Origin of the sequence: Ciceribacter sp. L1K23 (genome assembly GCF_018122705.1) — a bacterium.
Lineage (GTDB): Bacteria > Pseudomonadota > Alphaproteobacteria > Rhizobiales > Rhizobiaceae > Allorhizobium.
This window is the reverse complement of sequence record NZ_JAGRRC010000001.1, coordinates 3,556,196-3,613,018: the sequence shown is the minus strand read 5'-3', so window position 1 is coordinate 3,613,018 and position 56,823 is coordinate 3,556,196. Positions and strand designations below refer to the sequence as shown.

Genomic DNA, 56,823 nt, shown 5'->3' with positions numbered 1-56,823 from the left:
GCGCCGAAGCCGAAGGCGCGGTCAGCCTTGCAGTGCGGCCGGAAAACATCCGGCTTTCGACATCGGGAGAAGGCCTGAACGGCGTGATTATCGATGTTGCCTATCACGGTCTCGACCGCGTCCTCCACGTGAAGACCACCGCTTCCGACGTGCCACTTCAGGTTCGCGTCGCGGCCGACACAGCTGCGCCACATACAATCGGCGACACGATTGTCCTGGTAATAGACCCGGCCAAGTGCCGTATTTACAGAAACTAAGAAAAGGGGAGCCCGATGTCGCAAAAAACGATCGCATTTTTTCCTGAGGCGGCCTTCGGGCCGGCATTGAACTCGGTCGGCATAGCCCAGGCTGTCGAAGCGCTCGGACACAGGGCTGTCTTCCTGTCCGACCCCGGCTTCGTTTCAGTCTATGAAGGCTACGGCTTCGAGGCCCATCCCGTAAACCTGTCGGAACCGATGCCGGCCGAGCAGATGGCGAAGTTCTGGGAAGACTTCATCAACGGCCACATTCCGAACTTCCGCAAGAGCCCATACGACCAGATCGAGAACTACGTGAAGGATTGCTGGACGGCGATCGTCGACAGCGCCAAATGGGCACAGAAGGACCTTCCGGGTGTGCTGGCCAAAATCAAGCCGGACCTGATCTGCGTCGACAACGTCATTCTTTTCCCCGCCATCAAGCAGTACGGCACTCCGTGGGTGCGTATCATCTCCTGCTCGGAGAATGAGATCGAGGACCCGAAGATTCCGCCGCATCTGTCGGGCTGTGGCGCCAAGGATTACGCTTGCCATGAGGCCTATCGCACGAAATTCAACGAGGTCATCAAGCCAATCCATGACGACTTCAATGCCTTTCTCGCCTCAACTGGAGAAGCGGCCTATCCGATCGGCCAGTTCTTCGAGGCATCGCCCTTCATGAACCTGCTGCTCTATCCGGAGCCCGTCAAATTCGAGCGCGAGCATCCGCTGTCTCCGAACCAGTTCCAATATCTCGAAGGTTGCGTGCGCAAGGAGGCACCGTACGAGGTACCAACCTTCAAGGCCAACAACGACAAGCCGCTGATCTACGTCTCGTTCGGCAGCCTCGGCGCGGGAGACACCGAACTGCTGAAGCGCATTATCGCGACCATCGGCAAGCTGCCCTACCGCGCGCTCGTCAATGTCGGGGACTACAAGGACCACTACGAAGCGGTGCCTGATAACGTCATCATCGAAAGCTGGTTCCCGCAGCCGTCGGTCATCCCGCAGATCGACGCAGCGATCCACCACGGCGGCAACAACTCGTTCACCGAGTGCCTCTATTTCGGCAAACCGGCAATCATCATGCCTTACGTCTGGGACGGCCACGACAACGCAACGCGGGTGGATGAAACAGGGCATGGCTTCAAGATGCCACGCTACGATTGGACCGACGCGGACCTGGCAGCAAAGCTCGACCAGATGATCAACGATCCCGCGATGAAGTCAAAACTTTCGGCAACCGCATCTCACATGCAGGCCCAAAACGGTCCGCAAAAGGCCGCCGGCATTCTCGATGAACTGGTCAAGAGCGGGAAATTCAATGGCTGATACGCTGAAATCGACGGCGCCGCATATCCATGGCGCCACCACCTTCGATGACCTTGTCGATTGGGGCGTCCAGTCCGATGCGGTCGAGGGCGTCTCCAGGTCCTCCGGCCGGCTTCTGTTCAAGGGACCGAACAACCAGCCCGAAACCGGCATATGGGTCTGCACACCCGGGCGCTGGCGGCTTTCGATCCCAAGAGACGAATTCTGCCACTTCGTTGCAGGCAGGGCTGTCTATACGTCCGATAGAGGCGAAGTGATCGAAATTGGACCCGGAACGGCAGTCATGTTCCCGGCCGGCTGGGCAGGCGAATGCAACGTGATCGAGACGATGCGCAACATCTACATGCTGGCCTAGGAGACGGCGCGATGTCGACACCCAACTGGACCGATCACGGGATCGTCGAAATGGAAGACTGGGGCGAAAGCAAGTCAGCGATCGCCGGGTCCCCACGCATGAGTGGCAAGATTCTGTCCGTCAAAGAGGATGGATCGAGCGAATGCGGCATCTGGTCCTGCACGCCCGGCGAACGGACGGTGACCTTCGCAAATGATGAGTTCTGCTTCTTCCTGGACGGTGAAGGCTCCTATGTACGCGACGACGGGGAAATCATCCCCTTGAAGAAAGGCTCGGTCGTCTTTTTCGCCAAGGGATGGAGCGGTCGTTCTCTTATCACCAAGACCCTCTCCAAGGTCTTCATGTGCCGCTGAAAAACTACAGGAAACACCCATGACAACAACTGCCCCCCTCATGCGCAACCCCCTCGAACAGTCCGATCTGGTCGACTGGGGTACGATTCCCACGATGATCGAGGGGGTCAGCCACGTGTCGGGCAAACTGATCCACAAAGGGCCCAACGGCGAGAGCGAATGCGGGCTTTGGATCTGCACCCCTGGCAAGTGGGAATGCCACGTCACTCGGGACGAATTCTGTCATTTCCTCGAAGGACGAAGCACCTATGTGCACGAGTCCGGAGAGGTAATCGAGATCACACCAGATACTGCCGCCTTCTTCCCGAAGGACTGGAAGGGTGTTTGCACAGTCCATGAGACGATCAAGAAGGTCTACATGATCCGTTGATCGACGGATCCATATCACGAGGCGTCCCATGTTCTCCGAAGCAGCGCATCGTCGCGTCGCATTTCTTTCCGCCGAGGGCTACGATCCAGCTGAGGCCGTCCCTCTTGCCGGCGATGCTTCGGCACGACGCTACTACAGGCTCCCTAACAGGGGCGTTCTCCTAATGGAAGAGACACCGAACGCCCGGGATTTGTTGTCGTTCGTGGCGATAAGCAGCCACCTCAACGGGTTGGGGCTGTCCGCGCCCCGAATCCATGCGGTCGATTTTGCCGCAGGTTTAGCGTTGGTGGAGGATTTTGGGTCGCAGACCTTCACGCGACTGTTGCAAGAGGGGCGATCGGAGCAAGAACTTTACGAGCTTGCCGTCGATGCGCTCGTCCACTTGCACGATCACGGAAGCCAAAGGCCTTCGGACGTCCCGCCATATGATACCGCCGCGCTGTTCGAAGAACTGGAGATGTTCACCAAATGGTATGTTCCGCAATGCGAGCCGATGCTCGACGCGACCGCGTTCGAGGAAGCATTTCTCGCCGAATGGGGCCGCGTTCTGGGGGATGTCGCCCGCTGCCGCGATACACTCGTGTTACGCGATTTCCACGTTGATAACCTGATGGTGGTCGAAGGACGTTCGGGCATCGCTGCGTGCGGCCTTCTCGATTTCCAAGATGCCGTTTTGGGCTCTGCCGCCTATGATCTGGTGTCGCTTACCCAGGATGCCCGACGCGATCTCTCGCCAGGTCTCGAGCAACACCTCGTGGAACACTATCTCAGGGCGCGCCCCAAGGTCGACAGGGCGTCGTTCATGGCCAAGTATTGGCTTCTGGCGGCTCATCGACACACGAAGATCCTTGGTAATTTCGAGCGCCTTTCGAAACGGGACGGAAAGCATGGCTACCTGGTCTTCATTCCACGCGTCCAGCGCCAGCTGAGCAAGGCGCTCGATGAAGCCCGGCTCGATGATATTCGCGAGTTGATGGAAAGTCGGCTGCCCTACTGGACCAGTCACAAGCCGACAATTCCGACCGTCTCCGGCGATTATGAGAAAGCAAAGACTGCATGACTGAATTTGACCTCAGCAAGCCCGCCTACTTCGCGGGCGCAACCTACAAGGCCAGCACCGGGAAACGTGTCGAGGTCATCGATCCCGCCACACTTCATAAGGTCGGCATGCTCGCTGAAACCACCGATGCGGAGATCGCTTCCGTTCTGGAGATGGTCGGTGTAGCGCAAAAGGCGTGGGCAAAGCTCGATGCGAAAAGCAGGGCGACAGCCCTTCATAGAATCGCAAACCGCATCGAGGCTACCGATATGCGGTTTTGTGCCGAGACGATGTCGCGCGAGATGGGCAAACCCTATCCGGAAGCGATCGGTGAAGTTGCCAATTGTGCCGGTGCCTTTCGCTATTTCGCCGAGATGGCGCGCGATGACGGCGGCAAGGTCGCGGGAACGACACAAGCCGGCTCGTTCCAATATGCCCGCTACGAACCTTTGGGCGTCTCCGTTCACATCATGCCCTTCAACTTTCCGATCCTGCTCATGTGCTGGACGGTTGCGGCCTCGCTTGCGTCCGGAAACGGCTGCATCATCAAGCCGGCGCTGGCCACGACGCTCTCGACGCTAATTTTCATGGAGGTTTTTGCCGACCTGCCCGAAGGCTTGATCGCCTGCCTTCCCGGCGGCGCAAACGTGGCGCAGAGCCTTATCCATTCGCCAAAGACCCATGCGATTGCGTTCACCGGTTCGGTTTCGGCCGGCAAGGCGGTCGCCATGGCCGCTGCAGGCGAGATGAAGCCCGCGGTCATAGAGGCGGGCGGCTCAGACCCGATGATCATCACGGCGAACGCACCCCTCGACATCGCGGCCGCTGGCGCCGTCACAGCAGCGTTTCATATGTCAGGGCAGGTGTGCACATCCGCCGAGCGCTTCTTCGTCGTTGATGCGGTGCACGACGCGTTCATCGAGAAGTTCGTCGCCGAAACGAAGAGACTTCGCATTGGGAACGGGCTCTCCAAAGCCGAGATCGGTCCGGTCGTTTCCGAAACCGCGAGGGCGAAGGTTATCCGGCTTGTCGAGGATGCTGTCGCGAAGGGTGCCAGGATCGAGATCGGCGGACGAATTCCTTCGTCCGAACCTGTCGGATGGTTCTATGAACCGACGATCCTGACCGGCTGCACGCCTGAGATGGCGATCATGCGGGAGGAGTGTTTTGGGCCTGTTGCCGCAGTCTGCCGCGTCGCCGATTTCGACCAAGCCGTCACGTTGGCGAACGACAGCGAATTTGGCCTCGGCGCTTCGGTCTTCACCACATCTCTCGAAGAAGCACTCGAGGCGGCCGAACGGCTAGAAGCCGGCATGGTCTGGGTCAACAATCCGCTGATCGACAACGACGCGCTGCCCTTCGGCGGTTGGAAGAAATCAGGTATCGGTCGAGAACTTTCGCGCCTCGGCCTCGACACGTTCCGTCGGTCGAAGATGGTGATCATCGATCACAAACCGGAGCGGCAGGGGTGGTGGTATCCCTACCCGGACGACTGGTTCTACGAGGCAGGCGGCCGCAAGCACGTCTGAAGCTTTATAGTTCCCAATCCAATCAAGTCAGGACACAGCAATGATCATTTCGCTTCTCGGTGGGGCTGGCCTCATGGGCGCCGGTATCGTCCGCGACCTTGTTTCCGATCGTACCATCATCGACATCTCGGCAATTCGCATCTGTGACGCTGATCGCGTCCGGATGACGGAGCTGGCAACCGAACTCGCGGATCGGCGCATCCAATTGGTAGAGCTCAATGCCAGTGACGAGGGTTCGCTGCGTTGCGCCGTCTCGGGAGCCGATATCTGCATCAATTGCGTACCGACTCTGCTCGGCTTCCAGATGGCCATCTTCGAAGCAGCCCTCAAGGAGAAGGTCGCCTATGTCGACCTCGGGGGCCTAGGCACCTATACCGTCAAACAACTGGCCGAGCACGAGCGGTTCAAGGCTGCCGGGGTGACGGCCGTCATTGGCGCAGGCGCCGATCCCGGCATGTCAAACGTCATCTGCCGGGCAGTTGCCGACGAACTGGACGAGATCGACGCGATCAATCTCTACTGGGCCGCTGAGCTTGTCGGCGATGAAAACCCGATCCTCGTCCCGCCTTACAGCGTTTCGACGGTCCTGGCTGAGTATGCCCATCCGAGCACACAATTCTACGACGGCAAACACGTCACCTGCCCACCGATGAGCGGGCGGGAATACCTCGATCTACCTGAACCCTGGGGGCGCTGCGAATTCATGCACTCACCCCATTCCGAGCAGCTCACCGTGCCGCTAGCAGAGGGCATAAAGGACAAGGGCATTCAGGAATTCTCCTGGAAGCTGCATCTGCCGCATCGCGAGCACGAGGCCTGGGTCGGACTGGTAAAGGCCGGATTCGGTGACTTCGACGAACCGGTCGAGGTTAACGGTGTGCACGTCCGACCGCTCGATGTGCTCAACAAGGTCATCAACCGCAATATAAAGAAGAATGCGCAGAGGCTGCCCGAGCAGGAAAGCCACGAGATACACCTCGCCGTTGGGCGAGGGCGAAAAAACGGTCAAGCTGTGCGGGTCACCGTCGAAGTCGTCGTGCGCCCGGATGAAATGTATGCCCCTTATGTCGACGCATGCACATCAATGAACGGCTCGATTGCGGCCCAATTGATTCTTGCAAACACCCGGAAGCCCGGCGTTTGGGCGCCGGAGTCGTATTTCGACGTAAAAGCCTATTTTGCCGAGTTGAGGAAACGGAAGTTCATCGTTAACAAGGCTTCGGAAGCGCTTTAACAGATAGCAACCTCATGCCCGCAAGACGAAAGAAGCTCCACGTAGGACCTTTTTTGTCGCGAGCCTCGCCTGCGGTTAAGGGAGTATGGCCTTCCTTGCGCAGGCGGCGTCAAACCGTCCGGAATAGGACGGCCTGCCGTCTCTGCTGGCGACCACGGGTCACCGTCTTGTTGGACGGGTCTCATTCTGGTTTTGTTTTCTCTGGGATATTTTTTGCGTTTGGTTGCGGGGGCCTGATTGCACAGAGACTTGTAGTGGCCCCGAGTGAACCTGTCGGGAGATCAGCACTGTAAAATGTAACTGGCACAAGTGAACAAACTGGATCAAACCAGCCCGCGTCAGACTTTCACCTCGGCATCGGTATCGCCTTAGACAAGTTCGGCCGCCATCGGGTTGCTGCATAGCCGGAAACTACGGACAAGGAGCGGATCAGCAGCCAAGCGAGCAATGCAGCCGTCGATGCAGGCCTAGATCGTTTTAATAGCGCCTCAGCTACGGCCGACAGTTTCCAACTGCTATTTTTGCAATTCCCGAAAATCAGCCTCCCAGCGTTCATGGGCAGCTCACACACTTCGTCGTGAACACCGTCCTAGCTCGTGTCAACCGTAACCGGTCAAGCCGGAAACCGCGGTGTCTTGCCCTGTTTGAGCTACACTAGCGACAGGATTATTTCAACACATGTAACTTTACTTCGTTGCGAGGCTGAACAGAGAGTGTCGTCCGCAAACCATTCAGAGCGGAGATTTCCTGTTTGATAGACTTCAGAGATCGCCAACAAGTAAGGCGTTCAGGCGTCTAGTGAGCGCCGCCCAAGGCATGTGTTCAAGCGTAATCAACCCTACCCCTAAAACTGCCGCCTTGCCGTGAAGTTGCTGATAGCGGGCTGAGCGCAGGCGCTCGTCCACAAGGTCGGTAGTCACTGTGAGCGCGACAACCCCTCCGGAGGGCGCAAAATGGTCGGCCAGATTGTCGGCTTCGTGCAGCGCATCCATCAAACGCTCACGTGTGCGGGCATCATCAGGCAAAAGTACGGACTTTAAAGCTTTGCATGAACACAGGAAGAGCCTGTCACCGAAGCGGGCAAGGACGTCTATTTCATTCTCGCCAACAAACTCGCCGACCCGCCAGCTTATCTTCTGGCCAATGAAAACTTCATCCGCTCCTATTTCTTCGATCGCAAGCGCCACGTATTCTTCTAACCATCCGCCAGTGAGATATCTGCGGCCGGCATTGTCACCCACATACCATTTCCCACCGGAGTGTTGGGCCAAACCCATTTCGCCGATCGAATTTAGAAGTTGCAAGTGTACCGCAGTCAGATTAACCGCCCGTCGCTCCAGCAAAGTATCCCGCAGACCTTCGAACGCTGGGTAATTGGACGCAATGTCTTTAGTGATCCTCTTCCTCTGCCGTGCCACAGACATCGAGTCCACAGCAACCCAGCGCATGGTCGACCCTGATCGGGCAAGAAGTTGCTGTAAATCGTTTGCCATCTAAACCGCAGTAGTTGTCTGAATCGAAGGATAAGGATGCATAGAACAATTAAGGAGTCGACCCATGAAAGACACATGCATTGTGAGTCAGCAAGCCGAACGCGGGGCAGCGCAAGCGCGGCGCGATGAAACATCAAATGCAGTGGGGCACATGATGAACATCAATTGAGGACGACTTGCAGGCATGCTCCGGCTGCGGTCGCAACCGCCCCACTTCCATAGCACCACGGCATAGTCTATGGAATTTTCGAGAGTGTTCCGCATATCAGCGGAGAGTTCATAATCGATAAGACTGGTGAAAGATGCAGTATCTGCGCTCAAAACTTTTCGACATTTTCATGGTTCTCTGGACCATCTTTTTAGGAGCTGCGACACCCATTCTAATGCTCTGGAATGACGCGGGGGCGATCCGCGCGTATTCTATATTTTGGGCTAAAGGAATAGCATGGGGCATAAAGAATATAATTGGATTAGGTTACAACATTGAGGGAGTCATCCCCGACGACAAGCGGCCATACATTGTAGTCAGCAACCACCAATCAATGTGGGAAACAATTATTCTAGTTACATTGATACCCAACGTTACGTTTGTCGCAAAAAAAGAACTCACAAGAGTTCCCATTTTCGGTTGGTACATGAAGAAATTTCCCATGATACTGATAGACCGCTCGACCGGCCGATCCGCATTGGCGGAAATTCTCTCTAAGTCAAGCGAAGCTGTCGAGAGGGGGCACAGCATCTTGATTTTCCCAGAAGGAACGCGCTGCGGTCCAGATGAAACTAAAAAGTACCACTTTGGGGTTGCGGCGCTTTATAGCAAGCTTGGTATCCCGGCATTGACCATTGCACATAATTCCGGATGCTTCTGGAATGACGAATATTCTATGAAGTACAATGGTACAGTGACGCTAAAGATCATAGAAACAATTGAACCTGGCATGCAGACGGAAAAATTTCTGAACCATCTCGAGCAGTCAATCAACGAGGAGAAACTCTTATTGGTCAAGCGACTCAACGAAGACGACTGGCGTTGGGCTCTTGGATAGGGTGTCGAGTTCCTAGCTTGAGAAACCAAAATTTATTGATACGGTCTATGCTCTTGAAGTTAATGCACGCGGCACCAGCACAAATTAAGAGCAACCGATGATCGCAGATTTTCTATTTGAGACGGCAGAGAATCCCAAACCAACTACACATGATCAAGGCATTCTTGAAGTCACAGACAGAGTAGGACTACGTTATGCGTTGTTTAAGAGCCGTCACAATGAACCAAAGGGAACTATATTAGTCGCACAGGGGCGGAACGAATATATCGAAAAGTACTATGAAACAGTAGTCACATTATGCGCTTCAGGCTTTGACGTAGCAACGTTTGACTGGCGAGGTCAAGGTGGGTCGTCTCGCTTACTTGCCGATAGACGCGTGGGACATGTAGAAAATTTCAGCGACTACCAGGAAGACCTCGCAGCTGTTATCAGATTTTTGGAAGCTTCCGATTTCAAGCAGCCTATCCTAATTGTTGCACATTCGCTGGGTGCATTGGTCACTCTCAGCTCCGCCAAGGCACTTTCGAAAAAGATAGCGGCTGCAGTAATTTCTGCTCCTTTTTTGGGAATGCCTGATGCCAGTCCAACAAGGAACGTAGCCCGTCATATCGCTTCACTGGCTTGCACCCTCGGTAAAGGAGAAAGGCAAGTAAGTAGAGATTATGCAGAGCAGTCTTTCATTGGAAATGATCTCACCTCAGACATTAAACGATTTCAAAGAAATCAAAACTTCACCAGACGTTTTCCTGATCTATCGCTTGGCCCGCCATCTTGGCGCTGGCTAAGAGAAACACTAAACGCTGGATACAGATTGAAAACAAGAAAAGACATAGAGAACGTAGACATTCCTTTTCTAATTTTTGCGACCAAAGCTGACAGAGTTGTCTCATATCGTCAGGCTTGTATATTGTCGAGCAGAATGAAGTCGTCGCGCTTCGTGTCAATGGAGAATTCGGAACACGAAATATTGCAAGAAATTGATGCGATCCAAGCGCAATTTTATGCTGTAGCGCTTCCTTTCTTAACAACAGCGTCCTCAAAGGCCTGATAAATTCTGCTCCTGGAGAAAATCTTCGATGGAAAACAAGAAGTCTACGGGGAACTTCTTTGCGACTCTTCAAGGGTCTGCAGCATTTCAAGTAATGAACATAATTGTTCTAATTGTGAGTATAGTATCTCCGTTTAATAGTGATTACATTCCGCCGATAGCATTTTACATAATATTATTTGTAATAGGCTGTTTTTCCTACCGTGCTTATATCGAAACGCGGGAGAACTACAGAGCGAGGCAGATGCCACCCGCGGACGGAAAATTTGTTCCATTTCCAGTTGACGAGACTTGGCAGCCCTGGAGACGCGAGCCGGTCGAAGAAGAGATAGAAGTGCTGATTAGGGAGAATCCGGCGAAGCACATACTTCTGGTATCGCCATCGGGCACCGGAAAAAGCACAATGGTTAATCTCCTTATACCATCACGCTTCACTGACCATCAGATTATTAGGTTCGACCACTACGATAACATTTGCGAGCAGGTCCTCTTCAAAATCGGCGAGACGCTTGAAAGCCACGATGACCGACGTCACGTCCATGATATTCTTCGGCAGTTTGAGAATGGATCGATTGACGCTGAACACCTCGGCGCAAAAGTCGACAGTTTGTTTTCGGAAAAATTCCAAGGAAGGAACGTACTGCTAGTATTCGATCAGGTTGAGAGATACTTCCTTCGATACGACTCTTCCTCTAGCGACCACTCACGCATAGTGGCTGAAAATAAAGCCGTACGGGTTATACTAAACAAGCTCGCAGAAATGGAGAATTTCCGGACTGTATTTGCAATACGTAGCGAATACATGTTTGGGTCACTCAGCAGCATGTTTAATACAAAATCAAATGGTGTTGATATTGACAATTACGTCGAGTTCTACATGCTTTGGGGCGTAAATTACGTTGACGACAAAGATGTGTTTTATAGGTTGAAGGACCATCTTCGGAACCTGTTTGGTGGAAACGGCGCTGTTGAGCGACTTTTCGCCATCTCTAAAGTCAGCACACAAGAAAAAGCCAATACATTCCTTCTAAACATGGGAGGCTTTTTATATGAAAAGCTTGGTGAGCGATCAGACGTCAAAATGCGACTTGGTGCTGCCACACTTACAGGCGACGATTTAATCGATATATATCTCGATGCTGCCTTCGAGGGCTTGGTAGCGTCAAGCGGCCCGACGTCACGCGCGCTTTTCGACGTGGTGCTTTTTGCGATCGCTAACGAGAATCGTGTTGCAGGCCAAGCCTGCGATTTGGAAAGACTGGCTGGCCTTTGCCACTACCCAATTGCAGATGTCGGCTCGGTTGTGACGCACATGTCCTCGATCGGAATGCTCAGCAAGGAACGAGAAGACGGCAACGAAGTTTATCGTCTCAAACACGAGAAACTAGCAGACCGAGCGCTGAAGAGCGATAAGATGAATATCAACTCCACAGCTGTCGATGCCATCCGCTTCCTGACTGAAAACAGAGTCCACACTAGAGCGTTAACTATTCCGAATTACTTTCCTAAAACTTTCGACAACCCATTTGTTGCTGTTGGGTATTTTTCCGTTTTTGTATTCTGCTTTTATGGTTTGCTGCGGTTACTATTTCCCGAACAGGTTTATGCGGTTGGCCGCCCCATTTTTGATTGGGTTAACGGCATCGCTGCCTTGATCACATTTTCGGAGGAAAACGTCCGTTCATACTACAGTCAACCGTTATACTACGCTCCGCTATTCCTCGCGCACGTCTTTTGGGTTTCATACATCGACCGCGTTAATCGGGCGTACGTTCAGAATGTTGCAAACGGAACTCACAGCTTTGTTGGGCACGCTTTGGCACCGCTTGGTGTTTTCCTCGGGATTACATTGTCCTTCGCCCCAGAGTTTTTCGTTGTACCGATAGTGGTCGTCGGTCTCGTGTTCGGGTTCCTTATGGTATCGCTCTCGCACAAGCGCAACTTCGGTGGCGCTTCCAAATCCGCTGTGAAAATGTGGGGACTACGAACTATACTGAACGTTGTAACCGTTTTGCTCTTCAGCTATTTGATCGCATATGGGGGTTGGCTGGACGTGGGGCCGTCCTCCAAATCGCTTCCAGGTTTCGACTCCGAAACGACGGTGTTGTTTGTTCTCTGGTTACAAGCCGCAGCGATGATATGGTTTTGGGGCCACATTTACCCGGAGCAGAACACGCCTGACGTCTGGTCTGCCGAACTTGGACTGTATGATAAGGGCCGGATAAATGGCGCGTAATCTTCAAACTGAAGCTGCACTGAAAAGTGTCCGAGAGATATTGTCGTATCGGCTAGCAGCAGGCTCTGTCAACGACCCGTACCATGTCGCTTTGGTAATCGAGGGCGGAGGAATGAGGGCAGTTACCGCCGGCGGTATGGTTTCCGCCTTGGAGGACATGGGGCTAACGAGGTACTTTGACAGCGTTCACGGCTCCTCAGCCGGTGCTGCTACAGGAGCTTACTTTCTAGCTGGGCAAGCTAGCTTCGGCACAAGTTTGTATTACGAGGACATAAACAACAAGGACTTCATTAACGTCGCGAATCTGTTCAGAAGGCGCGCGATTATGGACACTGCCTATCTAGTCGACGGCGCGATGGTTGAAAAGAAGCCGCTTGATTTTCAGTCTTTGGTCTCGGCAAGGGCAAAACTTTACATAGCAACAACCGACATTGATGCTGCTACGCCTTATATAGTTTCGGATTTCAAGGACTATCAGCATTATCGCAGCATTATGAAAGCCTCAATTTCGATGCCACTCATTGCAGGTTCAGCGCCAACAGTTGATGGGCGGCGATTGTTGGACGGAGGACTACTCCAACAGATCGCAATTGACTCCGCCATCAGCGCGGGTGCCACACACATACTCGCATTACTGACGAGAACCGAAAAAGAATTAGAGAGGGCACTTCCGAGTCTATACACTAAGCTGGAGGCAATTGTACTTCAAAGGCTTTACGGTGGAAAAATGTTTGATCTATATTACAATAGAAATTTTTCCATCAACAACCACCTTAGACAGTTACATGCGGGTCGCACCGACTGCGGCGTTAGCGCTGCTTATATTTCACTACCTGTTGGACTTGATACGGTCAGTAGGTTGACTGTGGACCGCGATCGTCTAGTCGCAGCTGCAGCAATGTCTTATGACCATACCGCCGAAATTCTTTCGTTTCCTGTCTCACGCGATGGCTACCATCCGAGGCGTAAGGCAGCATAGACAGAGAATATAGGAGTCTCAAGAGGCTGAAACAGCTAGAGAACTTGAGCGGTCGCGAAAGCGAAAACTTCAGCGTCGAAGTTTTCTCGATCTTGATTGACGAACTTCCCGATGAGGGCAAGCATCCAGAGATCGATGTCGACGAATTGCAGAAGCTGGCTGCGGCTCTTCAAGCGCCCGTTCCGCTCTTCGTTGGAAAAGCCGTAACCGCCTTGCTCAAGCGCAGATCGAGACCGGCAACAAGCTAACACAACGCCGCGAACTGACCGACAACGGACGTGGATGCGGAAAGGATTTCCGCATCCACGTGACGTTCTACCATCAGTCCTCGACGAAGAAATCCTCGTCCAGCCGCTTCACCTCCACGATGCGAGCGATGCGTACACCAACCCCGTGCTCGATCATCAGATCGGCCAACCTGTTACCGTCAATGAGGACGATGCGCTGCGGCAGGTGGCGAACGAAATCGATGGCCGGGGCGGAGAAGCTGGATGTGGTGACAAAGACGCCCTTGGCGGCACCGACACCGACGAGACTGCCGAGGAAGCCCTGCACTTCTGGCCGGCCGACGCCGACATGGGAAGCGTAGCGCTTGGCCTGCACATAGATGCGATCGAGGCCGAGGCGGTCCTCGTCGATCACGCCATCAATGCCGCCATCGCCCGATTTGCCCAACCGGCGCGCGGCATTTTCATGGCTGCCGCCATAGCCCATTCCGACGAGAAGATCGACGATGGCGCGCTCGAAGAAGGCCGGGCTCTGCGCCAAAATGCGTTGCAGCAGGTCCGCCTTTAAGGCCTGATGCAGCACGGCCTGCGCGGCATCGATCTGTTCTTCCGGCGTGGCGGATGTTGTTGCATCGATGGTTTCACCGGCGCCGGTTGACGCAGCATCCGCGCTGCCGGCGCCCGATGTACTGGACGCGTAGAATTCGGCAAAAGCGGGATAGGTTTTCAGCGTATCAACATTGATGGCGGCGGGGTTGGTGGCGAGCAGCGCCCTGCCCGCCGGGCTTGCCACGAAGCGACCGCGCGCCGGGCTGTCGATCAGGTCGGCCTTGGTCATGTAGAACTTTGCCCAGTGGATGCGGTTGTGGAAAATGCGCTGACGTCCACTCGGCAGCATCTCCTCCCGCTCCGCCGCAGACAGACCCAGCTGGTCGGCCAGCTTTTCCGCCGCATCCGGTACACGGGTCTCGCCATCGGCGGCGAGCCGAAGCACAGGAAGCATGAGGGATTGATAATCAGGGATTGCCATTGGGTCTGGCTCCAACCGCCTTGGCATAGGCGGAGAAATGAAAGGTAACCTGAAGTCAGGCCTCGCGCTTCCGTCCTGCCACTGAACTCAGTTGCATCCGCGTGACATGAACTTAGGTATCGACAACAACACGCTCGACACCCTGTTTCAAAAGCTCTTCGATCTTTGCCTGACGGTCAGCGATGTGTCCCATTAAAACCCTTACCTGGGCTAGAGCTGCTTCTATGACGATTAGGTGGGCTGCAATATCCTGCTCTGTCTGAGCTTTGGCTTCCGCGGCCGGTGGGTTTACATCCTCGGCCACTCGCAGCTCTGCCTTTGTTTTGTTCTTTGCTACCTTCTTCTCGCGAACCTGCTTGTATTCTGGCTGGGACCTAGCCCAGGCCGTTGGCCCTCCGCAGTCTGCAACAGTCCTCTGAAGGGAGGCTCTGGCCTTCTTGTGCAAAGGCGGCGGCACCCTGCCTGCTAGTTCCGCCTGAACTACCGAATGGATATACTGCAGACGATATGTTTCTCTTAGCGCAGCAGGAGAGGGTTTCTTCGACTTCGATGAATTTTCTTGTCGAGTATCGATCCCGGAAAACCATCCTGACCGAGGGCCAATGACGGTGCTTCCACCATGGTAATCACCTTGCCCCATCGCACTCCCCTACTGTCAATCGTCGCATTTACTGTTCCTCCAGCCCGCGCACCACATTCAGCAATCGCCGGAATTCCTCATTGTCGGTATCCCCCTTCCAGAAATTGATGAACTGGCAGACGACCTGCAGATTGCCCTCCTCGTAGTGGCCGTTGCTGTCTTTCCGGTCGAGGGACGGCAGGAGGTTCTTATCGTAATGCTGGCCTTGGAACTGGAAAGGGATGCCTGTCAACGCGCATTTGTTATCCTGTTGCTTCAGAAGTTGACGGATCAAGGCCTCAAGCTGCTGCGACGTCATCCGCAGCTCTTTGTTTTTCAAGGTTCGCTGCACAAGTTGGCCGTTGGCATTCTTGACCGTGTTCTCAACAGATATCCGCATTGCGATGACAGACTTATCGATCGCTCCAAGAACCCGTCCGTCATCCTTCGAACCGGCCGCAGGCGTTAATTCACCTTCGGCCTCCATTGCGATCAGATTCGAAAAAATCCAGCAGAAGGAATGCGCGTCGATCAGGCGAACAGACTTCAAGCCTGCCTCCTGCGCGATCAGCGGTCGCATCTGCTGAAGCAGGTCGAGAAAGGTACGGTAATTTTCCCAGCTGCACTGGCGTAGCGTGGAGAAATTGATGCCGATCTCGCGGAACAGGCGGTCAAAGCCTGTCGGCTGGATCGGCGTAAAGCGATCCATGTCCTTCAGAAAATACAGGTAAGCCAGCAAGGGGTATTTGCCCCCCGTGATGGTGCTCAGTTCCTCGAAGAGCACGCCCTCATCTCCGCCACCGACATAGAGGGCATAGAGCAGTCGCTCGATTTCCCTGCGCAGCTTCGGGTTCGTCTGCGCCTCGATGAAAACATGGTGATTGCGGTTGGCGTGGCCATACCGGTTCTGCCAAAAGACGAGATTGTTCGTCAGGTTGCGGCGACTGTCCTGAATTTCGATGGCGTCAATCACACGGCGAAGAATCGTACCAGACCCGATAGAGGCTTCCGACCAGCTCTCTGAGGTTAGAAGCGTCAGCGCGTATTCCCGGAGCTTCGGCTTGTAATCTTCCCAGGTCGCCGCGAGCCCCTCCTGGAAGTTGGAAAAGGGATGCCCCTTATCTCTAGCCGTTACAAGACGCTGGAATCGCTGAAAAGTGGTGGGAAAATTGCCCGGATATGACGGAAGGGAGCCGGCGACTACCTCGTTCGGGCCAGAGTACCAGTCAAGAAATCGAATGAGCGCACCTTCTGTATCAATCTCAACCCGCAAGGTCGATGGTGCGGCCAAAGGTGCCAGAGGCCCATTGAGATTGGAGTTCTTGGCATAGGGGATCAGTCTGACGCCATCAATCTCAGGTGGCGCGGGCGGCTGAAACCAGATGCTCAGCTCACTGTTGGTCCGGTGAATGGCGAGAACACGGCCAGGCGGTGTGTTGAAGCCTATGACATAGTCCGTCGGGGCCTTAACAGGCGCGCCAAACCGGGCGCGTAAGATTTTTTCGGCGTTTGCGATCGAAACACTCATTCCGCAGCCTCCTGCAGCGCCTCCGCATTCACCGGTGCCAGCGCCTCGGCCAGCAGCGCGTCGAGCAGTTTCTTCCGTGTCTCGTCGGCGCTGGTCAGGCTGGTTTCCAGCTGGTCGCATAGCGCCATGAGTTCATCGACCTTGGCGACGATGCGGTGTTGTTCGGCGAGCGGTGGGAGCCGGAAAGTCAGTGCTCCGAATTCTGTCAAGTTGACGTTCTTTAAGCCAACAGCTGACCGGATAGGCTGTTCAATCTGGTCGCGCACTTCGGATGACTGGAGAGCTAACCAAATGTAAGCGGGATCAATTTCGGTGGGGTCAGTTCTCAGGCGGACGAGGTAACCGGCAAAGGACATTCCTATTGCATCCGGCGTGACAACGGCCGCTCGGCCTACGATCTCCAGGCTGCCATTCGACCTTATCAGCAGAATGTCGCCTGCCAAAAGGCTGAGGTCTTGAATCTCAGTTGGTGACAGGGGCCCAAACTTTATGTCATCCAGCGAAATGCGACCAGCCGCGACGTTGGGTATACGCAGTACGGGTGCACCTTTCGTGCCGTAGTCACACTTTACGGATGTCCCATAGCGCATAGAGAGCGCGACCTCTCCCAGCTGAGTCCAAGTCCAATTACAAGGCTCCAACCCTTCCTCTCTGCGGAGCGAGGCGTCCGGCAAGCCATTGCGCCTCAGCTCTGCCCTCCGAGTTTTGTCCGCCTTTTTGCCTGCAATTCGCTTCAACAACTCTTCTGCCGGCTCATCCGCCGGGTCCTGAGGCACGAGCTTGCCACGGACGGCGAGGTTGAGGATTGTCTGGCGCAGCTGCTTGATCTGGTCCGGCCGCGCGGTGAGTGCCGGCAGGGCATCGAGCGCGAAGCGGGCGTCGTCGCGGAAGGTTTCCGGGTCTGGGGTGTTGAGGCGGGCAAGGCTTGCCGCCGCCAGCCGGTCCCGCTTCGTCTCCCGCTCCGTTCGCGCCGCTTCCAGCTCGTCGCACAACGCCATTAGTTCATCGACCTTGGCGACGATGCGGTGTTGTTCGGCGAGGGGTGGGAGAGGAAACACGAAATCTTCAACGTCTTCCCGTGCGATACCAGGGATCAGGCTCCGAGCCTGAGATTGGAGAGCGGTTGCCAACCGATGCGTGATAACTTCTAAGAAGCGCAAGTCCCAGCCAATCGGCGTCAAAGACATTAGCTGACGGCTAATCGCAACTTCATTCAGATCGCAAATGGTCGTCTTTCCTACACCCGACCCCTTGACGGTTAGTAGCAGTTGGCCTTTCCGCGCAACCGCTTTTCGAACGAGCGCATACCGTGAAATCCTCAGCCCGTTTGCCGTGAAATCAGAAGGTCCCGTGATGTAAGGAACGCCTGCCCCTGCCACCTCTGAGTATTCCGATGGCTGTAGGTGTTGGCCCGAAAGAAGTATAATTATGTCGCCTAAGCGGGTCAGAACCCAACCGTCGGGGACGCTGAAAGGCACCTGCTCCGAAGGCACCGGAAGCGAAGTTTTAGATTTCCCATTTTTGCCGGCCTTCACTAGACGCGCCTTCGCAGCCGCAATGCTTGTCAGCAGCTCCGACGCCGCCTCATCCGCCGGGTCTTGCGGCACGAGCTTGCCGCGCACGGCCAGATCGAGAATGAACTGTCGTAGCCGGGCAATCGCGTCCGGGGCATCGGCAATCTGTTCGTAATGCTGCAACAGGCGCTCGGCATTCATCGGGCCAGTGCCTCGGCCAGAATGCTCTTCAGCTGGTCGCGCAGGCGGGCCGCACTGATCTCGGCAGTCGTTAGCTCTTCCAGCAGGGTCTCCGGGTCGCCATGCTCATCGGCCACCGTGTGCGGATTCTTGAAATCCAGATTATAGCCGCGCGCCTTCACCTCTTCCAGGGTCACGCGCCAGGCCTGTGGGCCTTCCTCGCGGCCCTTGCGCTCGTGGTCACCCCACCAATCGACACAATCCTGCAGATGCTCCTGTCGGATCGGCTTGGTCATGGAATAGGCCTTCTGCCCCTCGGGCACGCGGTGTTCCCAGTACCAGATGTCCCTGGTCGGCGTGCCCTTTTCGAAGAATAGCAGGTTGGTGCCGATCGAGGCATAGGGCTTGAAGACGGAATTGGGCAGGCGGACGATGGTGTGAAGATTGCACTCCTCCAGCAGATGTTCCTTCAGTCGCGTCTTGATGCCCTCGCCGAACAATGAGCCGTCCGGCAGGACCACGGCGGCGCGGCCGCCATCCTTCAACAGACGCACGATCAGCGCCAGAAACAGGTCTGCAGTTTCCTTGGTACGGAAGGTCGGAAAGTTGTTTTCGATGCCGTCTTCCTCGCGCCCACCGAAGGGCGGGTTGGTCAGCACGATATCGACGCGCTCATCCTTACCCCACGATATCAGCGGGCGGGCGAGCGTGTTGTCGTGGCGCACGAAGCTCGGGTCCTCGATGCCGTGCAACAGCATGTTGGTGACGCAGAGCATATGCGGCAGCGGTTTCTTTTCGACGGCCCGCAAACCGGCCTGCATCTTCTCGCGGCTCTCCGGCGTGCGCACATGGTTCTTCTCCATGTGGCGGATGGCGCAGGTCAAAAATCCGCCGGTACCGCAGGCGGGGTCGAACAGCGTCTCGCCGGGTTTGGGGTCGATGCGTTCCACCATGAAGGAGGTCAGCGCCCGAGGTGTATAGTATTCACCCGCATTGCCGGCCGATTGCAGGTCGTTCAAAATCTGTTCGTAGATTTCGCCGAAATGCTGCCGTTCCGTCAGGCTGTTGAAATCGACATCGCTGATCTTGTTGACCACCTGGCGGATCAACTGGCCGGATTTCATGTAGTTATAGGCATCCTCGAAGAGATCGCGCACCACGCGGCGACGATCTCCGGCTTGCGCCGAAGCCGGAAGAGCCTTCAAGGCGGGGAAGAGCTCGTTGTTGACGAAGTTCAGAAGCGCCTCGCCGGTGATGCCTTCCGGGTCTGCCGCCCAGTTGCGCCACTGGAATTTCTCCGGAATGGGCGAGACGTAATTGTCCTGCGTCAGCTCCAGTTCCTGGTCCTGATCGTCCATGATCTTCAGGAAGAACATCCAGCAGAGCTGGCTGATGCGCTGGGCATCGCCATCAACGCCGGCATCCTGACGCATGATATCCTGGATGGATTTGACGGTGTTACGGACTGACATGGGACTAAAACTTCATCGTTTCGAGTTTGGCGTAAATGCGGCTGGTAATATCCAGCAGCGGGTCGCGACGACCAGACGGAAGAAGGGCATCATCTTTGGCAAGCGGGTAGTGTTCATCGCACAAGAAGGGCTTGGGGTTGAACCTAAACTTTGCAACCAGTCGCCGACCAAAATCCATCTCACCGTACTGGTAGGCACTCTCGACCCCGAAGTCACTGACTTCGGGATACTCACCCAAAAGATAACCCTCCTGAATGTGCGGCCGGATCGCATCCGGAGGGCAAGCGCTAGCGAGGCGGATAATCTGCAGTCCCGCTTCGGAACTCGCAGTTACGGCTCCACTCAAATTTGGAATGCCGAATACGAAAAGATAGGCGCTATCACCAGTGTTCTTGTGGGCGGCAAATGACGTCGCGATTCGGAGGGAATGAGAGACGTCCAGTAATGGTGTGTCGCAAACTTCATAATGCTGAAGTATCGCCCATCGAAGAATGCGTTGCCGCCGCAGCTGGTCGCTACCTTCTAATCTCTCGATCTTGTAAGCGTTCTGGAGTTCGGATTCCGCGAAAGTCAGCTTCTTAAAGCGGCTTTCCAGTATTTTAGGAGGCGGAATTCTGGAGCCTTCCAAGCGAAAGATCTTCGCTTTCAGTAGGCTCCGAGGCACCTTATTCGCCCTGGTCATGTAATCTTTGGGTTGCCCCCGAAAAACCAACACATGCTCACGATTTTTGAATTGTAGCTCAGCAACCTTCTTCGCCAAATCTAAGTAACTTTCCACGAAGTGCCCAGGACCTGAGCGTACTGTCTGGGTGGAAACATTCATAGAATTGGTTTGTTCGCCGAAGTACGACCATATTTTCTGAGCGCCGATGAGCTCCATTGTCAGATCGCCTCGTCATACATTGCAGCCTGTACGTCGTGAACTGCCTTTTCAAACGCTGCCTTGCCACCAAAGGCGCGAAGAAGCTCCACAGGCATGCCGAGTGTATTGGCCGGGGGTACCCGCAGCACATTGGTATCATCGAGGTTCAAGACGCCTTCATCCGCATACTTGTTCAGTAGCATGTCCAGAACTGCCCGCGCCTTCCCCTCATAGCGTGCGAATACGTCGCGCTTCTTCACGTTGTTGGCACGCTCCTGACGCGTCAGCGGCTTGCGGTCGAAGGCGATATGGCAGACGAGGTCGAAGGGATCGACGTCGATGCCGAGCTCCTTGGCGATCACATCCAGTGGCAGGCCCTCTGCCGCCAATTCCTTAACCAGTGCGTCCTTGCGCTCCTCCGATTTCCAGCGCTTCAGGAAATCATCGAGGCTGGCAAAATGGCGCAGCAGCGCTGCCTTGGTGAAGTCACGTAGGCTTTCGGTGACAAGTTTGCCATTGGCATCCAGATATTCGACACGCTCGGCGATGACCTTGGCGCTGATGCCATCGACATAGACCTTCTTCTGGCGTTCGCCGCTGCCACCCGGAAACGTCACCTCCTCGCCACCGGTGGTCAGTGGCTCAGTTGTGTATTCATCCTGGCCATTGTCTTCAAAGCCCGGAGGCTCCGCATCCGGCGGCGTGATGGGATCATCCTCACCTGCCACGTAAATCTGGACCGGATCACCATCGAATTCGGGATCGGCGAAATGGTTCGTCGCGCCGCGGAAATCCATAAGGGTGAAATAGAATTTCTGCGTATCCTCATGCACACGCGTGCCGCGTCCGACGATCTGCTTGAATTCGGTCATCGAGCCGACGGGGCGATCCAGCACGATGAGGCGGCACGTCTGGGCATCGACGCCGGTGGAGAGCAGCCGCGATGTGGTGACGATCACCGGGTAGCGCGATTCAGGATCAATGAAGTTGCCGATCTGTGCCTGGCCGAGCGTATCGCTGCCGGTGATGCGCATGACGTATCGGGCGTTTTCATCGCACAGGTCCTTGTTGTCGTTGATGAGCGCCTGACGCATGCGGGCAGCGTGTTCCTCGTCAACGCAAAAGACGATGGTCTTCTGGTAGCGATCGCCGCTCTCCTTGAGAAACTCGGTCACCTTGGCGGACACCAGCTTGGTGCGGTCATCCAGGACCAGGGTCCGATCGAAATCCTTGGCGTTATAGATGCGATCCTCTACTTCCTCGCCGTCGCGATCAAGCTGGCCCTTCTCCGGTCGATAGCCTTCGACATCACGGTCGATATGGACCTTGATCACCTTGTAGGGTGCAAGGAAACCGTCGCTGATGCCTTGCTTCAGGGAGTAGGTGAAGACCGGCTCGCCGAAATAGGCGGTGTTGGAAACGTACTCCGTTTCCTTCGGCGTCGCCGTCAAACCAATCTGGCTGGCAGCGGAGAAATATTCAAGGATTTCACGCCACGCAGAATCCTCCGCAGCGCTACCGCGATGACACTCGTCGATCACGATCAGGTCGAAGAAGTCTGGCGAGAATTCTCGAAACAGTTTTTGCCGCTCCTCGGGGCCGGTGATGGCCTGGTAGAGGCCGAGGTAGATTTCGAAAGATGGATCGATGCGGCGCTTGCGATCCAGAGCCAATTTCACATCAGTCTTGCTCCCATCCGCACGTTCGATCGTTTTCGACTTGGTGGAGAGCTTGGCCATCACACCGCCAAAGGGACGAAAGTCGCCAATCATTGTCTGGTCGATCAGCACATTGCGATCGGCCAGGAACAGGATGCGCTTTTTGCGCTTGGCCTTCCACAGTCGCCAGATGATCTGGAAGGCGGTGTAGGTCTTGCCCGTACCGGTCGCCATGACCAGCAGGACGCGATCCTGCCCCTTGGCGATGGCCTCGATGGCAGCGTTGACGGCGTTCACCTGATAATAGCGCGGAGCCTTGCCGCTGCCGTCATCGTAATAGTCTTGGAGCACAAGCTCTTCGGCAGAGGTGTCCAGGCCTTTCCATCGACTGTAGAGCTGCCAAAGGTTGTCCGGAGACGGGAACTGGTCGAGGCGAAGGGTTTCCTCTTTCACGTCCCGCAAGCCGGTGCGATCGTGAAACACGAAACCATCGCCATTCGAGGCGAAGACGAAGGGGATCGCCAGCGTCTCGGCATAGTCCAGCCCCTGCTGCAGACCATCGCCGACCGCATGAGTATTGTCCTTCGCCTCGATGAGGGCGATCGGAATGTTGGGCTTGTAGTAGAGGACGACGTCCGCCTTCTTGGCATTGCCGCGGGCGACGAGCTTGCCACGGACGGTGATGCGGCCCTTGGTGAAGAAGACCTCTTCCCGGACCTGCAACATCATGTCCCAACCGGCCTGCTTGACGGCCGGCAAGATGAACTTCGTGCAGATATCGCGTTCCGTCAAAGAGCGCTTGTCCATCCGGATGTCGTTCCCCCACAATCCCTTTGATTACACAATATGAATAGTGTTCGCAGCGTCAATGCAACCCTGAGGGCAGTCGATAAGTGCCGCTGAGTATTTTCGATTCCTGAGCAAACTGCGTTATCGGGAGTAACGGGGGGAAGACGAGGATAAGAACCTAACGGCGTTTGCATTTGACGGAACGCAGAGTTTTTGGTCAGGAAGGCATGAGGTGTCGTTTGGGTCGGAATGGATACAGACCGTCGCTGTACCGGTCAGCGATCTCGTGGAACACTTCTTCGCATTCTCGGACGGCAAATCCCTGGCGCTCAAGATCATTGGTCAGAGAGTCCCGAACTTTGCCCAGCGCGCGGTCTGTGTCCTTATGCGCCTGCGCGGCAGTAATGATCTGCCACAGCAGAACTCGAGCCAGGTCGTCACGGGATGGACGGCAGCGCGCCTTGGCATCCTTACGCACCTGCTGTTGGCGTTCCGCCTGCTCGGCGTTGCGTTCTTTCTTACTCTTTCTAGGCTTCTTCGACATGGTGTGCTCCTTAGTTGTCGGAGCCTCAGCGTGACCGATAGCCAAGCAAGCAACAAAACAACCGAGCCAATCGCCGGCGCGGCACCTCCCTCATGCAATCTCAGCATGACGCCCAGCGGTCCACGCCCTTCCGCCCAAACACCGTTTGCAGATGAATCGCAGAACCGGAATCCAGCAACGCTTTTCCGGAATTCAGAATCGGATGAGGGTAAATTGAAATGACGTGTCCAGAACTCGACGCAAAGCATGACGATGTGATCTCAATCGACATGCCTTACGCTCAAGATGTTTCAAATCGCCAAGAATGTAAGCGGGGCAGCGCCTCCGGGGGGGTGGCGAAGCCGGATGCCTAGCCGAGTAACGCCGTTGCGCGATTTCGCAACGCGGATCGGGAAGCCGGAATCCAGATCACTGAACTCAGAATCGAGCGTTCAGAATTCTGAATCGAAAATCTTGAGATAGGAAACGCGCCGGCGCCATCAGGAATCGCCTTTTCTCAGCTGAGGTCATGGCTCACCCTTTTCGCTATCACCGACGGAACCGCGAACGATGCGCCTCACCTCGTCGCCCGACAGGATGCCGACGCTTTCCAGGCCTGAGGCAATCGCATCGAGAGCCGACCGGTTGGCCTCGATCAGATCATGCGCCATCGCCTCTGCGCTCTCTAGTCGCCGATTGACCCGATGGGCGAGTTCACGGTCCATGGTCAGTTCGTGCATGCCCATCGCGACCGATCGATAACGAAGCGGCTGTTGCTTCGAGAAGCCGAGACTGGTCTCGGCCGCCAGGGCCATCGCGGTGGCGCGGGCGAGATCGCTTTCATCGGCACCACCGGCTCCGGCAATCGGTTCTTGGAAAACGAGGATTTCAGCGGCACGGCCCGCGAGCAGGCAGGCGATGCTGTTCATGAGCCACGCTTCAGTCTCCGGCAGATGCGCGTTCGGGACCGTCTTGACCAGTCCGACGCCGTGCAACGCGATACTGGCGGATTGTACCTCTGCAATGCCGGTCAGGGTATAGACCAGCGCATGCCCCGCCTCATGGATGGCTGCACGTTTGCGAAGGTCAGCGGACATGGGTGCCTGTCCGGCCCGCAGACCTGCCTCGAGGTCGCGCCAGGTGATGCCGCGGCCCGAGCGGCGCGCGGTTCTACGAATGTCGCGGAGCAGGCGCTCGATATCCGCACCGGTCTTGCCCAACGCCAATAGTGCGAGTGGACGAAGCAGAGTTCCGGGATCAGTGACGTGGTTTGTCATAGTGCGGTTCCCTTTCCCTTTGCGGTTTTCCGGTTCTCAGAATTCTCCCGAAGCTTTTGACGATCGGCGTTTCTCGCGGCAGCTGGCCGCAGCCTCACGCGGTTCGCAGGAGCCGACGCCAAGACGCCTGGAAGATCGTTGCCCAGATGATGCGTAAGGATGCCGGTCAGCGTTTCGACGTCGGGTAGCGGAATACGGACATGTGTCTCCAGCCTTCCAGACCGAAGCAGGGCAGGATCAATCTTCTCGGGCAGGTTCGTCGCACCGACGATCACGACGCCCTCGGTTTTAGTGGCACCATCCAGCAGCTCAAGGAGGCGATTGATCAACGACACCCAATAGTCATCGTGTTGCCGCGCGCCTGCACTTGAGCGGGAGCCAATGTTGTCGATCTCGTCAATGAAGAGGATTGCGGGCGCGTGCTTCGATGCCTGGGTAAAGGCGGCTGACATCCTTTGGAGCACATCACCGAGAAATCCAGGCTCAAGCCAGTTCGCGACTGACGTTACCAGCAGCGGCACCTGAAGCGTATTGCAGAGCGCCCGCGCAAACGTCGTCTTGCCCGTGCCGGGCGGCCCCGACAATAGCAGCTTAGTGCTCATCTCCGGCCAGGTCAGACCGCCTTCACGCCAAAGTTCCAGGTCAGCTTTCAGGTCGCGTGTCCACGCTTGGGCGGCCCCATAGCCGCACAGCGTTTCGACTGTGATGGGAGCGCCCTTCGCAGTTGTCAGCGGTGGGCTATCGGTGTCGACCAGGACGGCTTCGGGAATGGGCGGCTCTGGAAGGATGACTTCAACACCCGTCGATCCTTTGGCTTCCTCCTTCTCGGCAGACTTGGCACGTGATTTCCCACCCCCGGAACGTCCACGGCCCTCGCCAGCGTCCTCGGTATCCTTGCCGTCTCTATCCGAGCCTGCGCATCGATCAACCAGCATCGCTAGAACCGTAAGCACTTCTTCGACGGAGCGACCTGGTCGCACGGCGAGGAGCAGATCGTCGATCGACAGCGATTGCGGATCGAAGGCTTTCATCTTCATGAAGTTGAGTGCGACGTCACTTGGCACACCGATACAGAGACTCAAGAGATCGGCGATCATCGACCGGTCAAAGCCCTCGCATTCGACAACGAGGTCAGCCGTCTCAGTGATCACCGGTGTCAATGCGGTCGGCGTTTCATCTGCCACCAGGATTGGCTCAGCTGCATCGGTCATCGCCGTGCGGAGTAGACGACGGATCGTTCTGTCGTCGCGTTTCATCAAGGAGGAACCGGCCAGCGTATGCAGCCTCATCTGCTGTCTCGAGGACCGGCTATCCCGAAACCTGCCGGACAGCGATCCCTCTCGCGCGACATCTTCCAAGATCACCGAGAACGGCAGAAGCAATCCGTCCTCGAGCATCATGCCGACACTCGCCTCGAACCTTGCAACCGGTGCTTTGATCAGCACGAACGGTGTAAGGGAACGAATGACATCCGTGAACGCAGACAGACGTCTCAGACTTGTGCCGACCGCACGCGCGATCAGAAGCGCGACTGCGACGTGCATGGGAGAAGATGGCGGCAGATGCTCTTTCAGCAGCTCGGCAACATAGTTGAAGCTGATCGCTGAGCCGACGGGCAGTCGACGAGTACGGCGTCCGGGCTTTGGTTTCGGCTGCTGACTTGGAGGTGCCGGAGTAGACCAGTCGTAGAGTGATGCTTCGCCCTCTGAGGTCCTCGTCGACCGAATGATCTGGGCTGTCACCATCACGATTGCCACGACTGCTGCCGATCATCCGAGCGATGATTTTCCGATCGTAGTCATGGGCGCCGGTCAGATATTGCCGTGCCTTGATCGAGACAATCCAGGGCCTGGCAAGCGTGCCGGTATCGCCGACGCCGCGTTCCAACAGTCCGGCAGTCGCAGCCGTTTCGTAAAGGTTGAGGACAGCACGACGGCGCAGCCGTGCGAGGAGGTAGCGGCGAACGCGTTGCTCGAGCGTTTCCATTACGCGCCCTCCTGAGAGGACAAGTCCGTTAAGCCCGGGTTGCCATCGAGCCAGGCACGCAAAACAACGCATGTCGGCTCACCCAGCTCGCACTGCTCGAGCAACCACACCCGCAGTTGCGGCGGCAGGCTTTCGATCCGCCGACCCTTGCGTCGGGCAAAGCCGATCGTCGAGCGAACAATGGATGCGATGTAGTCCGCGCGTTCGTCGGCATCGAGTTTGTCGCCTGTAGGAACAGGATGCTTATCCAGCACCGGTGGCAGAAGAACCGACGGCGCGGTGCGCGTGGGGAAAGCAAGGATATTGGAGGCTCGTGAGGTCATGGCAGACGTCTCCTGTTTCCCCTGCAGCACTGCAGGGGTAAAAGATCAGAGAAGAGAGGAAGGCTTGGACCGATCAGGCCATCGCTATGCGTGGTGGCCTGGCGAATCCAATCGATACCGGCGTACGCGACGCGCTGGGCTCGTCTTCGCTTGGACGTGGTCGGACGCCGTTATGCTCGGTCGGGTCGCTGCGCGAAATCATTGGGCTGTTAGACGTGTCGAGCCGGTGATCGTTCAACGCCGACTTCCAGTTTGCCTCGACACGCCGTTGGAATAGCTCGCGGAGGTGCGCGATGACTTCGCCGGCGCCCATGATTTCCAGAAGGTGGTCGAGATGCGTGAGGGGCCACACGCCGCCATCGATATCGGTTCGCTGGTTCTCGGCATTCAAGATGACAACGCGGACCTCCTCGACATGCAGGCGACGATGCTCCTTGTAGAGGAGGTCCGGAACGACCAGCGCTGCCGCAAGCATGCGGTTCTTCAGTTCCGTGATCCGCGCGACTTCATAAGAACTGAGACTGCGCTTCACATCGACAAGATGCCCGATCTTGGTGGAGCGGTTGATGATCAGCAGATCGGGCGTGTAGCTCTTTCGTCCGCCGCTGTCCGCATCGAGGCTGAGCGCCTTGACCAGAGCGGCCTCATTCATCGCGACCAGCTCCGCAGCGGCCTTCGTCACTGGGAGGCGCAGGTTGTCCGTGAGGACGATCAGGTCGGGATTGTATTTCGCAAGGAGGGCGATGCCCTTCTCAAGCAACCGCCCTTCGGCCGCCGGGACCGCGCGCATCACGGATGCAATGTCGTCCATGCCAGCGGTTAGCGCGCGCTGGAACGTGGCACTGGAGAGAGCAGTACTCACGACCTCGCTCACCAAGTGGTCGAGCGCCGGACGGATGTCCTCAAGGTCGACGGTCAGGTCATAGGATGCCGTTGCGGCGGCGAGAATGATGTTGGCAGTCATGAAGAATTCTCCTGTGATCGAAACAGGATCGGCAGTCACCTCGACCGCGCGGACGCGGGGCGGCAGACGCGGAAATGATTTCCGCATCGACACTGGTGAAAGTGATCCTGATGGAGGCGGTTAGCGCGCAGCCGAATGGCAGCTGGAAGACGAGCGCCAACCAGTTTCAACAGGTGAATGCGAGGAGGATGCTTCCGGTGGGCAAGCGAAGCGGTTAAGGGTCGACATAGCCGGTGGCCTTTCACGAGAAGGTTGCAGGTCAGGCTTTCGTCGGTGTTCCAGCACCGGCGGGAGCCGCTAAGTGTCTGCAGAACCAGGCGTTTCTGCTGACACCGTCGACATAGCCCGGAGAACCATGTCCGGCAAGTCGACAAGAACACACCCGGAACAAAGAGCTCCGGGATGGTTAACGAAGGACGCGGCTTCCCCTGAATGCAAAAAGCCCCGCGCGGTGGCGGGGCTCTTGGTGGCGGTCTGGTGTCAGGCAGCCAACCTCTTTAGCTGTCGCTTGAACGGTCTGGCATCGAACACAAGCTTCGTCCTGAGTTCGTCTCGACCGTCTGGAGCGACGGTATCCAGAGCACTATCGATCTGGTCCCGCACCGGTAGGGGCATCTGACCGTAGCCGAGCAACCCTGCATCAGCCTCCTGTTCGATCTTCACAGCGACGTCGGAGCCGGCCTCCTCCTCCTCGGCGTCACCCGGCAGGGGGTCACCGTGAACGACGAAGCGGAGGAGCGGTACCACTTCGTTCTGAAGCCAGGGTACAAAGCTCGCTCTGTCCGGCCAGTCCTCCGTGCCGCCCATCCGATGCAGGAGTGCCTGCACCTTCCGCCAGTTGGTGCCGTCGGGCAATTTCTCCGGACGCCAATTCAGATGCGGAGTGACGTCTGGCCTGAGCGGAGCGGCAAGACTATTGATCAGGTCGTGAGCATGGCGGCAGTCGTAGGTGACAGCATCACACAATGCCCCTTTGCGCACGGCCCGGTTCCGGGAGAGCGGCTCAAGCGCCTTCTCGACCTTCTTCAGGCTCGACGTCGCCAAGCCGAGGAAGCGTGCCGCATCCTGCTCGATCTTCAGATCGGCAACTTTGCGCAGGCCGGCCAATCCGCCCATGTTCAGACTGTCAGGAACGGGCGCTGTCTTCTTGGCCGTCGATACGCCGACCATCTGCTTGACCTGGGCTACGGTGAGCTCCTCGCCGGCTTCAAGAGCAGCCAGTACGTCCTCGACCTTTTGTTCCTCGGCGTAGGCGAGGACGAAGAGCATGGTCGGGGACGTCGCCGTTGCGACCAGCCGCTCCTTATAGACACTCAGGTTCTCATAGACGGCGATATAGTTGCGGGCGGTCTTCGGGGTGAACTTGCAGATCGCCTTCACCCACGCGCCGAGCTCTCGCTCCGGGAGTATGGCTTTCGCGCGGGCGAGGTAGCCGCCCAGCTCGTAGGCCTGCAGGTTTGTCCTGCGACCGAGAGAGCGAATGTCCTCGCCGATGGCCTGGAGCTCGCTGACCTCCTCTGGCGAGACGTCGTCGGCCGCCTTCGCCGCCTTCGCGGCGAGCTTTGCCGAAATCTTCTTATGCGTGTACTTCGCCATGTATTCATTATCTCCTTGTCTGATCCGGCCTTCATCAGCGACCGTGAGATAATGATGACATGGATTTCAGGAAGGTGTTACAACCGCGATCTTCAACACTATGAAAAACAACGATAAATAACGATTTTATCGACTTTCGCGTCGGATTTTCTCAATGATTCCAAAAGCCGAAATTTCTCGAAAATTTTTCTGGAGGCCAATCTTAATGCATCAATAGGTTGTTTTTGAATATCCACCATACCGAATATCAGCCCGAAATCTGCCGCTCGATCCGTCGACTCCGCTTCTTGATGAGGAAGACGAGGTTCGAGGCGATTTCCCGGTTCGAAACCGGGTAGGATCGCACCTGCTCGAGCGCTTCGTCGGCCTTGGTCGCGGTAGCGGGGCTGAGCCCGACGTCGGTGAGGATGAAGCCGATATGTGGATCGAGACTAGATAAAGGAGGGGTCGTCAGCCCCCCACGGCAAATACCGAAGGTTAACCATACCGGCGTTTCGACTAACTCAACCGTCGCGTGATGGGTTGCGCACGCCGTCCTCCTCACTATGTTTGCCTCACGACGAGCTGTCCCGACGCAGGTGAGAGTGCAATGGGAACCCCGGCTCGTCGTCGAAGAAGCCAGCGCGGCAAGGCTCGCTCTCAGGGTCCCGCATCGTTTAGCCCCCCAAAAAACAACGATGCGTGGAACTGAAAGGAGAAACTATGTCCGCGAACTCGCTTGATAACACTCTGAACACCGCCGCAGCCGATATCGATCCGATCCTGAAGATGCTTGGCGTATTCAACGACGGCGTAGATTCGTTCAATGCAGATGCAGCACTGCTGAAGTATGGCCGCCGCTTCAAACATGTTGACCGCCGCCCCGCCGGTTTGCGCCAGGGGCCGCTCGGCCAGTGCTTCAAAAACTGCACTAGCCCGCTGATGCAATTCCTGAGCGATCCCCACCCACCGTACCTCTACGCGGAAGGATATGCGTTCGACACGGAGCTGGGCGTTCCGTTTCAACATGCCTGGCTGGTTGATACGGCCGGTCGCGCAATCGACCTGACCTGGAGCAATCCGGGGGACGCAGTCTATTTCGGGGTCACATTCAGCCAAGAGTTCCTGCTGGAGGCGATGCGACTGACCGAGGTTTATGGCGTGCTCTTTAATCCGGGTCTGGAGAAGCGTCTGTTTGCCGATCAAGCAACGTTCGCACGGACACTGCGCCGACCGAGCCTGCCCGGCCTGCCCCGTTCATCGTACACGTAAAGGCGGAAGTCATAGCAGCACTGGCCGGGAGGCCGCTTCCGGCCAGTGTCAATCGCACAGACCCTTCATTTCAGGATAGAGTTTGCATGACGAAGAACGTCATCATCTACGCGCGTTACTCGACCGATCGACAGGACGAGCAGTCGATCGAGACACAGGTCAACCTCGCAAGCGAATTCGCCGCACAACGGGGCTGGACCGTTACTGGCATCTATGACGACCGCGCTGTCAGTGGCACGATGCTCAAGATGCGGCCTGGCATCCAAGACGTCTTGCGGGCGGTCAAGCGGGGCGGCGTCGATATTCTTCTCTGCTTGTCGGTGGACCGCATCTCCCGCGACATGGAGCATAGCACCGGCATCCTGAAGAAGCTGCGGCACAAGGGCGTCGAACTCTGGACCGTGCAGAATGCCGCGCCCGTGAACGACATGGAGCTCGGCCTTCGCGCAATCATCAGCCACGATTCGATCGAGCAGACGCGCTTTAAGACGCGAGAAGGCATGAAGACCGCAGTCCGCAAGGGCAAAGCGGCCGGTGGAATTGCGTATGGCTACCGCATGAAGTTGGAGCATGACGACAAGTTCAATCGCATCGCGGGTCTGCGGGAGATTGATAAAGAACAGGCCGAGATCGTTCGCTGGATTTTCGAGCAGTATGCTCTGGGTCGATCGCCTCAGGAGATGGCCATCGAGCTCAACAACCGTGATCCGTCGGTAGCCGGACCACGGGGCGCACTTTGGCGCGACACAGCGATCCGCGGCCACCGCGACCGCGGAACAGGCATTTTGAATAACGAGGCCTATGTTGGACGCCTCGTCTTCAATCGGCGCAACTTTCGTAAGAACCCTGAGACCGAGCAGCGGGAAGCCCGCATGAACGACCGGAGTGAATGGGTTATCGCAGAGGTGCCAGAATTGCGGATCATCGACGATGAACTCTGGGCGAAGGTAAAAAAACGACAATTGGAGGTCGGCGCTAACTTCGTCAAAACCGAAACCAACAGGCTCAACCGAACCCATCGGCCAAAGTATCTATTCAGCGGTCGTCTTGAGTGCGGGATTTGTGGAGGACCCTATTCCATAACGGCAAATGCTCGTTTTGGATGCAAGAACCGAAGCAAGCATCTGCCGGTCGAACATCTGGGCCGCAAGATTTGTCCAAACTCCAGGACAATCAGCAGGCGGGAACTTGAGACCCGGGTCCTCGACGCAATCCCGGCAAACCTGCTGTCCGTCGAGAATACCGCTTCAATCCAGGCGGAAGTGAACAAGCAGATTACAGCCGCAACAAAAAATGACGAGCGGAATAAGGAGAAGCTTCAGGCCGAACTACGAGACGTCGCGAAACGGCAAGACGTGATCGCTGCGCAGATCACCCAGCGCATCATGAATGGTCAATCTCCCATCGACGCCTTCGACCGCATGCTTGATGAACTGCAGCAACGCAGCTCTGAGATACAAAGTGTATTGTCCACCGCAACGAAGAAACGCAGCGGGCAGGCCAAAACATTCACCATCAGCCCGAGTCTTTATGCGAATACCATTCAGGCGTTGACCTATATCGCTCGGACTGGCAACACCGAACTTGACGCTGTCCAACAGCACTTCGATTTTCTTCGGTCGTTGGTTCAGAAGATCATCATTACCCCCTCAGGTGACGGTAAGACAGCTGAGCTCTCCATCATCGGCCGGTTGGCCTCCATTCTCGCGTCGATGCGGGCGTTCCAAGACTACAGTGCTGGAATCAAAGAGCGGCATAGAAACGAGTTCGCCCGCCGTGTGAGGGCGGGTGAGTTTAGGGATAGAGCTGAGAAGATGGCGTATTTGCACCGGTTCGAGGCTGTCCTCGCTGAGGAGGAGACTTCATGGCGCCGGTTACAAGTCTCAGTGGTTGCGGGGGCAGGATTTGAACCTGCGGCCTTCAGGTTATGAGCCTGACGAGCTACCGGGCTGCTCCACCCCGCGCCAAGCGCATTCGGCTTTGCCGAACCTGGAGCAGAGGACTTTGCAAACCATCGACAACCCGTTCGGCACGAGGTTGTCACCCATGTCTTAGGTACACGATGTTACCTATGTCTTCGGTATGGACAATATGGAGAATGGCGGACAGAGAGGGATTCGAACCCTCGATACGCTTTCACGTATACACGCGTTCCAGGCGTGCGCCTTCAACCACTCGGCCACCTGTCCTTAATCAGTCTGAGCGCGCTGGGCGGCATGACCGGTCGGGCGCGATATATACCGAGGATTCGTTCGGGATCAACCGAAATCTAACAGATTTTTGAATAGTGTCGTGAAACGTGTCACAGACACCATCTTGCGTACCACGTTATTCTAATATTGATTGTAGTGCCGCCGCAGGGCGGCGCATGTAGGGGTGAGTAGGGCGTCATGTTCAGGTTTGCGTTTCGGCTTTTGAGCCTTCTGACCCTTGTGGTTGCCGTTGGCGCGGCCACCATGGACTCGATCGAGTCCGTTGCCTCATCGGAAGTTGTGCTGACATCACTGGCCGCCGCGTGGACGGAAATGAGCCCGTCGAGCCTCATGTTGGCCCAGCAGGCGGCGGAAGAACATTTACCGCCCGCCGTGTGGCAGGCGCTGCGCGAGTGGCTGCTGCCGCAACCCGCCTTCGCGGCCTTCCTCGCCTTGTCGCTGCTGCTGTGGATGATCGGCTATAAGCGCGAGCATCCTGCTGGCCGCTTTGCCGTCTGAGGATGCCGGCCGGGCGGCAGCGGGTCGTTGAACGGGAGCCGTCTGATGTTTCTGATCGACATGTTCAACAAGAAAATGACGATGCCGTCCGCCGAGACGGCTTTGCCGGGTCGCCCGCGACCCATCGAAACCGCTGATCTTCACGTTATATCGGCGAGGTCGCTGCTTGCGATGCCCCCTGCTGGTTTTGCCACCATCTATCTGGGCTTGGGGAATTTTTGGGCCGCCGAGCGCCTCTTCTGGAATCTGCCTGGGATTTGGGTGACCGCCGTTGGCTTCCAGGGCGGCTTTACTCCCAATCCTACCTTTCAGGAGGTGATGACCGGCCTCACAGGCCATGCCTGCGTGGTCAAGATCGTGTACGATCGATCGGCCTTGCCGCTTCACTCCATATTGAAGCTGTTTTTCGAGGCTCATGATCCGACACAGGGCATGCGGCAGGGAAATGACATCGGCACGATGTTCCGGTCGGTAATTTTCGGGGCCGATCAACAGTCCGTCGACATCGCGATCCGGATGCGTGATCTCTATCAGAGTGCTCTTCTCGCCGCGGGTCGCAGGCAGACCGTAACCACGACAATCACCATAGCTCCAGAATTTTACCACGCTGAAGAATATCACCAGCAGTATCTTGCAAGGAACGTGGGTGCCTCCGCCGTTTTAAGGGGCACGGGCGTGCCGTGTCCGGTGCTGGATGACGCCGATCTCCACAGGGCGATTCCCACGTGATCACAATAGCTTGGATTGAGTTTTACCGGATGAAAAAAATCTGGTGAATTTTTCCTGCAGCCATGCAAGGATGAGTACAGCTAGGCCTCCGGCAGGTGGCCGGTGCAACCGCAGACATGCCCCCAAAGGGCTTGCGGGAGGACCCGATAAGATCAATAGCAACAAACAGGGCTGCAAAAATGAAGAAAACCCTCATCAGTCTCTTTGCCTTGGCCGCGATGTCGGCGACGGCGCTCGCTGCCGAAATCAAGCCTGCGCTTGTGTATGGCACCGGTGGCAAGTTCGATAAATCCTTCAACGAAGCCGCCTATAATGGCGCTGAGAAGTTCAAGGCGGAGACCGGTATTGAATATCGTGACTTCGAACCGACGGGCGACACGCAGGGCGAACAGGCGATCCGCAACTTCGCGTCCCGCGGTTACAACCCGGTCGTGGCGGTTTCCTTTGCCTGGACCTCTGCTGTGGAGAAGGTCGCCGCCGAATTCCCGGACACCAAGTTCATCATCGTTGATGCCGTCGTTGACCTGCCGAACGTTCGTTCGGTTGTTTACAAGGAAGAAGAAGGCTCATACCTCGTTGGCGTCCTGGCGGGCATGGCCTCCAAGACCGGCAAGGTCGGCTTTGTTGGCGGAATGGACATTCCGCTGATCCGCAAGTTCGAGTGCGGCTACGAGCAGGGCGCACGCGCGGCCAACCCGAACATCGAAGTCTTCCAGAACATGACCGGAACCACAGGCGCTGCCTGGAACGATCCGGTGCGGGGCGGCGAACTGACGAAGAATCAGATCGACCAGGGCGCTGACGTGATCTATGCGGCAGCCGGCGCGACTGGCCTCGGCGTGCTGCAGACCGCAGCCGATAACGGCAAGCTCTCGATTGGCGTGGACTCCAACCAGAACCACCTGCATCCCGGTTCGGTGCTGACCTCGATGGTCAAGCGCGTCGATCTGGCTGTCTACAATGCCTACCTCGACACCCAGGGTGACAAGTTCACCGGCGGCGTCCAGGCTCTTGGCGTCAAGGAAGACGGCGTTGCTTATGCGGTCGACGAAAACAACGCCTCGCTGATCACCGATGACATGAAGGCCGCCGTTGAAAAGGCAAAGGCCGACATCATTGCCGGCACGGTCAAGGTTCATGACTACATGACGGACAATTCCTGCCCGAAGTGATCCGATGAGGGCGCAAGCCGGGTCTGAGGCCCGGTTTGCGCCCTTTTCATGTCTGCTATCCGGAGGTCATCGGTGAACCAAGCGCCAGCGATCGAACTCGTCGGCATCGACAAGAAATTCGGTGCCGTACACGCCAATAAGAACATAAACCTGACGGTGGCCAAGGGATCGATCCACGGTATCATCGGCGAAAATGGTGCGGGGAAGTCGACGTTGATGTCGATACTCTACGGCTTTTATCAAGCCGACAGCGGGACGATCAGCATCGACGGCAAGCCGGTCACGATTCGCGACAGTCAGTCCGCGATCGAGGCAGGTATCGGTATGGTCCACCAACACTTTATGTTGGTGGAGAACTTCACCGTTCTCGAAAACCTGATGCTTGGTGCGGAAGGCGGCGGCCTTCTTGCCAAGGGTGCTGAATCGGCGCGTCAAACCCTGAGAAAGCTCGCCGACGACTATGGCCTGGAAGTCAATCCCGATGCCGTGGTGGAGGAACTGCCGGTTGGCCTGCAACAGCGTGTCGAAATCCTCAAGGCCATGTATCGAGGTGCCGAAATTCTGATCCTTGATGAACCGACAGGTGTGTTGACGCCGGCGGAGGCCGATCATCTCTTCAAGATCCTTGGCGTCCTGCGCGACCAGGGAAAGACAATCCTGCTGATTACCCACAAGCTTCGTGAGATTATGGCGATCACCGATACCGTCTCGGTCATGCGGCGCGGTGAAATGGTGGCAACCCGTAAGACGTCTGAAACGACTGTCGAGGAATTGGCGGAACTGATGGTCGGGCGCCGGGTGTTGCTCCACGTCGAAAAGGGAGCGGCAAACCCGGGAGAGGTCTACCTCTCTGTTCGGAACCTGACGGTCAAGGACAGTCGTGGGGTGACGATGGTCGACAACGTCTCCTTCGATGTCCGTGCCGGTGAGATCGTGGGCATCGCCGGCGTCGCCGGCAACGGCCAGAGCGAGTTGCTTGAGGCCATTACCGGCATCCGCAAGCCGACGACGGGTGAAATATGGATCAACGGCCGGAATGTCGCCGGTCTCGACCCTGCTGCCCTGCGTGGTATCGGACTGGCTCACATCCCCGAAGACCGTCACCATATGGGTCTTGTTCTTCCGTTCGAGGAAAGTCAGAACGCGATCCTCGGCTATCATCGCGATGAACGCTATGGACGAGGCCCGTTCCTGGATCCTGAGGCGATCCGCAAGGCGGCCGTCGAAGAGATCGAGAAATACGACATCCGTCCGCCGAACCCCCGGCTAAAAACGGCTAATTTTTCCGGTGGCAATCAGCAGAAGATCGTGGTCGCGCGCGAAATCGAGCGTGACCCGAAGCTCCTGATCGTCGGCCAACCGACCCGTGGCGTCGACATTGGCGCCATCGAATTCATTCATCGCCGCATTGTCGAAACACGCGACGCCGGCAAGGCAATCCTTTTGGTGTCGGTGGAACTCGACGAGATACGGTCGCTGTCCGACCGGGTTCTGGTGATGTTCGCCGGCCGGATCGTTGGTGAGAAGACGCCGGATACGGGTGAACAGACGCTCGGCCTGATGATGGCCGGTATCGCGGCATGAGGTTTCTATGAGTACTGCTTCCGTCCCGCTTCCGAACTGGATCAACTACGCGCTCCTGCCGCTGATCAACCTGCTTTTGGCATTCCTCGTTTCGGGCTTCGTTGTGTGGGTTATCGGCGAGGACCCGGTCGAGGCGCTGAAGCTCATGCTGCAGGGCGCGCTGGGACGCGGCGAAGGCATCGGCTTCACGCTGTTTTACGCAACGAGCTTCATCTTCACCGGTCTGTCCGTCGCCGTGGCCTTCCACGCCGGCCTTTTCAACATCGGCTCGGAGGGGCAGGCTTATGTTGGCGGTCTTGGTGCGGCGCTCGCGGCTCTCGCCCTCGATCACTACGTTCCGTGGTACGTTACCATGCCGTTCGCCATTCTCGGTGGCGCCCTGTTCGGGGCAGGCTGGGCTCTCATTCCGGCATGGCTCCAGGCCAAGCGCGGCAGTCACATCGTCATCACGACAATCATGTTCAACTTCATCGGCGCATCGCTGATGGTCTACCTGCTCGTCAACGTCTTGCGCGTGCCGGGAAAGATGGCGCCCGAGACGCGCACTTTCCTCGAAGGCGGCCAGTTGCCGAAGCTCGACGGGCTGATGTCGCTCCTTGGCATGAAGCTCGGCGCCGCGCCCTTCAACGTCTCCTTCCTGATTGCACTCTTGATGTGTTTCCTCGTCTGGGTGCTGATCTGGCGCACGAAATTCGGCTATGAAATGCGCACCTTGGGCCTCTCGCGCTCCGCTGCTGCATATGCCGGCGTGCCCTATGTCCGCACCGTCATTCTCACCATGTTGATCTCGGGCGGTCTGGCCGGCATGATGTCGTTGAACCCGGTGCTCGGCGCTTCGGCGCGCTTGCAGGTCGAGTTCGTCGGTGGTGCCGGTTTCGTCGGAATCGCGGTTTCGCTCATGGGGCGCAGCCATCCGCTAGGCATCATCCTGGCCGCGATCCTGTTCGGCATCCTTTACCAGGGCGGCGCGGAACTCTCGTTCGACATGCCCAACATCACCCGCGACATGATCGTCGTCATCCAGGGTCTGGTGATCCTGTTCGCGGGTGCGCTGGAATACATGTTCCGCCCGGCGATCGTCAGAGTCTATCAGCAGTTCGTGAAGGCTTGAGGGGACAGGAACTATGGATTTCTTCGATATCCTCGTCAGCATTCTCGGCTCCACCATCCGGCTGTCGATTCCGCTGATCTTCACGGCGCTCGCGGGACTGTTTTCCGAACGGGCTGGCATCTTCGACATCGGCCTGGAAGGCAAGATGCTCGCGGCCGCCTTCGCCTCCGCCACCGTCGCCTATGTCACGGGTTCGCCGTGGGTCGGGCTCCTGGCCGGTATTCTGGTCTCGATCTTCTTCTCGCTTATCCACGGCTTTGCCTCTATCACGAACCGGGGAAATCAGATCGTGTCGGGCGTTGCAATCAACTTCGTCGCCGCCGGGTTGACGGCCGTTCTGGGGCAGGCCTGGTTCAGCCAGGGGGGGCGCACGGCGCAACTGACTGGTGACGCCCGGTTCTCGCCGATAATCCTTCCCGGGGCGGATCTCGTTCGTGACATCCCCATCATCGGCCCGCTCTATGCGAATGTCATCTCCGGCAATAATATCCTGACCTATATGGCTTTCCTTGCCGTTCCGCTGGCTGCCTGGGTTCTCTACCGCACCCGTTTTGGCCTGCGCCTACGAGCCGTCGGCGAAAATCCCGGTGCCGTCGACACAGCCGGCATTTCCGTCGCCTTCCTGCGATACCGCGCCGTCATCGTCGCCGGCTTCCTGTGCGGCTTCGCGGGCACCTACCTTGCGATTGCCCAGTCGGCTGCCTTCATCAAGGACATGTCGGCCGGCAAGGGCTACATCGCGCTCGCGGCCCTCATCTTCGCCAAATGGCGGCCGGTTCCGGTGCTCTTCGCCTGCCTGCTGTTCGGCTTCCTCGACGCGCTCGCGAATTTCATGCAGGGCAAGTCCGTTCCCTTGATCGGCGAGGTTCCGGTGCAGATATTCCAGGCTCTGCCTTACATTCTCACCTGCGTGCTGCTCGCCGGCTTCATCGGCGCGGCCAACCCGCCCAAGGCCGGCGGCGTGCCCTATGTAAAGGAGCGTTGAGATGTCTCACGACCTGTTCGAAGCCGCCCGCGACGCCATGCGCTTCGCGCATGCGCCCTACTCCAAGTTTCCGGTCGGTGCGGCAATCCGCGCCGACGATGGAAAGATCTACACCGGCGCGAACATCGAGAATCTGTCCTTCCCACAGGGCTGGTGCGCCGAACCGACTGCCATCGGCTGCATGGTCATGGGTGGTGGAAGGAAGATCGTCGAGATGGCGGTGATCGCCGAAAAGATGCCGCTCTGCCCTCCCTGTGGCGGATGCCGTCAAAAAATTGCGGAATTCGCTTCAGCCGCCACGAAGATCTATCTGTGCGACGAAGTCGGCGTGAAAAAGACCATGACGATGAACGAATTGCTGCCCTTCAGCTTCGAGACGGACCTCCTCGGATGAGGGCGGTCATTGATCTGCTCGTCGATCGCCTGGATGGCCTCATGCCGCGTGTCGGCATTGTTCTCGGATCGGGTCTCGGCTCGCTTGTCGATGAGGTCGAAAATGCCGTCCGCGTCCCGTTTGCCGACATGCCGGGCTTTCCGGTGAGCGGCGTCTCAGGGCATGCGGGCGAGCTGGTGGCTGGTCGTCTGGGTGGCGTACCCGTCATCATGCTATCCGGTCGTGTTCATTACTATGAAAAGGGCGACGCCAATGCGATGCGGTTGCCGATCGCGGTCCTGAAGGGCCTCGGCGTCAGGACGCTGGTCCTGACCAATGCGGCGGGCTCGCTGCGCGAGGAGATGCCGCCGGGGTCGGTGATGCAGATTACCGATCACATCAATTTCTCCGGCTACAATCCGCTGATCGGCGAGCAGAGTGACGGGCGCTTCGTCGGCATGACCTCTGCCTATGACCAGAGTCTCGTTCTCGCCATGCGCGAGGCGGCGCTGGCGCAAGACATCCCCCTGTCATCTGGCGTCTATATGTGGTTTTCCGGCCCCAGCTTCGAAACGCCGGCCGAAATCCGGATGGCGCGGATTCTGGGGGCCGATGCCGTCGGCATGTCGACGGTTCCGGAAGTCATTCTCGCGCGATTTTTTGGGCTGCGGGTGGCCGCCGCATCGGTTATTACCAATTATGGTGCGGGCATGACGGGTGGCGAATTGAGCCACGAGGAGACCAAAGACATGGCCCCCATCGGTGGACGCAGGCTTGCGGCCATACTGAAAGCCATGATCTCGGGAGGAACGGACCTTGGATAGCCATCAAATGCGGGCGACTGCCGCAGTCGCATTGACCCTTCTGGATCTCACAAACCTGAAGGACGATTGCACCCCTGAGGCCGTCGAAGCACTTTGCAAGCGCGCCAGAACGCCCTTTGGCGACGTCGCCGCGATCTGCATCTGGCCACGTTTCGTTGCGCAGGCCCGGGCCATTCTCGGCGCCGGCGCTGCCGTTCGGATCGCCACCGTTGTGAATTTCCCCTCCGGCGATCTCGCAGTGGCAGATGTCGTGGCCGAGACACGGCAGGCGATATCGGATGGCGCCGATGAAATTGATCTCGTCATCCCCTACAAGGCGCTGATCGGCGGGAACGAGCAGGCAGTGGCTGAAATGGTCGCTGCGGTTCGCGGCGTGTGCGGTTCGGACGCCCTGCTCAAAACCATCCTGGAAACGGGAGAACTGAAGGACGCTGCCCTGATCCGGAGAGCGTCGGAGATTGCGATAGAGGCGAGCAGCAACTTCATCAAGACCTCGACCGGCAAGGCGGCGGTGAATGCTACGCTGGAGGCCGCCGACATCATGCTGCTGGCGATCCGCGACAGCCGTCGCCCGGTTGGCTTCAAGCCGGCGGGCGGCATCGGATCGGTTGTCGATGCCGGTCTCTATCTTCGCCTCGCGGCAACCATCATGGGAGACGACTGGGTCATGCCGTCGACCTTTCGCTTCGGGGCTTCCGGCCTCCTCGACGATATCTTGTCGGTCCTTTCCAACGGAAAGTCGCTGGCCACCGGCACAGGATACTGAGTGTGATCATTCCGCAGGAGATCATCAGGCGCAAACGCGATGGCGAAGAACTTGCCGCCGTCGAGATAGGCGCTTTCATCGAGGCCTTGAGCAACGAAGCCCTGTCCGAGGGACAGGTCGCCGCCTTCGCCATGGCCGTCTTTTTCCGCGGCATGACGCCCGCTGAAATCGTCGCATTGACCCTGGCCATGCGCGATTCGGGCGAGGTCCTGTCCTGGTCGGGCGTCGGCAAGCCGATCGCGGACAAACACTCGACCGGTGGTGTTGGCGATAATGTCTCCCTGATGCTGGCACCGATGGTTGCCGCGTGCGGTCTTGCCGTGCCTATGATCTCGGGGCGCGGCCTGGGTCACACCGGCGGTACGCTGGACAAGCTGCAGTCGATTCCTGGCTACGACGTCATGCCTGATCCGGCGACGTTCCGCAGGACGGTTGACGATGTCGGATGCGCCATCATCGGCCAGACCGGCGATCTTGCACCGGCGGACAAGCGCCTCTATGCGATCCGCGATGTGACGGCGACCGTGGAATCGATACCGCTGATCACCGCGTCCATCCTGTCGAAGAAGCTGGCTGCCGGCCTCGCGACACTGGTGCTTGACGTAAAGTTCGGCAATGGCGCCTTCATGCAGCAGGTTTCCGATGCCGAGGCGTTGGCAGCATCCCTTGTTGAGGTAGCCAACAGTGCCGGCGTCAAGACCACGGCACTTCTGACCGACATGAACGAGCCGCTTGCCGATGCCGCCGGCAACGCTCTCGAAGTGGCAAACTGTGTGGACTTTCTCCTGGGTCGCAAGGAAGGTAGCCGACTGGAGACCGTTACGCTCGCACTCGGTGCCGAAATGCTGGTGAATGCGGGAGTAGCGCGCAATCTTGCCGAGGCAACTGACCGCTGCCGCACTGCCTTGTCTTCCGGCCAGGCTGCCGAATTCTTCGCGAGGATGGTGACAAGCCTCGGTGGCCCGGCCGACTTTGTGGAACATCAGGCCCGCTACTTGCCGGTGGCACCGGTCGAAATACCGGTGCTGTCTGCCGGTGACGGATACCTTTCGTCCTGTGCCACCCGGAGCCTGGGAATGGCCGTCGTCGATCTGGGGGGAGGCCGCCGGCGCCCGACGGATCCGATCGATCACCGCGTCGGCCTGAGCCAGTTGCTGCCGCTTGGCACGAAGGTTGAAAAGGGCGATCTGATTGCGGTCGTGCATGCGGCGGATCAGGCGAGTGGCGAGCGCGCGGCCCAGGTTGTGGCGGCGTCGTATGCGCTGGCCGAAACACCACCTATTTCGGCGCCGGCGATCCTAAAGCGTATCTGACCCACTAGCGTTCGAGCTTCAACACGTCATCCGCTACCGCATAGCTGTGAAGCCGCCGCAGGAAGCTGAGGCCGATCAGCGTGTCGGATAGCGCCGCGTCCTTCAGGACGAAAGCGTCGACGTCCTTCACCCGGATCGAGCCGATCTCGACGCGGTCGAGGACCACATGCGCCGCTACCGTCTGCCCGTTCGCGGTACTGATCGGGTATTTGAAGTCCGTGCGCGCGGCGGTGAAACCGAGGCGACGCGCTGTCGATTCGTTGATCGCAATTACCGACGCTCCGGTATCGACAATCCCGTCGACGTCTTTCCCGTTCAGCTTGAATGTAGCGAGGAAGTGGCCGCGCTCGTCGGCCTTCAAGGTCACCCGGCCGGGACGATCGCTCTGTTGGGTCGGAGTGCTTGCCTGAGCGACATCGACGAACGACTCTTCGATGTCAGTATCTCCGCTCAGCAATCGAGGCACTTCGACGGCGGTCACTCCAACGACCGCCAGGATCATGAGACTGCGTGTCAACATATTCGCCCTCCCTGCCCACTACTGCCCCTTTACGGACATAGTAGCGCCACAACCTTGAGAGTCGAACTAAGTTTTTCAGTAAAATACGTTGAACCCGTACGAATATCGTACGGTTACCGTCTTTTTGCTATTTGGTGCCGTACATCCGGTCGCCTGCGTCTCCAAGACCGGGAACGATATAGCCTTTTTCGTTGAGGTGACTGTCGATCGAGGCGGTATAAACTGGAACGTCCGGATGGGCGTCGCGGAAGTTCTTGATACCTTCAGGGGCAGCAAGCAGGCAGAGGAAACGGATATTCTTGGCGCCGCGCTCCTTCAGCTTGTCGACCGCGGCAATGGAGGAATTGCCGGTTGCCAGCATCGGGTCGACAATGATGATCAGCCGTTCGGCGAGATTTTCCGGAGCCTTGAAATAGTATTCAACAGGTTGAAGGGTTTCGTGATCGCGGTACACGCCGATATGCGAGACCCTGGCCGCCGGAACCAGTTCCAGCATGCCTTCGAGCAGTCCGTTTCCGGCACGCAGGATGGATGCGAACACCAGCTTCTTGCCTTCGAGGATCGGTGCCTGCATCTCCGTCAGAGGCGTCTCGATCGTCTCCATCGTCAGCTCGAGGTCACGTGTGACCTCGTAGCAGAGCAGCGTCGAAATTTCCCGCAGCAACCGACGGAAACTCGACGTGGACGTTTCCTTCCGGCGCATGATCGTCAGTTTGTGCTGCACAAGCGGATGGTCGATGACAGTTACGCCGTTCATGATCAGGCTTTCTCCGTGAGCTTTTTCTTATCTTTTTTCACGCCTCCCGCCCCTTGCGCAAGGGGCGCGTGTCGGTTTGGCATCTCATCCCCAGCTCCCCTTCAAGGCCGGATCAGATGTCAAGGCGCGTCAGAAGGTTGGCACGCGTCGTCTCGTCCACAAAGGCCGATTCGATCGCCGTTCGCGTCATGGCGTTTATCTCGCCATCGGTGAACCCCATCGTGGTCTTCGCGAGCTCGTATTCACGCGCGAGCGATGTGTGGAAAAATGGCGGATCGTCGGAGTTCAGTGTAACGCGCACGCCGGCTGCAAAGAAGTCCCGCAGCGGATGATGCTGGAAGTCGGGGAAGACGCCGAGCGCGATGTTGGAGCCCGGGCACACCTCCAGCACGGTTCCGAGATCTGCAAGGCGCTTGACCAAATCAGGGTCCTCGATCGCCCGCACCCCATGGCCGATCCGGCTCGGCTTCACGAGATCGAGCGCGTCCTGAACGCTGAACGCGCCACACAATTCTCCTGCATGGATGGTGATGCCGAAACCCGCCTCGCGCACGATGTCGAAAGCGCGTGCATAGTCGGCAACCCGGTTCATTCGCTCCTCGCCCGCTATGTTGAACCCTGTGATCAGCGGATGCGATTGCCGCGCTGTCCATTCGGCCCGGCGAAGGACATTCTCCGGACCCAGATGGCGTTCTCCGATGACCACCATACGGCATTCTATGCCGGCTTTATCCTTCGCGGCGCGAATACCGGTGGCCAGACCCTCCACATACTCTTCCGGGGAAAGCCCAACCTCCAGACCATGGTCCGGCGAGATGAACAGTTCGCTGTAGATGGCATTCTCCCCGGCGAGCTCCAGCAGGTATGCTTCCGCCAGATCTGCATAATCTTCCGCCGTCCGGAAGACCGATGCAACCTTGTCGTAGCACCCGATGAAGCTGGTGAAGTCGGTCCACACGTAGGCGCCGTCTCGGATAAAGTCCGAGCTGTCGATGCCGTACTTATCCGCCAGCCGCAGGGTGAGCGCCGGAGGCGCCGCACCTTCGATGTGGCAGTGCAGTTCGGCTTTCTTGAGATGCTTTGTCACAGGAAACTCCGTCCGTGGCGGCCGGCCGCAATGCCGAGATGGGCAGCCACCGTTTCTCCGATGTCGGCGTAAGTGGGGCGTATCCCGATCTGTCTTGATCGGATTCCCGGCCCGAACGCCATGATGGGCACCCGCTCCCGCGTGTGGTCGGTGCCGCGCCAGGTGGGATCGCAACCGTGATCCGCCGTCATCAGCACCATGTCGCCCGGTTTCAGTCGCCGGTTCACCTCGGGGAGGCGCCGGTCGAAGGCCTCGAGCGCGGCCGCGTAACCCGGCACGTCGCGACGGTGGCCGAAGAGCATGTCGAAATCGACGAAATTGGTGAACACCAGGTCGCCGTCCTCGGCCTCGTCCATGACCTTCAGCGTCGCATCCATCAGGGCCATGTTTCCATTGGCCTTGATCACACGCGTCACGCCTTGGTGAGCGAAGATGTCGCCGATCTTGCCAACCGCGTGCACCTTGCGCCCCACCTCGATCAACCGGTCGAGTAGAGTCGGCTCCGGCGGCAGGACGGAAAAGTCGCGGCGATTGCCGGTGCGTTCAAACGTCGCCGCCGTCTCGCCGACAAATGGTCGTGCGATGACGCGTCCGATATTGAGCGGATCGACCAGTTCGCGCACGATCTGGCATAGCGTCATCAGCCGATCCAGGCCAAAATGCGTTTCGTGCGCTGCTATCTGGAAGACCGAATCCGACGATGTGTAGCAGATCGGCTTACCGCTGCGGATATGCTCCTCGCCAAGCCTTGCGATGATCTCAGTGCCGGACGCGTGGCAGTTACCGAGAATGCCGGGAAGCTCGGCCCGTTCGCGGATCGCCTGCACGAGGTCGGCGGGAAAGGCTTCTGTCCCCTCGGGGAAATAGCCCCAGTCGAACATCACTGGCGTCCCCGCGATCTCCCAGTGGCCCGATGGCGTGTCTTTTCCGTGCGACGTCTCGCTCGCTGCTCCGTGCATGCCGAAAACCCTCTCCGGGACAGGCATTCCGGCAGGATAAGTGCCGCTGGCAAGTTTAGCGATGTGCACCAGGCCGAGTGCCGAAAGGTTGGGCAGGGTCAGCGGTCCGGATCGAAGACCAGCCCGGTCGCCGAGGCCGGCTGCGCAGAATTCAGCGATATGACCGAGCGTGTTCGAGCCATCGTCTCCGTAACGAGGCGCATCCGGTGCGCCACCGATGCCGAAGGAATCGAGAACGAACAGAAATGCGCGCGCCATATGTCACCCGAACAGGAGGCCTGCGGTCCGCAAGCGAAAGCGGCGATGATTAGCGCGTCCCGGCCATGTTGGCAAATGCCGTCAGCAGTCGCGGCAGCCGATCCCGGTTTCGCCCAGGCGCTGCAAGTAGTAGTACTCGCGATAGAACGTTTTCGTCGTCAGCTGCGAGCCCTTGAAGTTTGGCAGATAGATCATGAGCTCATGCGGAATGCTGAGTTCTGTATGAATGAGGAAGGAGTCCGCCTGCGCGAACTCGCCGATCGAGACGCTCTCTCCCTCCGTGTAGGGAGTGGTGTTGTCGTTCTTCCAGGACCACGCAATCGTCGCATTGCCGTTCGTGTCTACGGCGATGCCGCTGACGGTCAGTTCAAGCCCCGCGTCGGAATAAGGAGCGAAGGTCGCGGCCGCGAAATCATTCATGCGGGTGAGGAAAGCCTTGTCGATATCACCTTCCTGCTGGCTGACGAGGTCTGCGACCGAACTCGCCGCGGCCGTCGCCCGCTTCATCACACTGAAGCCGATCGTGAACTCGAAGGCCGCCAGATAGCCAACGAGCAGGATCGGAAACAGCAACGCGAACTCCACGCCGCCGATCCCGTTCCGGTCGTCGCGCAGCCGAGCGAGCAGATTGCGCAACCTCGCGCGCAACTGTTTTTGACGATGTTCCGGCGAAACCGTTCTCTCAAACACGGGATCGGTCATGGATAGTTCTCGTTCTGGAATGTCGTTGTCGCGACGATCAGGAAATCTGTCGGCATCGAACCATCGGCGGGACGAATGGTCGTGATCAGAGGACGGATGAGATCCGCTGTCACCTGCCAGCGATAGAAGGCTCTCACCATGTTGATCGAGCCCGGGCCTCCGGGGCTAAAGCTGAACGATGAGGTGTCGAGATCGGAAAACGCGTCGCCGCTGACTTTCGGAACGCCGATCGGGATGGTCGAGAACGCCGTGAAGGTGCGAACGTCGAGATAGAGCTGTCGCGGTTCGTTGATCTCGGTCTCCGAGCATCGCATCATGATGGAAATTTCGTCGCAGAACGCCGAGCGGAACTGCGTTTCCGTCATGTCCGTGTCTCGGCCAAGACCAAAGGTGATCTCGCCGGTACGAATCTGGCGCGCCATCTGGTTTGTCGCATGCGACAACAGCTGCTCCGCGGAAAACGCGACAAATGTTTCGATGATCGCGAAGATGATCATGAAGTACGGGATGGCAAGAATTGCGAACTCGATGGCCGCCGCGCCGTCGCGCGATCGTATCAGCCGTCGCAATATGCGGCGGTTTCGCGGGCTGATGTCACGCTTGGAAGTCATTTCTTGCGCCCAGACAACGATTGTTCACGCGAACGCTACGCGGCAAACCTTGATTTTCCGTTGCCCACCCCCGTTGAATTGTCCGCGATGCGTTAACTGTTCGGCAACCTTGAAGGCGCCGGGGATCAATTCGTTGAGGAGGTTGCAGCTTTGGCGTGCGTTTCGCAGTTGGGCGAGCAGGACAGAACGGTTCTTTCTGTTGCCTTGAACACGCGCACCGTATTTCCCTCATCGATGGAAACGAGAATGCGCTCGTCGACGATCGCGTTTCCATCCGCGTCAAGCAGAACCAGATTGGTCGTGCCGAAGTTTCGGCCTGTCAGCACGATGGTCTGCGGATCGGCGACCGTTGCGTCCGCCACCTCCGCATTGCCGATGATAACCTTGCTAACCGGCCGGTCCAGCTTCAATACGCGCGCATGGTCCATATAGACGCGCAGCATATCCTCTTCACCATGCGCGGGAAACGAAAGCGCGGCGAACAGCAGAAGGGCTATGATGGAACCGTGGCGAGATGACATGTGCTGCCCTTGATGGAATTCAGCCGAGGCCTGGAAGCGAAAGAAGCATGCGCGTGATTGGTGAATGAAGGGTTAAACGCACCATTGGCGGTGTAACACCCCGCGTCCTGTGTAAATGAGGCACCCTCATGTCTTGCTCGAATACGGGGGGAATGGCTGCGTAGACGAGGCCATTTTTGGGTCTTGAGCAACCCTGTTTCACTTCGGAGCGGCTCTGGGTCAGCCAAACAGGCCGCACCCCCGACGAATCGTCAGCGCGGTCTAATCATGAACTTAGGCAGAAAGTCTTGTTTCTCAGCTGTTTGCGGGCAGGCAAGAGATATTCTTTAAAATCCTCTGATTTGCTTTTATCACTCGTTCACTCTGCTTTTGGCTATGGCTTCTTCACAAGTCGGTAACTTTCTTTCTTAAGTCGATAGCAACACGCCCCGTGTAGCTTCCGGTCATCCGAGCAACGGCAAACAGTTGCCGGACGTGCTGATCAACATTGTGGAGTTAGGAGAGTACCATGTCCAAGATTTTTGCACGCTTCCTGAAGGATGAGTCCGGCGCCACCGCTATCGAGTATGGCCTGATTGCCGCTCTCATCTCCGTTGCCCTCATCACCGGCGCCACCACGCTCGGCGACTCGCTGGACGAGACCTTCCAGGCGATTTCGACCGAAATGTCGACCGCTCAGGGCAACATGTAAGTTGGCGGTTTAGATATATGACAAGAAGCCGCTCCCCAAGGGCGGCTTCTTGCTTTTCGGGATAGTGAAAGCGGTAAGGTTTGATTGCTAGGCTGCGGCCTCGACGTTACCGCGGGGAGGGAGTGCCGATGATCGCGAGCATCATTTTCCTGGTGTTTCCACTCTGCCTCGTCATGGCGGCGCTGACGGATCTGATTGAAATGAAGATCCCCAACCGAATCCCGGCCATCCTCTCGCTGGCCTTCCTGTTGCTCGCGCCCTTTGTCGATCTTAACCTTCAGCAGTTTGCGTTTCATCTCCTCGCGGGCCTTGTCGTCTTTGCCGGATGTTTCGCCCTGTTCGCCCTCGGCGCAATGGGTGGCGGGGATGCCAAGCTGCTGACAGCCGCAGCGCTCTGGTTCGGCTTCAACGGCAGTCTGGTTGGCTTCCTTGCGACCGTCGCATTTCTTGGTGGCATTCTGACGATCCTCCTTCTGATCGTCCGGGCACGCGCCAACACGGTCCTGGCCCTCGGCCTCCCCATCCCCAGCTCCATCGTCCTTGCCAAGAAGGTCCCCTATGGCATCGCCATCGGCGCGGCTGGACTGATCAGTTTCCCTCAGTCTCCGCTTGCGATATGGGCCATCCACGCGGCCGGCTGACAGCGCCGAAACCGATCGTTAACTAAACCTGTAAGGTCCCTGTTAACCATAATTATACCAATTCCTGATCAATCTGGCGGGCAGAGTTCGCGTTCAAGGATCGGTCATGAAACCCGCCCGCATCATCATTCTCGCAGTCGCCGTCGTGGCGGCAGGTCTGGCAGGAGTGCTGGCAATGCGTCTGACAGGCGGCAAGCCGGCCGCAGTCAAGCAGATTGCCGACGTACAGAAGGTGCCGGCCGTGCGTGTTCTGGTGGCCGCCGAAAACCTTCCCGTCGGCGCCCGGCTGAATGACAAGTCCGTTCGTTGGATGCCTTGGCCCGAGAACAACGTCGTCGAAGGCTTCATCACCGACTCCGGTCGTCCCAAAGCCATTGAGGAACTGGCCGGCGTCGTCGTCCGCCTGCCGATGTTCGAGGGCGAACCGGTTCGCGGAGAAAAAATCGCCGACGCGTCCGGCCGCATCATGTCTTCGCTGTTGCCGTCGGGCAAGCGGGCTGTCGCCACCGAAATCTCCGTTGAGACGGGTGCTGGCGGCTTCATCCTCCCCAACGACCGCGTTGACGTCATTATGGTCCGCAAGGGCGAGACCGATGCCTACCTGACCGAAACCATCCTCACCAACATCCGCGTTCTCGCCATCGACCAGCAGATCGAGGAGAGCAAGGAGGGCGGCAAGGCCGTGCTCGGCGCGACGGCGACACTGGAGCTGACGCCTGACCAGGCCAAGGTGATCACGGTAGCCCAACAGATGGCGGATCGGTTGTCGCTCGCGCTGCGTTCCGTTGCCGACGCGCAGGAGGCGGATACCGCCGCAGCCGACTATCTGCTCAGCGGTCGTTCGGGCCAGTCTGCGGTACAGGTGATCAAATCCGGGGCCATCGTCGGCGCCGCCCAGGGTGCGTTGAAATGAGCGGGAGCAAGACAGTGGGTGGACTGAAACAGAAACTTCGCGCTTCAGTCCGCATCGCGGTGGCGGTCTGCGTTGCGGTCTCGGCTGTCGCCGGCAGCGCCATCCCGCCGGTTTTCGAACGACCAGCCTTGGCAGCCGAAAGCGTCATCCGCATCGCACAGTCCGGCCCCGGCGCGCGGCGCACCATCAAGCTTGGCCTCAACAAGGCGCTGGTGGTCGATCTGCCCCAGGACGCCCATGACATCCTGGTCGCCGACCCGACGATGGCCGATGCCGTCACCCGCACGTCCCGACGCATCTATCTGTTTGGCAAGGCGGTCGGCCAGACCAATATCTTCATCTTCGGATCGGGCGGTGAGGAGATCGTCAGCCTCGATATCCAGATCGAGCGCGATATCGCCGGCCTGCAGTCAAATCTTCGCCGCTTCATCCCGGAGTCGGACATCAATGTTGAAATCGTCTCCGACAACATTGTCCTGACCGGAACTGTACGGACCCCGCAGGATTCGGCCCGCGCCGAAAGCCTCGCTCAGGCCTTCCTCAAGGGTGGTGAGGCAACAACCCGCAACACCACCGCGAGCAGTTCAGCCCAGGGCGGTGATGTCGCGATCTTCGCGGAAGAACGCCAGACGTCGTCCATCGTCAACCTCCTGACCATCGAAGGCGACGACCAGGTCACGTTGAAGGTCACCGTCGCAGAGGTCAGCCGTCAGGTGCTGAAGCAACTCGGCATCAACGGCCGGCTTTCGAGCGGCAATGACGGCTTTGCATTCGCCAATCCCGCCAACCTTGGCAATGCCATCAGCACCTTTGGATCTGGTGTCGTCAGTGGTTCGATCGGCTCTGTCAATCTGGCGGGTTACCTGTCGGCGATGGAGCAGGCTGGCGTGATGCGGACGCTTGCCGAGCCGAGCCTCACGGCCATCTCGGGTGAAGAGGCGAATTTCTATGTCGGCGGCGAGTTCCGGATGGCGAGCACGCAGGAAGTCGATATCGATCAGGATACCGGTGTCCCGACCGTCACCCGCGAAACTGAAACCGTCAATTATGGGGTCGAGCTGAAGTTTCGTCCCGTCGTCCTCGCCCCCGGACGGATCAGTCTCCGTATCGAGACCAATGTGTCGGAGCCAACCTATGAGGGCTCTGTCGTCACCGGCAACGGCACCGCGAGCACCATCCCCGGCAACACCTATCTTTCGATCCGCCGGCGTGAGGCATCCACCAGCGTTGAACTCCCCTCGGGCGGCTCGATCGTGATCGCCGGTCTCATCCAGGACAACGTCCGGCAGGCTTACTCCGGCGTGCCAGGTGTCGCACGGGTGCCGGTGCTCGGAGCACTGTTCCGCAGCAAGGATTTCATCCGCAACGAAACCGAACTGGTCATCATCGCCACCCCCTATCTCGTTCGCCCCGTGGCGCGGAACCAGCTGCAGCGGCCGGACGACAATTTCAGCCCGACCGACGATTTTTCCAGCGTCTTCCTGAACCGCGTGAACAAGGTTTACGGGCGCAAGGAAGGTCAGGTGAACGGCCGCTACCACGGCGCCGTCGGGTTTATCTACAAGTGAGCCGGGAGCACCCCATGAAGAACGTGACGCAGCCCGGCCGGAAAATGGAAAACACGATGATCACCCTTCGGTTCAGGTCGGCTCTGACTGCCGGTGTCTTGCTGTCGGCTGCCCTGATGGCTGGCTGCGGCACGCGCGACGGCATGACAACTGGGTCGATCCGGGACGACTACCGCACGCGTCATCCGATCGTGCTGAACGAGGTGGAGCACGCTCTCGATATTCCCGTTTCCTCGGCCGATGTGCGGCTGACGACCGGGATGCGAGATGCGATCGGCGGCTTTGGCGCGCGATACAGCGAAAGCTCTTCGAGCATCGTCCAGATCATGGTGCCACAAGGCTCGCCGAACGCCGGCGCCGCAAATCACTTGTTGAAGCAGATACGCAGTACCCTAGCGTCGTCCGGCGTACCTGCCTCGCGTATCGTCCAGACGACCTATGTCGCCGACGCCTATGGCGATGCTGCACCCATCCGCCTGACCTATGTCGCCATGACCGCAGTGACCAACGCATGCGGCGAATGGCCCGAGGATCTGGCCAACGACACCGTGATGAATCGCAACTGGGAAAACTTCGGATGTGCGACGCAAGCCAATCTTGCCGCCCAGATCGCCAGTCCGATGGATTTGCTGACCCCGCGGAAATCCGCGCCGATCGATGCGGCGCGACGTTCGGAGGTCATTTCAGATTACCGCAACGACGGAAACCCGGGGCTCTGAGTGCCGGAACACGGCGGAAACGGATGAGGATATGAGCGCGATAGAGTACAACATCGACACGGGAGCGACGGACCGCGAGGCGCCGAAGGTGGGCGACGTGGACAACCTGCGCCCCTTGCCGCGCATATCGGTTCATGCCTTCTGCATCTCCGATGCCATGCACCGCCTCATGGAAAAATGCGCCGTCGACCGGCGGATGGCCAAGGTGACGATGCGCATCACCAGCGGCAATATCGATGCGGCGGCGAACATGTTCGCGACGTCGCCGACCCCGAACCTCATCATTCTCGAAACCGAGGCCGAGCCCTCCGCGCTTCTGCCGGAACTGGCTCCGCTCGCGGAAGTGTGCGATCCGAGCACCCGGGTCATCATCATCGGCCGCTACAATGACATTTCGCTCTATCGCGAACTGATGCGCAACGGCATTTCCGAATACATGGTGTCGCCCGTCGCAATGGCCGACGTCCTCGGCGCCATCTCGGCGATCTTCGTTGATCCCGAGGCTGAGCCTCTCGGCCGCACCATCGCCTTCATCGGCGCCAAAGGCGGCGTCGGATCGTCGACGATAGCCCACAATTGCGCTTTCTCCGTCTCTAGTCTGTTCGCGACCGAGACAATCCTCGCCGATCTCGATCTCCCCTACGGTACGGCCAACATCGATTTCGACCAGGACCCCGCGCAGGGCATGGCCGAAGCCGTGTTTTCGCCGGATCGGCTGGACGAGGTGTTTCTCGACCGCCTGCTGACGACCTGCTCGCAGAACCTGTCGTTGCTGGCCGCTCCGTCATTGCTCGATCGCTCCTATGATTTCGATGGTGGTGCCTTCCAGCCCATAATGGAGCTTCTGCAGCGCAGCGCACCAGTGACGGTTCTCGATGTGCCGCATCTGTGGTCGGACTGGACGCGCAGGGTGCTTGCCGACGCCGACGAGGTGGTGATCACCTGCATGCCGGATCTCGCCAATCTTCGAAACGCCAAGAACATGCTCGACGCCCTGAAGAAGCTTCGCCCCAACGACAAGGCGCCGCACTTCATCCTGAACCAGGTTGGCGTGCCGAAGCGGCCGGAAATATCGCCGGGCGATTTCTTCGAGCCGCTCGAGGTTGAGCCGGTAGCGATCATTCCTTTCGACGGCCAGCTGTTCGGCAATGCAGCCAATAGCGGCCGTATGATTGCCGAAACCGATGCGAAGTCGCCGACGGCGGAAACCTTTTCCCAGCTTGCCCACCTCGTCACGGGCAGGGCGACGGTGAAAAAGGCAAAGAAGAGCGGTCTTGGCTCCGTTCTCGGCCTTCTCGGCCGCAAGTGATTGACGTGAAAACGGCGTAGATAGGAAACGGAATGTTCGGCAAGCGCGGTGGCGATGGTTTAGGAAAGAGTGGCGGTGGCCCGGGCACCGTTTCGCCCTCCGTCGAAACGCTTGCGCCGACGGTCGCCCGTCCCGCCATCGCCGAACCAGCTCCTGTTCGCGAGGAAGCACCCGTCCGCCAGCAGGTCGCGCCGCCGCCGATGCAGACCCCGGCCCGCAAACGCCCGCAGCGTACCGAGGACTATTACGACACCAAGAGCCAGGTATTCTCCGCGCTGATCGATACGATCGACCTGTCACAGCTCGCCAAGCTCGATGGCGAAAGCGCGCGGGAAGAAATCCGCGACATCGTCAACGATATCATCACCATCAAGAATTTCGCGATGTCGATCTCCGAGCAGGAGGAACTGCTCGAGGACATCTGCAACGACGTTCTCGGCTACGGTCCGCTCGAGCCGCTGCTGGCTCGCGATGACATCGCCGACATCATGGTCAACGGGGCCGGCCAGACCTTCATCGAAGTCGGCGGCAAGACGATCGAATCTGAAATCCGCTTCCGCGATAATTCGCAGCTTCTTTCGATCTGCCAGCGCATCGTCAGCCAGGTCGGCCGTCGCGTCGATGAATCGAGTCCGATCTGTGACGCCCGTCTTCCCGACGGCTCCCGCGTCAACGTCATCGCGCCGCCGCTGGCGATCGACGGTCCGGCGCTCACCATCCGCAAGTTCAAGAAGGACAAGCTCAACCTCGACCAGCTGGTCCGCTTCGGCGCGATCACGCCGGAGGGCGCGCAGGTCCTGCAGATCATCGGCCGCGTCCGCTGCAACACGGTCATATCCGGCGGTACCGGTTCGGGTAAGACGACTCTGCTGAACTGCCTGACCGGCTACATCGATCCCGACGAGCGCGTTATCACCTGCGAAGATACCGCCGAACTTCAACTCCAGCAGCCCCATGTGGTTCGTCTGGAAACCCGCCCGCCGAACATCGAGGGCGAGGGCGAGATCACCATGCGCGATCTCGTCAAGAACTGCCTCCGCATGCGTCCAGAGCGCATCATCGTCGGCGAAGTGCGCGGATCGGAAGTATTCGACCTTCTGCAGGCAATGAACACCGGCCACGATGGCTCCATGGGGACCATCCATGCCAACACGCCGCGTGAATGCCTCTCGCGTATGGAATCGATGATCGCAATGGGCGGCTTCAGCCTTCCGGCGAAGACGGTACGGGAGATCATCTCGGGGTCCGTTGATGTCATCATTCAGGCCGCGCGCCTGCGCGACGGTTCGCGCCGCATCACTCACATCACGGAGGTGATCGGCATGGAGGGTGATGTCATCGTCACCCAGGACCTGATGCGCTACGAAATCGAAGGCGAGGATGCCAGCGGCCGTATCATAGGGCGCCACGTCTCGACCGGCATCGGCAAGCCGCATTTCTGGGATCGCGCAAGGTACTACAACGAGGAGCGGCGTCTTGCGGCTGCCCTCGATGCCATGGAGAAGAAAGGCGCAACACTCTGATGTTTGGCCTCGATCCGACCATTCTCGCGATTATCGCCCTGAGCGCCGTGGCGGCGGGTGCGGTCGCCTATGGTCTGCTGTTCTCGCGCATCGAGGTGGAGAAGAAGACGACGAGCCGCATCAACCGCGTCAAGGCGGCCGAAACCGATCATGCCAAGGTCAAGGCGGCCCGCGACCGCGTTCAGGAAATCTCCAAGCGGCGCAAGTCGGTGCAGGATTCGCTGAAGGATCTGGAGAAAAAGCAGCAGGAGCGCGACAAGAAGGCCGCCAACATCAGCATGAAGGCGAAGCTCGTCCAGGCCGGCCTCAGCCTCAGCATCGCCACGTTCCATGTTCTGAGCGTCGTGGTTGGCCTCTTCGTGTTGGCCGTCTCTTTCCTGGGCGGCGTGCCCCTGCTTGTCGGCGTCGGGCTCGCCTTCGTCGCCGCCTTCGGTGTCCCCCGTTGGGTGGTCGGCTTTCTCATCAAGCGTCGTCAGAAGAAGTTCCTCTCCGAGTTTCCCAACTCCCTCGACGTTATGGTGCGGTCGATTAAATCGGGTCTTCCGCTGAACGACGCCCTCCGTCTCATCGCCAACGAGGCACAGGAGCCGGTTCGCTCGGAGTTTCGCCGCGTGGTGGAATCGCAGCAGGTTGGACTGAGCGTGCCTGAGGCCTGCCAGCGTATGTCCTTGACCATGCCTCTGCCGGAGATCAATTTCTTCGCGATCGTCATCGCCATCCAGAGCCAGGCGGGCGGCAATCTGTCGGAAGCACTGTCCAACCTGTCCCGGGTGCTGCGTGACCGCAAGAAGATGAAGGCCAAGGTGCAGGCGCTATCGATGGAGGCCAAAGCCTCCGCCGCGATCATCGGCGCCCTGCCGTTTATCGTTGCTTTCATGGTCTACATGACGTCGCCCGAATACATTTCGATCCTCTTCAAGGATCCCCGCGGTCATCTGATCCTGGGTATATCCGGCGTGTGGATGTCGATCGGCATTCTCGTGATGCGCAATATGATCAACTTCGAGATTTGAGGGGCGGGCCATGACACCCGAACTGGCAGCCAGGCTCACCGACCCCGCCACGATCGTCGCCGTCCTCGTCGCGATCGCTGTCTTCGGGACGCTATATACTGTTCTCATCCCCTATCTCGAGAAGGGCGATCTCGATAAGCGCATGCGCGCCGTCTCGACCGAGCGCGAACAGATTAGGGCGCGCGAACGCGCGCGGATGAACGCCGACACCGGTGCGGGTCGCGGCAGTCTTCGTGCCACCAACAACCAGTCCGTCCGCCAGATCGTCGAGCGCTTCAATCTCAGGAAGGCGCTTGTCGACGATGCGACCATGGACAACCTCCGCGCCGCCGGTCTCCGCTCGCAGAACGCATTGAACATCTTCCTCGTTGCCCGCTTCCTGCTGCCTTTCCTGTTTCTGGCGCTGGCCGCCGT

56 protein-coding genes and 2 tRNA genes (2 of these 58 only partly in view) are annotated in these 56,823 nt (G+C 58.1%); 33 read left to right on the top strand and 25 right to left on the bottom strand.

What is annotated here, in order from left to right; all coding sequences use genetic code 11:
* The 8 genes in view from J5J10_RS17555 to J5J10_RS17520 are tightly spaced (at most 40 nt apart) and all read left to right on the top strand, a layout consistent with a single transcriptional unit that may run on beyond the window.
* On the top strand, positions 1–257 hold the 3' portion of the coding sequence (locus J5J10_RS17555; RefSeq protein ID WP_211930851.1) for an ABC transporter ATP-binding protein. The gene continues 802 nt to the left of window position 1, outside the view; the window shows 257 of its 1,059 coding nt (coding positions 803–1,059); its start codon lies off the left edge, out of view; its stop codon occupies positions 255–257.
* Between the two features lie 15 nt (positions 258–272).
* Positions 273–1,568 carry a glycosyltransferase gene (locus J5J10_RS17550; RefSeq protein WP_211930850.1) on the top strand — a complete coding sequence of 432 codons (1,296 nt, stop codon included), beginning with the start codon at positions 273–275 and terminating at the stop codon, positions 1,566–1,568.
* Between the two features lie 4 nt (positions 1,569–1,572).
* Entirely contained in the window at positions 1,573–1,923 is a 351-nt protein-coding gene (locus J5J10_RS17545) for a cupin domain-containing protein (protein ID WP_211931284.1), read from the top strand.
* 11 nt (positions 1,924–1,934) lie between these two features.
* Positions 1,935–2,276 (top strand): cupin domain-containing protein, encoded by a 342-nt coding sequence (locus J5J10_RS17540; RefSeq protein ID WP_211930849.1) that lies wholly within the window; start codon positions 1,935–1,937, stop codon positions 2,274–2,276.
* A 19-nt stretch (positions 2,277–2,295) separates the two neighbouring features.
* On the top strand, positions 2,296–2,646 hold the full coding sequence (locus J5J10_RS17535; protein ID WP_211930848.1) for a cupin domain-containing protein: 351 nt from the start codon (positions 2,296–2,298) through the stop codon (positions 2,644–2,646).
* A gap of 28 nt (positions 2,647–2,674) precedes the next feature.
* The gene (locus J5J10_RS17530; RefSeq protein WP_211930847.1) at positions 2,675–3,706 is read left to right on the top strand and encodes a phosphotransferase; all 1,032 of its coding nucleotides are present in this window, start codon (positions 2,675–2,677) and stop codon (positions 3,704–3,706) included.
* Positions 3,703–5,214 carry an aldehyde dehydrogenase family protein gene (locus J5J10_RS17525; RefSeq protein WP_211930846.1) on the top strand — a complete coding sequence of 504 codons (1,512 nt, stop codon included), beginning with the start codon at positions 3,703–3,705 and terminating at the stop codon, positions 5,212–5,214. Before J5J10_RS17530 ends, J5J10_RS17525 begins: the two co-directional genes overlap by 4 nt.
* 40 nt (positions 5,215–5,254) lie before the next feature.
* On the top strand, positions 5,255–6,448 hold the full coding sequence (locus tag J5J10_RS17520; protein ID WP_211930845.1) for a saccharopine dehydrogenase NADP-binding domain-containing protein: 1,194 nt from the start codon (positions 5,255–5,257) through the stop codon (positions 6,446–6,448).
* 761 nt (positions 6,449–7,209) lie between these two features.
* On the opposite strand, the gene J5J10_RS17515 is transcribed toward J5J10_RS17520, so the two are convergent.
* Complete coding sequence (locus J5J10_RS17515) at positions 7,210–7,896, bottom strand: DUF1887 family CARF protein (RefSeq protein WP_211930844.1); 687 nt, start codon at positions 7,894–7,896, stop codon at positions 7,210–7,212.
* Positions 7,897–8,243: 347 nt separating this feature from the next.
* On the opposite strand from J5J10_RS17515, the gene J5J10_RS17510 reads away from it, so the two are divergent.
* From J5J10_RS17510 to J5J10_RS17495, 4 genes are all read left to right on the top strand, one after another.
* The gene (locus J5J10_RS17510) at positions 8,244–8,987 is read left to right on the top strand and encodes a lysophospholipid acyltransferase family protein (protein WP_211930843.1); all 744 of its coding nucleotides are present in this window, start codon (positions 8,244–8,246) and stop codon (positions 8,985–8,987) included.
* A gap of 97 nt (positions 8,988–9,084) precedes the next feature.
* Positions 9,085–10,035 (top strand): alpha/beta hydrolase, encoded by a 951-nt coding sequence (locus J5J10_RS17505; protein WP_211930842.1) that lies wholly within the window; start codon positions 9,085–9,087, stop codon positions 10,033–10,035.
* A 28-nt stretch (positions 10,036–10,063) separates the two neighbouring features.
* Positions 10,064–12,271, top strand: a complete 2,208-nt coding sequence (locus J5J10_RS17500) for a hypothetical protein (RefSeq protein WP_211930841.1) — start codon at positions 10,064–10,066, stop codon at positions 12,269–12,271.
* On the top strand, positions 12,261–13,250 hold the full coding sequence (locus J5J10_RS17495; RefSeq protein WP_211930840.1) for a patatin-like phospholipase family protein: 990 nt from the start codon (positions 12,261–12,263) through the stop codon (positions 13,248–13,250). The genes J5J10_RS17500 and J5J10_RS17495 overlap by 11 nt, the downstream gene beginning before the upstream one ends.
* Positions 13,251–13,571: 321 nt before the next feature.
* Here the strand turns inward: J5J10_RS17495 and J5J10_RS17490 are convergent, their stop codons facing one another.
* From J5J10_RS17490 to J5J10_RS17445, 10 genes are all read right to left on the bottom strand, one after another.
* Positions 13,572–14,507, bottom strand: a complete 936-nt coding sequence (locus tag J5J10_RS17490) for a restriction endonuclease (protein WP_211930839.1) — start codon at positions 14,505–14,507, stop codon at positions 13,572–13,574.
* Positions 14,508–14,619: 112 nt separating this feature from the next.
* Complete coding sequence (locus J5J10_RS17485) at positions 14,620–14,952, bottom strand: hypothetical protein (RefSeq protein ID WP_211930838.1); 333 nt, start codon at positions 14,950–14,952, stop codon at positions 14,620–14,622.
* A gap of 223 nt (positions 14,953–15,175) precedes the next feature.
* Positions 15,176–16,654, bottom strand: coding sequence for a hypothetical protein (locus J5J10_RS17480; protein WP_211930837.1), 1,479 nt, complete (start codon positions 16,652–16,654; stop codon positions 15,176–15,178).
* Positions 16,651–18,369, bottom strand: coding sequence for a restriction endonuclease subunit S (locus J5J10_RS17475; protein ID WP_211930836.1), 1,719 nt, complete (start codon positions 18,367–18,369; stop codon positions 16,651–16,653). The genes J5J10_RS17480 and J5J10_RS17475 overlap by 4 nt, the downstream gene beginning before the upstream one ends.
* Positions 18,366–19,820: a class I SAM-dependent DNA methyltransferase gene (locus J5J10_RS17470; RefSeq protein ID WP_211930835.1), complete on the bottom strand. Its 1,455-nt coding sequence runs from the start codon at positions 19,818–19,820 to the stop codon at positions 18,366–18,368. Before J5J10_RS17470 ends, J5J10_RS17475 begins: the two co-directional genes overlap by 4 nt.
* A gap of 4 nt (positions 19,821–19,824) precedes the next feature.
* Positions 19,825–20,700, bottom strand: coding sequence for an FRG domain-containing protein (locus tag J5J10_RS17465; RefSeq protein WP_211930834.1), 876 nt, complete (start codon positions 20,698–20,700; stop codon positions 19,825–19,827).
* Positions 20,701–20,702: 2 nt separating this feature from the next.
* Positions 20,703–23,147, bottom strand: coding sequence for a DEAD/DEAH box helicase family protein (locus J5J10_RS17460; protein WP_211930833.1), 2,445 nt, complete (start codon positions 23,145–23,147; stop codon positions 20,703–20,705).
* 199 nt (positions 23,148–23,346) lie between these two features.
* Positions 23,347–23,673 (bottom strand): hypothetical protein, encoded by a 327-nt coding sequence (locus J5J10_RS17455; RefSeq protein WP_211930832.1) that lies wholly within the window; start codon positions 23,671–23,673, stop codon positions 23,347–23,349.
* A 506-nt stretch (positions 23,674–24,179) separates the two neighbouring features.
* Complete coding sequence (locus tag J5J10_RS17450; RefSeq protein WP_211930831.1) at positions 24,180–24,929, bottom strand: ATP-dependent Zn protease; 750 nt, start codon at positions 24,927–24,929, stop codon at positions 24,180–24,182.
* Positions 24,926–26,674 (bottom strand): AAA family ATPase, encoded by a 1,749-nt coding sequence (locus tag J5J10_RS17445; protein ID WP_211930830.1) that lies wholly within the window; start codon positions 26,672–26,674, stop codon positions 24,926–24,928. The genes J5J10_RS17450 and J5J10_RS17445 overlap by 4 nt, the downstream gene beginning before the upstream one ends.
* Between J5J10_RS17445 and J5J10_RS17440 the strand changes: the two genes are divergently transcribed.
* A complete protein-coding gene (locus tag J5J10_RS17440) occupies positions 26,655–26,930 on the top strand; it encodes a hypothetical protein (protein WP_211930829.1) in 276 nt (91 codons plus the stop codon). The genes J5J10_RS17445 and J5J10_RS17440 overlap by 20 nt on opposite strands.
* On the opposite strand, the gene J5J10_RS17435 is transcribed toward J5J10_RS17440, so the two are convergent.
* The 3 genes from J5J10_RS17435 to J5J10_RS17425 all read right to left on the bottom strand — a co-directional run bounded on the left by J5J10_RS17435 (position 26,915) and on the right by J5J10_RS17425 (position 29,798).
* The gene (locus J5J10_RS17435; protein WP_211930828.1) at positions 26,915–27,238 is read right to left on the bottom strand and encodes a hypothetical protein; all 324 of its coding nucleotides are present in this window, start codon (positions 27,236–27,238) and stop codon (positions 26,915–26,917) included. The two genes, J5J10_RS17440 and J5J10_RS17435, sit on opposite strands and share 16 nt — an antisense overlap.
* A 73-nt stretch (positions 27,239–27,311) precedes the next feature.
* Positions 27,312–28,202, bottom strand: coding sequence for a hypothetical protein (locus J5J10_RS17430; protein WP_211930827.1), 891 nt, complete (start codon positions 28,200–28,202; stop codon positions 27,312–27,314).
* 480 nt (positions 28,203–28,682) lie between these two features.
* Positions 28,683–29,798 carry a hypothetical protein gene (locus J5J10_RS17425; RefSeq protein WP_211930826.1) on the bottom strand — a complete coding sequence of 372 codons (1,116 nt, stop codon included), beginning with the start codon at positions 29,796–29,798 and terminating at the stop codon, positions 28,683–28,685.
* Between the two features lie 702 nt (positions 29,799–30,500).
* Between J5J10_RS17425 and J5J10_RS17420 the strand changes: the two genes are divergently transcribed.
* A complete protein-coding gene (locus tag J5J10_RS17420) occupies positions 30,501–31,049 on the top strand; it encodes a hypothetical protein (protein ID WP_211930825.1) in 549 nt (182 codons plus the stop codon).
* 65 nt (positions 31,050–31,114) lie between these two features.
* On the opposite strand, the gene J5J10_RS22540 is transcribed toward J5J10_RS17420, so the two are convergent.
* The 4 genes from J5J10_RS22540 to J5J10_RS17400 form a co-directional block, all read right to left on the bottom strand.
* Positions 31,115–32,068 carry a hypothetical protein gene (locus tag J5J10_RS22540; protein ID WP_249116767.1) on the bottom strand — a complete coding sequence of 318 codons (954 nt, stop codon included), beginning with the start codon at positions 32,066–32,068 and terminating at the stop codon, positions 31,115–31,117.
* 309 nt (positions 32,069–32,377) lie between these two features.
* Complete coding sequence (locus J5J10_RS17410; protein ID WP_211930824.1) at positions 32,378–32,647, bottom strand: hypothetical protein; 270 nt, start codon at positions 32,645–32,647, stop codon at positions 32,378–32,380.
* Positions 32,648–32,936: 289 nt separating this feature from the next.
* A tRNA-Met gene (locus tag J5J10_RS17405) sits at positions 32,937–33,013 on the bottom strand.
* 135 nt (positions 33,014–33,148) lie between these two features.
* Positions 33,149–33,238 (bottom strand) — tRNA-Ser (locus tag J5J10_RS17400).
* A gap of 201 nt (positions 33,239–33,439) precedes the next feature.
* On the opposite strand from J5J10_RS17400, the gene J5J10_RS17395 reads away from it, so the two are divergent.
* From J5J10_RS17395 to deoA, 10 genes are all read left to right on the top strand, one after another.
* Entirely contained in the window at positions 33,440–33,760 is a 321-nt protein-coding gene (locus J5J10_RS17395; RefSeq protein WP_208548102.1) for a hypothetical protein, read from the top strand.
* Positions 33,761–33,805: 45 nt separating this feature from the next.
* The gene (gene msrA, locus J5J10_RS17390) at positions 33,806–34,489 is read left to right on the top strand and encodes a peptide-methionine (S)-S-oxide reductase MsrA (protein WP_211930823.1); all 684 of its coding nucleotides are present in this window, start codon (positions 33,806–33,808) and stop codon (positions 34,487–34,489) included.
* 179 nt (positions 34,490–34,668) lie between these two features.
* Positions 34,669–35,661, top strand: coding sequence for a BMP family ABC transporter substrate-binding protein (locus J5J10_RS17385; protein ID WP_211930822.1), 993 nt, complete (start codon positions 34,669–34,671; stop codon positions 35,659–35,661).
* A 72-nt stretch (positions 35,662–35,733) separates the two neighbouring features.
* A complete protein-coding gene (locus J5J10_RS17380) occupies positions 35,734–37,245 on the top strand; it encodes an ABC transporter ATP-binding protein (protein ID WP_349252079.1) in 1,512 nt (503 codons plus the stop codon).
* 7 nt (positions 37,246–37,252) lie between these two features.
* The gene (locus tag J5J10_RS17375; RefSeq protein ID WP_208548106.1) at positions 37,253–38,356 is read left to right on the top strand and encodes an ABC transporter permease; all 1,104 of its coding nucleotides are present in this window, start codon (positions 37,253–37,255) and stop codon (positions 38,354–38,356) included.
* Between the two features lie 13 nt (positions 38,357–38,369).
* The gene (locus tag J5J10_RS17370) at positions 38,370–39,341 is read left to right on the top strand and encodes an ABC transporter permease (protein WP_208548107.1); all 972 of its coding nucleotides are present in this window, start codon (positions 38,370–38,372) and stop codon (positions 39,339–39,341) included.
* Position 39,342: 1 nt separating this feature from the next.
* The gene (locus J5J10_RS17365; protein WP_211930820.1) at positions 39,343–39,735 is read left to right on the top strand and encodes a cytidine deaminase; all 393 of its coding nucleotides are present in this window, start codon (positions 39,343–39,345) and stop codon (positions 39,733–39,735) included.
* A complete protein-coding gene (locus J5J10_RS17360; RefSeq protein WP_211930819.1) occupies positions 39,732–40,538 on the top strand; it encodes a purine-nucleoside phosphorylase in 807 nt (268 codons plus the stop codon). Before J5J10_RS17365 ends, J5J10_RS17360 begins: the two co-directional genes overlap by 4 nt.
* Complete coding sequence (deoC, locus tag J5J10_RS17355; RefSeq protein WP_211930818.1) at positions 40,531–41,304, top strand: deoxyribose-phosphate aldolase; 774 nt, start codon at positions 40,531–40,533, stop codon at positions 41,302–41,304. Before J5J10_RS17360 ends, deoC begins: the two co-directional genes overlap by 8 nt.
* A 5-nt stretch (positions 41,305–41,309) precedes the next feature.
* Positions 41,310–42,617 carry a thymidine phosphorylase gene (gene deoA, locus J5J10_RS17350; protein ID WP_211931283.1) on the top strand — a complete coding sequence of 436 codons (1,308 nt, stop codon included), beginning with the start codon at positions 41,310–41,312 and terminating at the stop codon, positions 42,615–42,617.
* Positions 42,618–42,621: 4 nt separating this feature from the next.
* Here deoA and J5J10_RS17345 read toward each other — a convergent pair whose 3' ends face one another.
* From J5J10_RS17345 to J5J10_RS17315, 7 genes are all read right to left on the bottom strand, one after another.
* Positions 42,622–43,137 (bottom strand): TIGR02281 family clan AA aspartic protease, encoded by a 516-nt coding sequence (locus J5J10_RS17345; protein WP_211930817.1) that lies wholly within the window; start codon positions 43,135–43,137, stop codon positions 42,622–42,624.
* A gap of 127 nt (positions 43,138–43,264) precedes the next feature.
* The gene (upp, locus tag J5J10_RS17340) at positions 43,265–43,894 is read right to left on the bottom strand and encodes a uracil phosphoribosyltransferase (protein WP_208548112.1); all 630 of its coding nucleotides are present in this window, start codon (positions 43,892–43,894) and stop codon (positions 43,265–43,267) included.
* A gap of 112 nt (positions 43,895–44,006) precedes the next feature.
* Positions 44,007–44,981, bottom strand: a complete 975-nt coding sequence (locus J5J10_RS17335) for an adenosine deaminase (RefSeq protein WP_211930816.1) — start codon at positions 44,979–44,981, stop codon at positions 44,007–44,009.
* Entirely contained in the window at positions 44,978–46,198 is a 1,221-nt protein-coding gene (locus J5J10_RS17330; RefSeq protein ID WP_211930815.1) for a phosphopentomutase, read from the bottom strand. The genes J5J10_RS17335 and J5J10_RS17330 overlap by 4 nt, the downstream gene beginning before the upstream one ends.
* Positions 46,199–46,279: 81 nt before the next feature.
* Positions 46,280–46,900 carry a TadE/TadG family type IV pilus assembly protein gene (locus J5J10_RS17325; protein ID WP_211930814.1) on the bottom strand — a complete coding sequence of 207 codons (621 nt, stop codon included), beginning with the start codon at positions 46,898–46,900 and terminating at the stop codon, positions 46,280–46,282.
* The gene (locus J5J10_RS17320; protein ID WP_211930813.1) at positions 46,897–47,511 is read right to left on the bottom strand and encodes a TadE/TadG family type IV pilus assembly protein; all 615 of its coding nucleotides are present in this window, start codon (positions 47,509–47,511) and stop codon (positions 46,897–46,899) included. Before J5J10_RS17320 ends, J5J10_RS17325 begins: the two co-directional genes overlap by 4 nt.
* 125 nt (positions 47,512–47,636) lie before the next feature.
* A complete protein-coding gene (locus tag J5J10_RS17315) occupies positions 47,637–48,032 on the bottom strand; it encodes a pilus assembly protein N-terminal domain-containing protein (protein WP_211930812.1) in 396 nt (131 codons plus the stop codon).
* A 508-nt stretch (positions 48,033–48,540) separates the two neighbouring features.
* Between J5J10_RS17315 and J5J10_RS17310 the strand changes: the two genes are divergently transcribed.
* The 9 genes from J5J10_RS17310 to J5J10_RS17270 all read left to right on the top strand — a co-directional run.
* Positions 48,541–48,723 (top strand): Flp family type IVb pilin, encoded by a 183-nt coding sequence (locus J5J10_RS17310; protein ID WP_208548118.1) that lies wholly within the window; start codon positions 48,541–48,543, stop codon positions 48,721–48,723.
* Positions 48,724–48,851: 128 nt separating this feature from the next.
* On the top strand, positions 48,852–49,364 hold the full coding sequence (locus J5J10_RS17305) for a prepilin peptidase (protein ID WP_211930811.1): 513 nt from the start codon (positions 48,852–48,854) through the stop codon (positions 49,362–49,364).
* A gap of 106 nt (positions 49,365–49,470) precedes the next feature.
* On the top strand, positions 49,471–50,277 hold the full coding sequence (cpaB, locus tag J5J10_RS17300; RefSeq protein ID WP_211930810.1) for a Flp pilus assembly protein CpaB: 807 nt from the start codon (positions 49,471–49,473) through the stop codon (positions 50,275–50,277).
* Positions 50,274–51,845, top strand: a complete 1,572-nt coding sequence (locus tag J5J10_RS17295; protein WP_211930809.1) for a type II and III secretion system protein family protein — start codon at positions 50,274–50,276, stop codon at positions 51,843–51,845. Before cpaB ends, J5J10_RS17295 begins: the two co-directional genes overlap by 4 nt.
* 14 nt (positions 51,846–51,859) lie before the next feature.
* Positions 51,860–52,564: a CpaD family pilus assembly protein gene (locus J5J10_RS17290; protein WP_249116766.1), complete on the top strand. Its 705-nt coding sequence runs from the start codon at positions 51,860–51,862 to the stop codon at positions 52,562–52,564.
* A gap of 31 nt (positions 52,565–52,595) precedes the next feature.
* Positions 52,596–53,873 carry a CpaE family protein gene (locus J5J10_RS17285; RefSeq protein WP_208548122.1) on the top strand — a complete coding sequence of 426 codons (1,278 nt, stop codon included), beginning with the start codon at positions 52,596–52,598 and terminating at the stop codon, positions 53,871–53,873.
* 32 nt (positions 53,874–53,905) lie between these two features.
* The gene (locus J5J10_RS17280; RefSeq protein ID WP_211930808.1) at positions 53,906–55,396 is read left to right on the top strand and encodes a CpaF family protein; all 1,491 of its coding nucleotides are present in this window, start codon (positions 53,906–53,908) and stop codon (positions 55,394–55,396) included.
* On the top strand, positions 55,396–56,409 hold the full coding sequence (locus tag J5J10_RS17275) for a type II secretion system F family protein (RefSeq protein WP_211930807.1): 1,014 nt from the start codon (positions 55,396–55,398) through the stop codon (positions 56,407–56,409). The genes J5J10_RS17280 and J5J10_RS17275 overlap by 1 nt, the downstream gene beginning before the upstream one ends.
* 10 nt (positions 56,410–56,419) lie before the next feature.
* Positions 56,420–56,823 carry the 5' end (the start) of a type II secretion system F family protein gene (locus J5J10_RS17270; RefSeq protein ID WP_211930806.1) on the top strand. The gene runs 583 nt beyond the window's last position, so 404 of the gene's 987 nt are visible here — the first part of the coding sequence; it begins with the start codon at positions 56,420–56,422; its stop codon lies off the right edge, out of view.

Excerpts from the sequence above, each read along its gene's own strand:
- J5J10_RS17550 (WP_211930850.1), top strand. The coding sequence starts at position 273 with ATGTCGCAAAAAACGATCGCATTTTTTCCTGAGGCGGCCTTCGGGCCG.
- J5J10_RS17540 (WP_211930849.1), top strand. The coding sequence starts at position 1,935 with ATGTCGACACCCAACTGGACCGATCACGGGATCGTCGAAATGGAAGAC.
- J5J10_RS17535 (WP_211930848.1), top strand. The coding sequence starts at position 2,296 with ATGACAACAACTGCCCCCCTCATGCGCAACCCCCTCGAACAGTCCGAT.
- J5J10_RS17530 (WP_211930847.1), top strand. The coding sequence starts at position 2,675 with ATGTTCTCCGAAGCAGCGCATCGTCGCGTCGCATTTCTTTCCGCCGAG.
- J5J10_RS17525 (WP_211930846.1), top strand. The coding sequence starts at position 3,703 with ATGACTGAATTTGACCTCAGCAAGCCCGCCTACTTCGCGGGCGCAACC.
- J5J10_RS17520 (WP_211930845.1), top strand. The coding sequence starts at position 5,255 with ATGATCATTTCGCTTCTCGGTGGGGCTGGCCTCATGGGCGCCGGTATC.
- J5J10_RS17515 (WP_211930844.1), bottom strand. The coding sequence starts at position 7,896 with ATGCGCTGGGTTGCTGTGGACTCGATGTCTGTGGCACGGCAGAGGAAG.
- J5J10_RS17510 (WP_211930843.1), top strand. The coding sequence starts at position 8,244 with ATGCAGTATCTGCGCTCAAAACTTTTCGACATTTTCATGGTTCTCTGG.
- J5J10_RS17505 (WP_211930842.1), top strand. The coding sequence starts at position 9,085 with ATGATCGCAGATTTTCTATTTGAGACGGCAGAGAATCCCAAACCAACT.
- J5J10_RS17500 (WP_211930841.1), top strand. The coding sequence starts at position 10,064 with ATGGAAAACAAGAAGTCTACGGGGAACTTCTTTGCGACTCTTCAAGGG.
- J5J10_RS17495 (WP_211930840.1), top strand. The coding sequence starts at position 12,261 with ATGGCGCGTAATCTTCAAACTGAAGCTGCACTGAAAAGTGTCCGAGAG.
- J5J10_RS17490 (WP_211930839.1), bottom strand. The coding sequence starts at position 14,507 with ATGGCAATCCCTGATTATCAATCCCTCATGCTTCCTGTGCTTCGGCTC.
- J5J10_RS17480 (WP_211930837.1), bottom strand. The coding sequence starts at position 16,654 with ATGAGTGTTTCGATCGCAAACGCCGAAAAAATCTTACGCGCCCGGTTT.
- J5J10_RS17475 (WP_211930836.1), bottom strand. The coding sequence starts at position 18,369 with ATGAATGCCGAGCGCCTGTTGCAGCATTACGAACAGATTGCCGATGCC.
- J5J10_RS17470 (WP_211930835.1), bottom strand. The coding sequence starts at position 19,820 with ATGTCAGTCCGTAACACCGTCAAATCCATCCAGGATATCATGCGTCAG.
- J5J10_RS17465 (WP_211930834.1), bottom strand. The coding sequence starts at position 20,700 with ATGGAGCTCATCGGCGCTCAGAAAATATGGTCGTACTTCGGCGAACAA.
- J5J10_RS17460 (WP_211930833.1), bottom strand. The coding sequence starts at position 23,147 with ATGGACAAGCGCTCTTTGACGGAACGCGATATCTGCACGAAGTTCATC.
- J5J10_RS17455 (WP_211930832.1), bottom strand. The coding sequence starts at position 23,673 with ATGTCGAAGAAGCCTAGAAAGAGTAAGAAAGAACGCAACGCCGAGCAG.
- J5J10_RS17450 (WP_211930831.1), bottom strand. The coding sequence starts at position 24,929 with ATGACAAACCACGTCACTGATCCCGGAACTCTGCTTCGTCCACTCGCA.
- J5J10_RS17440 (WP_211930829.1), top strand. The coding sequence starts at position 26,655 with ATGATCTGGGCTGTCACCATCACGATTGCCACGACTGCTGCCGATCAT.
- J5J10_RS17445 (WP_211930830.1), bottom strand. The coding sequence starts at position 26,674 with ATGGTGACAGCCCAGATCATTCGGTCGACGAGGACCTCAGAGGGCGAA.
- J5J10_RS17435 (WP_211930828.1), bottom strand. The coding sequence starts at position 27,238 with ATGACCTCACGAGCCTCCAATATCCTTGCTTTCCCCACGCGCACCGCG.
- J5J10_RS17430 (WP_211930827.1), bottom strand. The coding sequence starts at position 28,202 with ATGACTGCCAACATCATTCTCGCCGCCGCAACGGCATCCTATGACCTG.
- J5J10_RS17425 (WP_211930826.1), bottom strand. The coding sequence starts at position 29,798 with ATGGCGAAGTACACGCATAAGAAGATTTCGGCAAAGCTCGCCGCGAAG.
- J5J10_RS17420 (WP_211930825.1), top strand. The coding sequence starts at position 30,501 with ATGTCCGCGAACTCGCTTGATAACACTCTGAACACCGCCGCAGCCGAT.
- J5J10_RS22540 (WP_249116767.1), bottom strand. The coding sequence starts at position 32,068 with ATGGGTTCGGTTGAGCCTGTTGGTTTCGGTTTTGACGAAGTTAGCGCC.
- J5J10_RS17395 (WP_208548102.1), top strand. The coding sequence starts at position 33,440 with ATGTTCAGGTTTGCGTTTCGGCTTTTGAGCCTTCTGACCCTTGTGGTT.
- msrA (WP_211930823.1), top strand. The coding sequence starts at position 33,806 with ATGTTTCTGATCGACATGTTCAACAAGAAAATGACGATGCCGTCCGCC.
- J5J10_RS17385 (WP_211930822.1), top strand. The coding sequence starts at position 34,669 with ATGAAGAAAACCCTCATCAGTCTCTTTGCCTTGGCCGCGATGTCGGCG.
- J5J10_RS17375 (WP_208548106.1), top strand. The coding sequence starts at position 37,253 with ATGAGTACTGCTTCCGTCCCGCTTCCGAACTGGATCAACTACGCGCTC.
- J5J10_RS17370 (WP_208548107.1), top strand. The coding sequence starts at position 38,370 with ATGGATTTCTTCGATATCCTCGTCAGCATTCTCGGCTCCACCATCCGG.
- J5J10_RS17365 (WP_211930820.1), top strand. The coding sequence starts at position 39,343 with ATGTCTCACGACCTGTTCGAAGCCGCCCGCGACGCCATGCGCTTCGCG.
- J5J10_RS17360 (WP_211930819.1), top strand. The coding sequence starts at position 39,732 with ATGAGGGCGGTCATTGATCTGCTCGTCGATCGCCTGGATGGCCTCATG.
- J5J10_RS17345 (WP_211930817.1), bottom strand. The coding sequence starts at position 43,137 with ATGTTGACACGCAGTCTCATGATCCTGGCGGTCGTTGGAGTGACCGCC.
- upp (WP_208548112.1), bottom strand. The coding sequence starts at position 43,894 with ATGAACGGCGTAACTGTCATCGACCATCCGCTTGTGCAGCACAAACTG.
- J5J10_RS17330 (WP_211930815.1), bottom strand. The coding sequence starts at position 46,198 with ATGGCGCGCGCATTTCTGTTCGTTCTCGATTCCTTCGGCATCGGTGGC.
- J5J10_RS17325 (WP_211930814.1), bottom strand. The coding sequence starts at position 46,900 with ATGACCGATCCCGTGTTTGAGAGAACGGTTTCGCCGGAACATCGTCAA.
- J5J10_RS17320 (WP_211930813.1), bottom strand. The coding sequence starts at position 47,511 with ATGACTTCCAAGCGTGACATCAGCCCGCGAAACCGCCGCATATTGCGA.
- J5J10_RS17315 (WP_211930812.1), bottom strand. The coding sequence starts at position 48,032 with ATGTCATCTCGCCACGGTTCCATCATAGCCCTTCTGCTGTTCGCCGCG.
- J5J10_RS17310 (WP_208548118.1), top strand. The coding sequence starts at position 48,541 with ATGTCCAAGATTTTTGCACGCTTCCTGAAGGATGAGTCCGGCGCCACC.
- J5J10_RS17305 (WP_211930811.1), top strand. The coding sequence starts at position 48,852 with ATGATCGCGAGCATCATTTTCCTGGTGTTTCCACTCTGCCTCGTCATG.
- cpaB (WP_211930810.1), top strand. The coding sequence starts at position 49,471 with ATGAAACCCGCCCGCATCATCATTCTCGCAGTCGCCGTCGTGGCGGCA.
- J5J10_RS17295 (WP_211930809.1), top strand. The coding sequence starts at position 50,274 with ATGAGCGGGAGCAAGACAGTGGGTGGACTGAAACAGAAACTTCGCGCT.
- J5J10_RS17290 (WP_249116766.1), top strand. The coding sequence starts at position 51,860 with ATGAAGAACGTGACGCAGCCCGGCCGGAAAATGGAAAACACGATGATC.
- J5J10_RS17285 (WP_208548122.1), top strand. The coding sequence starts at position 52,596 with ATGAGCGCGATAGAGTACAACATCGACACGGGAGCGACGGACCGCGAG.
- J5J10_RS17280 (WP_211930808.1), top strand. The coding sequence starts at position 53,906 with ATGTTCGGCAAGCGCGGTGGCGATGGTTTAGGAAAGAGTGGCGGTGGC.
- J5J10_RS17275 (WP_211930807.1), top strand. The coding sequence starts at position 55,396 with ATGTTTGGCCTCGATCCGACCATTCTCGCGATTATCGCCCTGAGCGCC.